50 protein-coding genes, 1 pseudogene and 1 riboswitch are annotated in these 57,671 nt (G+C 47.4%); of the genes and pseudogenes, 34 read left to right on the top strand and 17 right to left on the bottom strand.

Translation table 11 applies throughout. From position 1 onward, the window contains the following. Positions 1-120: 120 nt before the first annotated feature. From WFI24_RS29735 to WFI24_RS29725, 3 genes are all read right to left on the bottom strand, one after another. Entirely contained in the window at positions 121-288 is a 168-nt protein-coding gene (locus WFI24_RS29735; RefSeq protein WP_155985120.1) for a hypothetical protein, read from the bottom strand. A gap of 466 nt (positions 289-754) precedes the next feature. Next, entirely contained in the window at positions 755-1,573 is an 819-nt protein-coding gene (locus tag WFI24_RS29730; protein ID WP_336765491.1) for a zinc ribbon domain-containing protein, read from the bottom strand. A gap of 73 nt (positions 1,574-1,646) precedes the next feature. Continuing rightward, complete coding sequence (locus tag WFI24_RS29725; protein ID WP_336765490.1) at positions 1,647-2,597, bottom strand: helix-turn-helix transcriptional regulator; 951 nt, start codon at positions 2,595-2,597, stop codon at positions 1,647-1,649. Positions 2,598-2,681: 84 nt separating this feature from the next. Here WFI24_RS29725 and WFI24_RS29720 point away from each other — a divergent pair, with 84 nt between their 5' ends. The 5 genes from WFI24_RS29720 (at position 2,682) to WFI24_RS29700 (ending at position 6,232) form a co-directional block, all read left to right on the top strand. Continuing rightward, positions 2,682-3,377: a response regulator transcription factor gene (locus WFI24_RS29720; RefSeq protein ID WP_145326460.1), complete on the top strand. Its 696-nt coding sequence runs from the start codon at positions 2,682-2,684 to the stop codon at positions 3,375-3,377. Beyond that, positions 3,370-4,458, top strand: a complete 1,089-nt coding sequence (locus tag WFI24_RS29715) for a HAMP domain-containing sensor histidine kinase (RefSeq protein WP_336765489.1) — start codon at positions 3,370-3,372, stop codon at positions 4,456-4,458. The genes WFI24_RS29720 and WFI24_RS29715 overlap by 8 nt, the downstream gene beginning before the upstream one ends. 99 nt (positions 4,459-4,557) lie before the next feature. After that, positions 4,558-5,421: a M15 family metallopeptidase gene (locus WFI24_RS29710; RefSeq protein ID WP_336765488.1), complete on the top strand. Its 864-nt coding sequence runs from the start codon at positions 4,558-4,560 to the stop codon at positions 5,419-5,421. A 27-nt stretch (positions 5,422-5,448) separates the two neighbouring features. Continuing rightward, complete coding sequence (locus tag WFI24_RS29705) at positions 5,449-6,009, top strand: VanZ family protein (protein WP_336765487.1); 561 nt, start codon at positions 5,449-5,451, stop codon at positions 6,007-6,009. Between the two features lie 13 nt (positions 6,010-6,022). Beyond that, complete coding sequence (locus WFI24_RS29700; protein ID WP_336765486.1) at positions 6,023-6,232, top strand: hypothetical protein; 210 nt, start codon at positions 6,023-6,025, stop codon at positions 6,230-6,232. A 139-nt stretch (positions 6,233-6,371) separates the two neighbouring features. On the opposite strand, the gene acnA is transcribed toward WFI24_RS29700, so the two are convergent. Next, entirely contained in the window at positions 6,372-9,086 is a 2,715-nt protein-coding gene (gene acnA, locus WFI24_RS29695; protein ID WP_336765485.1) for an aconitate hydratase AcnA, read from the bottom strand. A 383-nt stretch (positions 9,087-9,469) separates the two neighbouring features. Here acnA and WFI24_RS29690 point away from each other — a divergent pair, with 383 nt between their 5' ends. From WFI24_RS29690 to WFI24_RS29625, 14 genes are all read left to right on the top strand, one after another. Further along, a complete protein-coding gene (locus WFI24_RS29690) occupies positions 9,470-10,468 on the top strand; it encodes an amidase domain-containing protein (protein ID WP_440131318.1) in 999 nt (332 codons plus the stop codon). A 137-nt stretch (positions 10,469-10,605) separates the two neighbouring features. Further along, positions 10,606-11,706: a D-alanine--D-alanine ligase gene (locus WFI24_RS29685; protein ID WP_036614110.1), complete on the top strand. Its 1,101-nt coding sequence runs from the start codon at positions 10,606-10,608 to the stop codon at positions 11,704-11,706. A 30-nt stretch (positions 11,707-11,736) separates the two neighbouring features. Next, entirely contained in the window at positions 11,737-12,060 is a 324-nt protein-coding gene (locus WFI24_RS29680; RefSeq protein WP_336765484.1) for a hypothetical protein, read from the top strand. Between the two features lie 155 nt (positions 12,061-12,215). Then, positions 12,216-13,217, top strand: coding sequence for a UV DNA damage repair endonuclease UvsE (gene uvsE / locus WFI24_RS29675; RefSeq protein WP_336765483.1), 1,002 nt, complete (start codon positions 12,216-12,218; stop codon positions 13,215-13,217). A 107-nt stretch (positions 13,218-13,324) separates the two neighbouring features. Then, on the top strand, positions 13,325-14,188 hold the full coding sequence (locus WFI24_RS29670; protein WP_440131317.1) for an inositol monophosphatase family protein: 864 nt from the start codon (positions 13,325-13,327) through the stop codon (positions 14,186-14,188). Between the two features lie 230 nt (positions 14,189-14,418). Further along, positions 14,419-14,709: a hypothetical protein gene (locus WFI24_RS29665; RefSeq protein ID WP_336765482.1), complete on the top strand. Its 291-nt coding sequence runs from the start codon at positions 14,419-14,421 to the stop codon at positions 14,707-14,709. 205 nt (positions 14,710-14,914) lie between these two features. After that, positions 14,915-16,237 (top strand): stalk domain-containing protein, encoded by a 1,323-nt coding sequence (locus WFI24_RS29660; protein WP_336765481.1) that lies wholly within the window; start codon positions 14,915-14,917, stop codon positions 16,235-16,237. A 245-nt stretch (positions 16,238-16,482) separates the two neighbouring features. Then, positions 16,483-18,270: a sensor histidine kinase gene (locus tag WFI24_RS29655; RefSeq protein WP_336765480.1), complete on the top strand. Its 1,788-nt coding sequence runs from the start codon at positions 16,483-16,485 to the stop codon at positions 18,268-18,270. Beyond that, positions 18,245-19,798, top strand: a complete 1,554-nt coding sequence (locus WFI24_RS29650; RefSeq protein WP_336765479.1) for a response regulator — start codon at positions 18,245-18,247, stop codon at positions 19,796-19,798. The genes WFI24_RS29655 and WFI24_RS29650 overlap by 26 nt, the downstream gene beginning before the upstream one ends. A 220-nt stretch (positions 19,799-20,018) precedes the next feature. Further along, the gene (locus WFI24_RS29645) at positions 20,019-21,302 is read left to right on the top strand and encodes an ABC transporter substrate-binding protein (RefSeq protein ID WP_336765478.1); all 1,284 of its coding nucleotides are present in this window, start codon (positions 20,019-20,021) and stop codon (positions 21,300-21,302) included. Positions 21,303-21,439: 137 nt separating this feature from the next. After that, complete coding sequence (locus WFI24_RS29640) at positions 21,440-22,342, top strand: carbohydrate ABC transporter permease (protein WP_336765477.1); 903 nt, start codon at positions 21,440-21,442, stop codon at positions 22,340-22,342. A 2-nt stretch (positions 22,343-22,344) separates the two neighbouring features. Then, the gene (locus WFI24_RS29635; RefSeq protein ID WP_145326443.1) at positions 22,345-23,184 is read left to right on the top strand and encodes a carbohydrate ABC transporter permease; all 840 of its coding nucleotides are present in this window, start codon (positions 22,345-22,347) and stop codon (positions 23,182-23,184) included. 98 nt (positions 23,185-23,282) lie between these two features. Continuing rightward, positions 23,283-24,491, top strand: coding sequence for a rhamnogalacturonan acetylesterase (locus tag WFI24_RS29630; protein ID WP_442956278.1), 1,209 nt, complete (start codon positions 23,283-23,285; stop codon positions 24,489-24,491). Between the two features lie 538 nt (positions 24,492-25,029). Beyond that, positions 25,030-25,446: a sensory rhodopsin transducer gene (locus WFI24_RS29625; protein ID WP_336765475.1), complete on the top strand. Its 417-nt coding sequence runs from the start codon at positions 25,030-25,032 to the stop codon at positions 25,444-25,446. 90 nt (positions 25,447-25,536) lie between these two features. Here the strand turns inward: WFI24_RS29625 and WFI24_RS29620 are convergent, their stop codons facing one another. The 4 genes from WFI24_RS29620 to WFI24_RS29605 form a co-directional block, all read right to left on the bottom strand. Then, complete coding sequence (locus WFI24_RS29620) at positions 25,537-26,694, bottom strand: Ger(x)C family spore germination protein (RefSeq protein WP_336765474.1); 1,158 nt, start codon at positions 26,692-26,694, stop codon at positions 25,537-25,539. After that, positions 26,691-28,160 (bottom strand): spore germination protein, encoded by a 1,470-nt coding sequence (locus tag WFI24_RS29615; RefSeq protein WP_336765473.1) that lies wholly within the window; start codon positions 28,158-28,160, stop codon positions 26,691-26,693. Before WFI24_RS29615 ends, WFI24_RS29620 begins: the two co-directional genes overlap by 4 nt. Then, entirely contained in the window at positions 28,141-29,247 is a 1,107-nt protein-coding gene (locus WFI24_RS29610; protein ID WP_336765472.1) for a GerAB/ArcD/ProY family transporter, read from the bottom strand. The genes WFI24_RS29615 and WFI24_RS29610 overlap by 20 nt, the downstream gene beginning before the upstream one ends. Before the next feature lie 174 nt (positions 29,248-29,421). After that, a complete protein-coding gene (locus WFI24_RS29605) occupies positions 29,422-30,357 on the bottom strand; it encodes a DMT family transporter (RefSeq protein ID WP_336765471.1) in 936 nt (311 codons plus the stop codon). 222 nt (positions 30,358-30,579) lie between these two features. Between WFI24_RS29605 and WFI24_RS29600 the strand changes: the two genes are divergently transcribed. Continuing rightward, complete coding sequence (locus WFI24_RS29600) at positions 30,580-31,926, top strand: aminotransferase-like domain-containing protein (protein ID WP_442956277.1); 1,347 nt, start codon at positions 30,580-30,582, stop codon at positions 31,924-31,926. Between the two features lie 85 nt (positions 31,927-32,011). Here the strand turns inward: WFI24_RS29600 and WFI24_RS29595 are convergent, their stop codons facing one another. Both WFI24_RS29595 and WFI24_RS29590 read right to left on the bottom strand, forming a co-directional pair. Next, a complete protein-coding gene (locus WFI24_RS29595) occupies positions 32,012-33,331 on the bottom strand; it encodes a glutamate-1-semialdehyde 2,1-aminomutase (RefSeq protein ID WP_336765469.1) in 1,320 nt (439 codons plus the stop codon). Between the two features lie 131 nt (positions 33,332-33,462). Continuing rightward, positions 33,463-34,506, bottom strand: a complete 1,044-nt coding sequence (locus WFI24_RS29590; protein WP_336765468.1) for an LCP family protein — start codon at positions 34,504-34,506, stop codon at positions 33,463-33,465. A 215-nt stretch (positions 34,507-34,721) separates the two neighbouring features. On the opposite strand from WFI24_RS29590, the gene WFI24_RS29585 reads away from it, so the two are divergent. From WFI24_RS29585 to bcp, 4 genes are read left to right on the top strand one after another with little or no spacing between them, the layout of a single operon-like run. Continuing rightward, positions 34,722-35,768, top strand: a complete 1,047-nt coding sequence (locus WFI24_RS29585) for an ABC transporter ATP-binding protein (RefSeq protein WP_336765467.1) — start codon at positions 34,722-34,724, stop codon at positions 35,766-35,768. 1 nt (position 35,769) lies between these two features. Further along, positions 35,770-36,564 (top strand): ABC transporter permease, encoded by a 795-nt coding sequence (locus WFI24_RS29580; protein ID WP_336765466.1) that lies wholly within the window; start codon positions 35,770-35,772, stop codon positions 36,562-36,564. A 5-nt stretch (positions 36,565-36,569) separates the two neighbouring features. Continuing rightward, a complete protein-coding gene (locus WFI24_RS29575) occupies positions 36,570-37,355 on the top strand; it encodes an ABC transporter permease (RefSeq protein WP_076333833.1) in 786 nt (261 codons plus the stop codon). Between the two features lie 46 nt (positions 37,356-37,401). Next, a complete protein-coding gene (gene bcp, locus WFI24_RS29570) occupies positions 37,402-37,866 on the top strand; it encodes a thioredoxin-dependent thiol peroxidase (protein WP_336765465.1) in 465 nt (154 codons plus the stop codon). 81 nt (positions 37,867-37,947) lie between these two features. Here the strand turns inward: bcp and WFI24_RS29565 are convergent, their stop codons facing one another. The 6 genes from WFI24_RS29565 to WFI24_RS29540 all read right to left on the bottom strand — a co-directional run bounded on the left by WFI24_RS29565 (position 37,948) and on the right by WFI24_RS29540 (position 44,038). Further along, the gene (locus tag WFI24_RS29565; protein WP_336765464.1) at positions 37,948-39,069 is read right to left on the bottom strand and encodes a GerAB/ArcD/ProY family transporter; all 1,122 of its coding nucleotides are present in this window, start codon (positions 39,067-39,069) and stop codon (positions 37,948-37,950) included. A 42-nt stretch (positions 39,070-39,111) separates the two neighbouring features. Beyond that, complete coding sequence (locus WFI24_RS29560) at positions 39,112-40,221, bottom strand: GerAB/ArcD/ProY family transporter (protein WP_336765463.1); 1,110 nt, start codon at positions 40,219-40,221, stop codon at positions 39,112-39,114. Between the two features lie 19 nt (positions 40,222-40,240). Next, positions 40,241-40,477, bottom strand: a complete 237-nt coding sequence (locus tag WFI24_RS29555) for a hypothetical protein (protein WP_145326430.1) — start codon at positions 40,475-40,477, stop codon at positions 40,241-40,243. Between the two features lie 7 nt (positions 40,478-40,484). Beyond that, positions 40,485-41,687, bottom strand: a complete 1,203-nt coding sequence (locus WFI24_RS29550) for a Ger(x)C family spore germination protein (RefSeq protein WP_336765462.1) — start codon at positions 41,685-41,687, stop codon at positions 40,485-40,487. A 20-nt stretch (positions 41,688-41,707) separates the two neighbouring features. Beyond that, positions 41,708-43,225 carry a spore germination protein gene (locus WFI24_RS29545; protein WP_336765461.1) on the bottom strand — a complete coding sequence of 506 codons (1,518 nt, stop codon included), beginning with the start codon at positions 43,223-43,225 and terminating at the stop codon, positions 41,708-41,710. A 168-nt stretch (positions 43,226-43,393) separates the two neighbouring features. Further along, positions 43,394-44,038, bottom strand: a complete 645-nt coding sequence (locus WFI24_RS29540; protein ID WP_221825775.1) for a DedA family protein — start codon at positions 44,036-44,038, stop codon at positions 43,394-43,396. 241 nt (positions 44,039-44,279) lie between these two features. Here WFI24_RS29540 and WFI24_RS29535 point away from each other — a divergent pair, with 241 nt between their 5' ends. The 7 genes from WFI24_RS29535 to WFI24_RS29505 all read left to right on the top strand — a co-directional run bounded on the left by WFI24_RS29535 (position 44,280) and on the right by WFI24_RS29505 (position 53,556). Next, positions 44,280-45,581, top strand: coding sequence for a polysaccharide deacetylase (locus WFI24_RS29535; RefSeq protein WP_336765460.1), 1,302 nt, complete (start codon positions 44,280-44,282; stop codon positions 45,579-45,581). Between the two features lie 103 nt (positions 45,582-45,684). Continuing rightward, the gene (locus WFI24_RS29530; RefSeq protein WP_336765459.1) at positions 45,685-46,674 is read left to right on the top strand and encodes an AAA family ATPase; all 990 of its coding nucleotides are present in this window, start codon (positions 45,685-45,687) and stop codon (positions 46,672-46,674) included. Next, positions 46,671-47,924, top strand: coding sequence for a DUF58 domain-containing protein (locus WFI24_RS29525; RefSeq protein WP_336765458.1), 1,254 nt, complete (start codon positions 46,671-46,673; stop codon positions 47,922-47,924). The genes WFI24_RS29530 and WFI24_RS29525 overlap by 4 nt, the downstream gene beginning before the upstream one ends. Further along, positions 47,911-50,196 (top strand): DUF4129 domain-containing transglutaminase family protein, encoded by a 2,286-nt coding sequence (locus WFI24_RS29520; RefSeq protein WP_336765457.1) that lies wholly within the window; start codon positions 47,911-47,913, stop codon positions 50,194-50,196. The genes WFI24_RS29525 and WFI24_RS29520 overlap by 14 nt, the downstream gene beginning before the upstream one ends. 379 nt (positions 50,197-50,575) lie before the next feature. Then, the gene (guaA, locus tag WFI24_RS29515) at positions 50,576-52,114 is read left to right on the top strand and encodes a glutamine-hydrolyzing GMP synthase (RefSeq protein WP_145326422.1); all 1,539 of its coding nucleotides are present in this window, start codon (positions 50,576-50,578) and stop codon (positions 52,112-52,114) included. A gap of 457 nt (positions 52,115-52,571) precedes the next feature. Then, on the top strand, positions 52,572-52,973 hold the full coding sequence (locus WFI24_RS29510; RefSeq protein WP_336765456.1) for a DUF3888 domain-containing protein: 402 nt from the start codon (positions 52,572-52,574) through the stop codon (positions 52,971-52,973). Between the two features lie 139 nt (positions 52,974-53,112). Continuing rightward, positions 53,113-53,556, top strand: coding sequence for a GNAT family N-acetyltransferase (locus WFI24_RS29505; protein ID WP_336765455.1), 444 nt, complete (start codon positions 53,113-53,115; stop codon positions 53,554-53,556). A gap of 182 nt (positions 53,557-53,738) precedes the next feature. On the opposite strand, the gene WFI24_RS29500 is transcribed toward WFI24_RS29505, so the two are convergent. Further along, the gene (locus WFI24_RS29500) at positions 53,739-54,152 is read right to left on the bottom strand and encodes a hypothetical protein (RefSeq protein ID WP_336765454.1); all 414 of its coding nucleotides are present in this window, start codon (positions 54,150-54,152) and stop codon (positions 53,739-53,741) included. 135 nt (positions 54,153-54,287) lie between these two features. Here WFI24_RS29500 and WFI24_RS29495 point away from each other — a divergent pair. The 3 genes and pseudogenes from WFI24_RS29495 to WFI24_RS29485 form a co-directional block, all read left to right on the top strand. Next, positions 54,288-54,473, top strand: a pseudogene (locus tag WFI24_RS29495) (GMP synthase (glutamine-hydrolyzing)); the annotation flags it as partial. A 242-nt stretch (positions 54,474-54,715) separates the two neighbouring features. Continuing rightward, complete coding sequence (locus tag WFI24_RS29490) at positions 54,716-54,967, top strand: hypothetical protein (protein WP_336765453.1); 252 nt, start codon at positions 54,716-54,718, stop codon at positions 54,965-54,967. 401 nt (positions 54,968-55,368) lie between these two features. Beyond that, positions 55,369-55,468, top strand: a riboswitch (purine riboswitch). Positions 55,469-55,640: 172 nt separating this feature from the next. Then, entirely contained in the window at positions 55,641-57,017 is a 1,377-nt protein-coding gene (locus WFI24_RS29485; RefSeq protein WP_076320372.1) for an NCS2 family permease, read from the top strand. Positions 57,018-57,671: the final 654 nt, after the last annotated feature.

Here is a 57,671-nt window from a genome sequence, read left to right as displayed (position 1 = left end):
ATTATAAAAATATGACTGAGAACTGTACAGTTGTTTGTTACCCAACGCCAATAACCGCCCTTCCGCTAAGCTGCGGAAAGACGGTTGATAACCGGACTCGAATAGGGTCCGTTGTCAATTTTATCGAAGGGAAGGAGACGTATTCTTCTTCGCCATTTTTTGCTGCAGAATTTCATGAAAGGATAGACCTTGAGTGTTCTCATTCTCCTTTTTAGGAGCAGTGGTCGCCGTGTTGCGCGGATATTGGTGGTGGTACGGGATCATTTGCTGAATAGGCATGCGGATCATCTTGGTTCCTCCTTTAATGCATTTTTTTAAATTATGTATTTCGACTGGTTATGTTGCCGGGTGCGCATATAGGTACATATGACTTGTTAGACGAAATAGATGACTTTAGAATGTAAATCCAATTGGATTGTAGTGATTTTACCCGGTTTTAAGGAGATGTAAACGGTTTTAGGGAAATTCAGGAGTAAAGAACCGGATATGACAGGTTTGATATGGGAGGATCGAATCGGTTGTTATGTGAATAGTCCCAATTCTAAGGAAGTCAATGGTACCGACATATGAGGCATATTATCTGGTTAAATGATGCAAAGCATGCTAACTAACTTGGTACCATGGTCGGGTTGTTTGGGTGGTTATGTAGTTCCGGATATAACAAAAAACTGCCGAGCAAACTCGGCAGCTGATGTGATATGGAGAAGGATGCGAACTACTTTTGATTCTGACTGAGATGTATATCGTACTACGCTTATCTATTTTGACGAACAGCGATGTATATATCGACTTGTACACTTTCGGGATTCAAGCTGCGTTCATCATACAACTCGAAATCTCCTGTGAATGTCCTGTCGCTTTGTTTGTCCCATGCCCACACGGCTCCCCATGCTTCGCCGACAACCTCTGCCATGGGTCCTTTTCTGGAAGTGAATACCGCGTAAGTCGCAGGAGGGAGCAGAATGTCATCCAATCCTTCAGGTAAGGATTCATCGGAGCTGACCTCATGCCCCACCAGTATGGTGTATTCTCCGGTTATGCCATCGTTGTAATCCGCGTAACAGCCATAGCGGGCAGTTTCGGGTGCAGGGAGGTGCTCGGAGGCAAAATAATTGTTCCAGAGTCCTTGAATACAGCCTTTGCCACTAATTTCAATGGCATTGGTTGTACGGGCGGATATGCCAGCAAGACGTTTGCCTGGGAGCGTGACATAACGAACAGGCTGGGTTGAGAACGAATGATCTGTTGTTACCTGACCAGGATTAGCAGAAGCAGTAGAGTTTTCCGCAAGAGATTCAGCATGTTGATCCGTTGTATTCGTGCGCCAACGTTTCAAAAAAGGAAGCTGGTTACGCAGCATCGAACGAGCGGATTCCTCGTCCATGCCCTCCTCCTTCAGAATGGCAGTGCACATCTCCGTCATGCCTTCCAGTGAAATACCAGGCTGTTCGAACGTGCCTTCCTTGTAACAATAGATACAGTATTCACGAGTCGTGCTTCCATCTGCTTCGGTGCCAAATTGAGCAGGGGTTGTCAGCGGCATTCCGCAGCTTTGACATACAGTGACGTTCATTATTAATTCCTCCTTGGATATGTACAGATTGAATATATCTGAAGTATACGGGGAGGAACTGGACAGCTGTCTGTCAGGTTTGAGTCGGGGGGATATAATTTTGTACAATTTGCTCCGCGATACGGCAGATCTCGTCTCGAATATGCTGAGGTTCCAATACTTCAACGTCCGCGCCGAAGCCCAGAATGAACCCGTATAACCAGGCATCCTCGGGGAAAGCAACCTGGCAGATGTAATACCCATTCCCATCAGGGATGACGTTCTCAATCCCGAACCATTCTTCCGCTAGATGACGGACGCGAGCATGGAATTTCAAGGTTAACCCAGCCTGATTGCCCGGACGGGTCCATTCCTGCTGCCAGGGTCTGTCCTGTGGGTTAATAATTTTACGCTCGAAGTGCTCGTTAGCAAGCGTGACATCCTGCATACGTACAAGTTTGAACATGCGAAATTGATTTCGCTCGTGGCAAAAGGCATATAGGTACCAGGAATGCTTCTTGAGTACGATGGTATGAGGGTCGGCAGTTCGGTGGGTCTGTGTACCCTCGGCACTACAGTATGTGAAGGTAATGGGCCTTAGCTGGTCCATGCCCTGTTCGATAAGTTGAAGCTTAAGTTGCAGTGCTTCGGGGTGAGACCAGGTTGAATAATCGACGATAAAACGATTGGTATTGGCCTGAAAATCATCATTCTTGCTTTCCGGCACGATGCTGCTGAGTTTTTCCACCAGAAGCTCACGCGCCGCATTGGCATGGGAAGTGGATACACTGCGCAGTGCAGTGACGATGGAAGCGAGGTCCTTGTCTGTTAATACGTTTCGATCCAGACGGTAACCCTCTGCCAGACCAATCCCGCCGCTTGCGCCCTGATACGTCACCACAGGGATACCTGCTTGACCCAATGTATCGATGTCTCGGTAGATGGTCCGAATCGATACTTCGAACATATCTGCCAAGTCTTTGGCCTGAACTCGTCCACGATTGATGAGTAGTACCACAATAGCTAACAATCGCTCCAGTTTCATATCTATGGATTCCTTTCATTGGTTTATCTGTTGGATTCAAATATGTTATATTGTTGAGCATCACACATAGGAGTGGAATAAGCAATGAAGCGAATTACGATTCTGATCGCAGACGATGAAGTTGAGATCGCTGATCTGGTTGCTTTACATTTACAAAAAGAAGGATATCACACCATCAAGGCCTTTGACGGGAAGGCGGCGGTACAAGCCGTTCAGACCCAAGCGATAGATTTGGCGATTTTGGACATCATGATGCCCGGCATGGACGGATACGAAGTAACCCGCAAAATTCGGGAGCAGCATCATCTGCCGATCATTTTCCTGAGCGCCAAAACGTCGGACATGGACAAAATTACGGGACTTGTGATGGGTGCGGATGATTACATGACCAAGCCGTTCAATCCGATGGAGCTTGTTGCCCGGGTGAATTCCCAGTTGCGTCGTTCCCTGCAATTCAGCCAGTCTGCGCCTGTGCAGCGCACCATTCTGGAGAAGGGCGGACTCGTCATCATGCCAGATCAACATCGCGTTACACTCTACGGCAAACCAGTGGAACTAACACCGAAGGAATTCGACATTCTGTATCTGCTCGCGAGCCATCCCAAACAGGTGTTCAGTGCGGAGAGCATCTTTGAACAGGTGTGGGGGGAAGCGTATTATGAGAGTGGGAACACCGTGATGGTCCACATTCGCACCCTCCGCAAAAAGCTGGGGGAAGATATGAACAAGAACAAGTTTATCAAAACCATTTGGGGTGTGGGGTACACGTTTAATGACTAAACGAAGAAGTTTTCGCACGACCATGATTATGTTGTTAGGGTTAAGCATGCTTGCCTCTGGCGCAATCACTTATGGGATTTACAAGCTTTTACAAGCCTATTATTCGGGAGTCCGTGCTGAAGACCAGCTCGCTGAATATCGTCATTTTATGAAAAGTATCGGAGATATCTATTTCTTCCTGATTTTATTTATCCCGCTCGCCATACTGTTTTTCTTCTGGTTTACCAAGCCCTACGCGACGTATTTCAAGGACATTTCTACAGGGATCAGACATTTGGCCAATGGAGACTTTCAGCATCGTGTGCAGATCTCCTCGAAGGACGAGTTAGGTACGATTGCGGAGGATGTGAACCTGGCAAGTGAGAAGTTAAGGGAGGCGGTGGAACGAGGGGATTTTGCTGAAAATAGTAAGGACCAGCTTGTTGTCAATCTGGCGCATGACCTGCGAACCCCGCTGACGTCTGTGCTTGGATATTTGGATCTGCTCATGAAGGATGATCAGCTGACGGAGGAGCAGGTTCGGCACTTTACGTCGATTGCATTCACTAAGTCACAGCGTTTGGAGAAGCTGATTGATGATTTGTTCGAAATTACCCGCATGAATTATGGCATGCTGCCTATAAACAAGACACCGCTGGATCTTAGTGAACTGCTAAAACAGATGAACGAAGAACTCTATCCTGTATTCGAAAAGAACCATCTGACCACCCGGTTAAAAATAGACACTGAACTTACCATCTCCGGTGATGGTGAGTTGCTGGCTCGTGTGTTCGAGAATCTGCTGATTAACGCTGCACGGCACGGCAAGGATGGCATGTACGTGGATATTAACGGATATCGCGATGCAGAACAAGTTATCATTCAGGTGATTAACTATGGTGGACATATTCGTCCGGAGGAGCTGCCGCATATCTTCGATATGTATTACACCGGAGATCGTGCCAGGACCCCTCAGGAGGGTGGCACAGGCCTCGGCTTATTTATCGCACGCAATATAGTGGAACAGCATGACGGTACGATTTCGGCCCAAAGTGATGTGGTACGGACGCAATTCGAAGTTCGGTTACCTGTATTTCATTGAGGTCTGACAGCAAATTTAAGAAAAACTTTAGAATTGCCCTGCTTTTTCTTTAACTAGTTTTCTCTATCCTTGATGTATGAGGCAAAAGGAGGAACAAGCATGAAAAAGTGGGGCTTTTTGATATGCATGATTTTGATCGGATATATCGTTACGCAATCACCGGGATGGCTTCAGCAGAAGGATGAATTGCCCATTGAGATTCAGAATACGCGTGAAAATCCCGCAGGTTATACTGTATCCGTCACCGGAAACATTCAGGATCAGGTACATAAGGGCAACTTGTTACTGGTTAATAAGCAATACCCGGTTCACGCGGAAGGGGTCAAATCCGATATTGTATATGTGGCGCATGAGGATGATCTGCTTCGTGGATATGGAATACAGGATCAGAAAATCATGTTATCACGGCAGGTGGCGCAGGAGTTTCGGAAAATGGTTGAAGCAGCAAGTGAAGAGGGAGTACGATATTTCCTCATCAGTAGTGGTTACAGGGACTTTGCGAAGCAGGACGAGCTTTATCGGGAAAAGGGTTCAGACTACGCACTTCCTGCGGGTCACAGTGAGCATAATCTGGGGTTATCCCTGGATGTCGGTTCCACATTGGCTGCCATGAATGAAGCTCCCGAGGGGGCCTGGCTGGAGAAGAATGCATGGAGGTACGGATTCATTCTACGTTACCCGAAGGATAAGGTGAGCATTACGGGTATTCAGTATGAACCATGGCATTTTCGATATGTGGGGTTGCCACATAGTGCTGTCATGCATAAGAACAATCTGGTGCTGGAGGAGTACCTTGATTTGCTAAAAGAGAAAGAGAACATTACTGTGGAAGTAGAGGGTGAGGCGTATCATATCCGCTATTATCGGGCCACTCAAGATACAACCGTTTACATACCTGAACAAGGCCAAACTGAAATATCGGGTGATAACATGGATGGCGTCATCGTCACCGTTAAGAAATAACAGGGCACACCAGGGAGGAAGAGCAACATGAAGCACAACAACCAGAAGAAAACCAAACATTACATCCTTTGGATTGCCGTGTTAATTGTCTACGTATACCTACTTACCAAGCTGATTCTGTTCAAAGGAAGTCCCGTCGACTTTGACATCGTGAAAGTTCGACTTATGGAATTTTTGCAACAACCGGATCTGATCCATACGAGAACCGTCAACCTGACACCATTTCTGGAAATCTCGCGAGACTGGAACAGCCTGTCGTTACATCGTCCAGGCACCGCAATCCATCTGGTAGGGAATGTGCTGGCTTTTATCCCACTGGGCATCTTCATTCCTGTGCTGACGGGTAACAAGTTATTCTCTGGAGTAAAGGTACTCTTGCTGTCTCTGCTGCTCAGTATGGGCTATGAAGTGACACAGTTGTTGACGGGTATGGGCATATTTGATGTGGATGATCTGATGCTCAATACGCTCGGCGGCTTGATTGGATATATTATTCTCACCATGGCTATCGGCCTGAAAAAGGTGTTGGTGGGAGGAGAATCCCGTGTGACGACGAAGAAGTTGAATTCTAAGGAAAGTCATGTGTAAGGAGGGGAACAACTTGATTATCATGGCTGTACTGTTTATTAGCGCAGGGCTGATGTTTCTCGTGTATCGACACAGCGTAAAGGATGCTTCGGAGAAACAGATTACGGAGCGAGTGATCACGTCGAGATGGGTCGGGGGCTCGCTAATTGCGATGTCATGTTTGTTTCTGATCATGGGTACAATTCAACTGTTGGATCAAGCATCACATCACATTGGGCATTAAAAGGCAGTTGACCTTGAAAATTGATTTTTAAACGTATCCCGATTATAAAAAGCAAAGCCAAAAAAGCTCCCCACCACGTGCTATTGCACGTAATGGGGAGCTTTTCTGTATAAATTTATCACATTAATGATTTAAATCATTAAGCTTTTTTCATCATTTGACGCAATACGGTTTGCAGGATACCGCCGTTATGGTAGTAATCCACGTCAACCATGCTGTCCAGACGAGCGATAACAGGGAAGTCGAACTGTGTACCGTCTTCACGAGTTACGGTAACTTTCAACTCTTGTCCTGGCTTCACATCATTGCTGAGGCCAGTAATATCATACGTTTCACGTCCGTTCAGGCCGAGGCTGGACCAGCCGTGACCTTCCTGGAATTGCAATGGCATTACGCCCATGCCGACCAGGTTACTGCGGTGAATCCGCTCGAAGCTTTCCGCGATAACGGCTTTGACGCCGAGCAGGAATGTTCCTTTTGCCGCCCAGTCACGGGAGCTTCCTGTACCATACTCTTTACCAGCGATAACGATCAGGTTCTGTCCTTCATCTTGATACTTCATGGAAGCATCGTAGATGGACATTTCCTCGTCCGTTGGCAGGTACTTCGTAATACCGCCCTCGGTGCCCGGAGCCACCTGGTTACGAATACGAATGTTGGCGAACGTACCACGCATCATTACTTCATGGTTACCACGGCGTGAACCGTAGGAGTTGAAGTCTTTACGCTCTACGCCATGCTCTTTCAAGTACAGTCCAGCCGGGCTGGATGCTGCAATATTACCTGCTGGCGAGATGTGGTCCGTTGTTACGGAATCCGCAAGCAATGCCATAACGCGTGCAGAACGGATATCAGCGATATCGTTCAACGTGTCGCCAAGCTCTTGGAAGAACGGAGGATTCTGAATGTACGTGGAGTTCGGATCCCACTCGTACAATTCGCCTTCCGGTACAGAAATCGCATTCCAACGCTCGTTGGCTGTAAATACGTTCTCGTACTTGTTGCGGAACATCTGAGCGTTCAGGGAACTTGCGATGGTATCCTTGATTTCCTCGGAGCTAGGCCAGAGGTCCTTCAGGAATACAGGCTCATTGTTCGTATCATAACCGATTGGATCGGTTTCAAAGTCAATATTCACAGTACCCGCAAGTGCATATGCAACAACGAGTGGTGGAGATGCCAGATAGTTGGCTTTAACCTGTGCATGCACACGGCCTTCGAAGTTACGGTTACCAGACAATACAGCCGCTACGGTCATATCGTTCTCAGCAATAGCTTCGCTCACTTCGTCCGGCAGTGGGCCGGAGTTACCGATACATGTTGCACAACCGTAGCCGGCAACGTTGAATCCGAGTTTGTCGAGGTACGTGATCAGACCTGCTTTTTCCAGGTACTCGGTAACCACAAGGGAACCTGGTGTCAGACTGCTTTTCACATATCCTGGTTTGGTCAGGCCGCGTTCAACTGCTTTTTTCGCCAGTAGTCCCGCTCCAACCATAACACTTGGATTCGAAGTGTTCGTACAACTTGTGATCGCCGCGATCACAACAGCGCCTGCCTTCAGTTCACTGTTGGAACCGTCCGGATGCTTCACAGGTACGGATTGTTCGATTTTCTCATCGCTCAGACCGTAGCCGCCTTTATCTACAGGTGTGCGGATGATGCTGTTGAAGCTTTCTTTCATTTGTGTCAGCTCGATGCGATCTTGTGGACGTTTTGGTCCGGCAAGACTTGGTACAACAGAGCCGAGATCCAGTTCAATCACATCTGTGAATTCAGGATCAACGGTGCTGGAAGTACGGAACATGCCTTGAGCTTTGTAATAAGCTTCAACCAATTCAACCTGCTCGTCAGGACGGCCAGTGTTACGCAGATAGTTCAACGTTTCACTATCAACAGGGAAGAAACCGATGGTAGCGCCATACTCTGGTGCCATGTTGGCTACTGTTGCACGGTCAGCCAGACCGATGTTGGCAAGACCTGGTCCGTAGAACTCAACGAATTTACCAACAACGCCTTTTTTACGAAGCAATTGGGTAACTGTCAGTGCCAGATCCGTTGCTGTTGCACCTTCACTCAGGCTGCCTGTCAGTTTGAAACCGATAACGTCCGGTGTTACAAAGTATAGCGGTTGGCCCAGCATACCTGCTTCGGCCTCGATTCCACCAACACCCCAACCAACAACGCCAAGTCCGTTGATCATGGTGGTGTGGGAGTCTGTACCTACGAGGGAGTCCGGGAATACAACGGTCTCGCCGTCAACGGTTTTTGTTGCTGCCACGGAAGCCAGATACTCCAGGTTAACCTGGTGAACGATCCCTGTGGATGGTGGAACTGCACGGAAGTTGTTGAATGCCGTTTGTGCCCAACGCAAGAAGCGGTAACGCTCTTCGTTACGCTCGAACTCGACCTTGATGTTGTAATCAAGTGCATCGTTGGTACCGAAAGCATCAACCATGACGGAGTGGTCGATAACGAGATCGACAGGTACGAGCGGGTTGATCTGTTTTGGATCGCCGCCTGCTTTTTTCACAGTATCACGCATTGCAGCGAGATCCACGACAACCGGTACACCGGTGAAATCCTGCAGAACGATACGTGCAGGGATGAATGGAATTTCCTTGTTATTGTCACGGCCATCTGCCCAGCCAGTCAGTTGTTTAACGTGTTCTTCGGTAATGGCACGTCCGTCGAATTGACGAATTGCTGCTTCAAGCAACACTTTAATGGAGAAAGGGAGCCTGGAAAGATCGCCGTGGCCGCCTTCCTGAAGAGCATCGAGACTGTAGTAGCGGTAAGACTTGCCTCCAACCTCAAGACTGCGAGCGGCGGAGAAATGATTCTTTGCTGACATACATGTACCTCCTTGGGATGTGTCGGTGAGATGAAGAAAACGTTCATTTAGGTGAGGAACAGGCCTTCATCGTTCCGTGTTCTCGTTTGTTAGTTTCATCAGGTGAAACGTAATTTCATAATCACAACTTTAGTTTTAAGTATACCGTTTTCACCTCTGTACGTAAAGGGCTTTTTGCCTGTTCAAGCAAGCTTTTGAACCAATGAAGGCGTTTTCGTGAAGTGAGAAGGAATAAGATATCGCATGTACCTGTATTTGCCGAATTCTGAGTCTTCATCCCGAGACACGTACATACAACCGAAGACCCTCTCATATGAATAGTAGGAGTTTATATACGCAATGAAATACTTCAGACAGAACTCATGCCAAAGGGGGACATAGGCTTGGAACGGGAATGGAAGAGTGCCTTATACACTTACGTGAACCAGTACAATCGCTGTGAGATCGACTACCGTCCACAGACCAGCGAACGGATTGTTACCGATCCTGACTTCGTGGTGGAACGGGGAGAGCGTATGGCAAGGCTGGACGAATGGTACCGTAAGCGGCGCGCCGTGCCTCTTCGCAGCGAGACCAGCGCCAAGCTTGTGCGCACGCTCATGGATGGACAGGAAGAAGCGGTGGTGGATGTACAATTGTACAGCAGGCTGTTCTACGAGAAGAGCGGGATCACCCATCGGGAGGATCGGATTGAGCGGGAGCGGTTAACCTTTCTGCGGCAGAGTGGTGGATGGATCATTGGACGGGTCGAGCGGGAAGTACCAGAGCGTCGCCCAGCTGGGGAAGGGCGTCCCTTTCAACAAGCCGATTTTGTACAGGCGATGAACCGGCCGCTGTTGAATCGGGAAGTTCTGGGTCAAGGCAGAAGCTCAAGGCAGCAGGCGTATCGTAGAGATCTGGCAGTTGCCTACGCAGATCGTTGGTGGAATGCAGGGAATCCGGCATATGAGGAATTTGATGTGGATTGCACCAATTACGTGTCCCAATGTCTCTTTGCAGGGGGCGCACCCATCCACTATACTGGTAGAAGAGAAGCTGGCTGGTGGTATAAGGGGTATGTGAACGGCTCCGAAATGTGGAGTTACAGCTGGGCGGTTTCCAATAGTCTGGAGCGTTACTTGTCAGGCAGCAGCTGGGGTCTGACTGCCACAGCAGTAGATCGTCCCGAGCAGCTGATGCTCGGAGATGTTATTCTTTACGATTGGGATGGAGACGGCAGGTTTCAGCACAGCACCGTTGTGACCGCATTTGATGCGGGCGGTATGCCGCTTGTTAACGCACATACGGTGAGCAGTCGTCACCGATATTGGGATTACCGGGATTCTTACGCTTGGACAGAGCGGACGGTATACCGGCTTTTTCATATTGCAGATGAGTTTTAATGACGAAAGATTTTCGGGATGCGGTGACGCAGACATCCAGTTCCGTGTAAAATAAGACCAGGTAACGCAAGCAGAATAACAAGGGTGCTGAGCATGCAAGGATGACAGCATCAGGCACAGATAATCGGAGGTTACGCATGAGTATGGATAAATTAAAAGTAGGCGTCGTGTACGGCGGTAAGTCAGGCGAGCATGAGGTGTCGCTGCAAACGGCGTTTGCTGTAACGAACGCATTTGATTATGAAAAGTATGAACTGGTTCCTTTTTATATCTCCAAGCAGGGTACGTGGAAAAAAGGACCTGTCATGCATGCGCCGTTCGCGCAGATTGAAGATTTGAAGCTGGAGCAATCGGCGGGTGGAACTCAAGATGCACTGAACGCACTGTTTGGCCGGTTGTATGGCGGAGCGGAAGCGCTGGACGTGATGTTCCCTCTGCTGCATGGTACGTTTGGTGAAGATGGCACCATTCAGGGCATGTTCGAGATGGCGGATATGCCATATGTAGGTGCAGGTGTACTCGCTTCAGCTGGCGGCATGGACAAAGTGGTCATGAAGAAGCTGTTCGCACAGGCTGGTATTGACCAATGTGCCTTTACGTATTTTAACGCGACACAATGGAAGCAGACAGAGCACGAAATGATCGTACAAGTCGAAGATCAACTGGGCTATCCTTGTTTTATCAAACCGGCTAATCTGGGCTCCAGCGTGGGCATCTCCAAAGCGCGTAACCGTGATGAGCTGAAAACAGCTGTCGAGTTCGCGCTTCGGTACGATACGAAGGTAGTCATCGAAGAATTCGTTGAAGCACGCGAGGTTGAGGTCAGCGTTCTCGGCAATGACGAGCCTATGGCTTCCGTTCCAGGGGAGATCGTATCGTCGGGTGAGTATTATGACTATGCAGCCAAGTATATTGATGGTCAGTCACAGATGTTGATTCCGGCACCACTTGACCCCGAAGCCGCAGATCGCATTCGCGAAGCCGCATTGCAGGCGTTCCGTGCGATCGAAGGTAACGGGATTTCACGTGCGGACTTCTTCATTCGGAAAAATGACGGTGCATTGCTTATTAATGAAGTCAACACCATGCCTGGTTTCACACCGTACAGCATGTATCCACTCTTGTGGCGCGAGACAGGTGTGTCGTATGCCGAGCTGCTGGATCGCATGATTGAGCTGGCACTGGAGCGTTATAACCGCAAGCAGGCACTGAATTACGAGAACGGCGTACAGGCGTAGCCTGAAACGACAAGATCAGGAGGGGTATGCATGGGATTTCAGACTGAATTCAATTCCGTATGCAAGTTCAAGAGTGAGCAGGAACTGTACGAACTGCTTGAATATGGTCGCGGCAAAATGGTAAAACAAGGCTTCCGGGTATTTCCTACCGGCCAGAAAGTCATTGCTTATACACCGGATAACGTGGCTGTAGCCATCGTGAAGATCGTGGTTTCCATTGCAGAGATCAACTTCCAAGGTCAAGAAGTAACCGAGGTAGAGATGCAGTTGATCCGCAAACTGACCGAGGAAGAATCACGCGTTCAGACCGCACTTGCGGATGAGATGTTCTTCGGAGAGCAAGCACAGGAATAGTTGCTCAGTGGGATTGTAGGGCGGATGGACTGATTTGCCAGAATACGATTATGGTCACTCTTTTAGGGTAAAACTTGGTTATATACAGTGACGGTACATCCTGACGGTTGAATACGCCGTGCAGGTTTTCCGCCCTAACAGAGAGGAAGAAATTCATGCTCGTACGTTTTGGTTATGTGGCAATGTCCGTGCTTGTTGAGAATGCCTCACCTTCCCGGACCATGACCATGTCCAGTTTTAACAAAATCGATGACAGGGAAGCGGCCATCCGCAAGCTCGAACGGATTGCAGCCGAGAACCTGCACAATACACTACGATTGCTCCGGCACAACAAGGGCAGCCATATTCATGTATATCGCTTCTCTTCCAAATTGATTCCACTGGCGACACATGAAGACTTGAATGACTGGGATCCATTCCCGGCACTGAAGCAGGACTTTGCGGCTATTGGTGATTTTGTGAAGGCAAATGATATGCGTGTATCCTTTCATCCGGATCATTTTACCGTACTTAGTACACCACGTGAGCAAGTTCTGCACAATTCGATTCGCGACCTTCGTCATCATGTTCGGATGCTGGATGCCATGGGTCTGAATGCCACTGCCAAGAACAATATACATATTGGTGGTGCATACGGGGACAAGCCTACGGCGGCGCTTCGTTTTGAAGAGAATTTTTTGAAGCTGGATCGGGACATTCAGGAGCGGCTGACACTCGAAAATGATGACAAAACGTTCAATGCGGCCGAGACACTTGCTGTATGCCAGCACGTGGGATTGCCCATGGTGCTGGATATTCATCACCAGTGGGTTAATAATGAGGGTGAACAGCCCTGGGATCTGTGGCCTGATATCCTGAAGACATGGGAGTCACCGCTCGCACAGGCAGATTCACCGGCTGATCAGCCATTGCCACCCAAAATTCATGTGTCCAGTCCGAAGAGCGAGAAGGATCTGCGAGGTCATGCCGATGGTGTAGAGGTAGAGCCTGTGCTCGATTTCTTGCGTCATATTGCAGCAGACACCCCGAGGCTCGACGTGATGATTGAGGCCAAACGTAAGGATGAGGCTCTTGTGCAACTGATGCAGAAGCTGGCATTCTATCACGAAGAGGGTGTGGAGTGGGTGGACGAGTCTACCATCATCATTCATCCGTAGTGTCAAAAGGGGCCTAGGCAACGAGAAACTTTACGACCTGTGAGGCGTATACTTTTAACAAGAATTTCAACTTTTCATAGATTGATATAGAAAGTAGAGTGAACGCTTTGAATGAGAAGGAAAAGCAACCTTATGTCGTGACAAGCAAAAGCTATACTGCCGTTGCCATTAATGCAGCTTCCAAGGCCGGTGAATGGATCAAGAGTCGTCTTGGAACGGTAAGTGAACTGGGAACCAAATATTCACCTCAGGATCTGGTCACCGAAGTGGATAAAGGAGCGGAGCAGATGATCCGCCGCCTGATTCTGACCCATTTTCCCAGCCATGCTATTCTGGGTGAAGAAGGCGTAGAACCTGGACCGGAAGCTTCAGCAAAAGCACTGAAAGAGGCAGAGGAGGAAGAGTTCCTCTGGATCGTTGATCCTGTGGATGGCACGACGAACTTTGTACACGGATTTCCGTTCTATTCGGTATCCATTGCTTTGGCCCATAAAGGTGAAGTCATTGTCGGCGTGATATACGACCCTTCCCGTGATGAGATGTTTGTTGCGGAAAAAGGTAAAGGAGCATACGTTCACGGAAACCGGATGGTTGTATCTGGTGAGCAGGAACTGAATCAGAGTCTGATTGCGGTTGGTTTCCCGGCAGATACGACCTATGCGTTACCGCTTAATATGGCCGCTGTGCAGGCTCTTGCTCCGCAAGTACGTAACTTGCGTGCAGGGGGATCTGCTGCCTTGCACCTGGCATATGTTGCTGCAGGGCGTCTCAGTGCCTATACCGAAATTGGATTGAAACCATGGGATATTGCGGCAGGCGCGCTGCTGGTGGAAGAATCCGGCGGCAAGATTACCGACACCATCGGAACGCCTTATCAATTGTCTGTAAGTCATCTTGTTGCCAGCAACGGCCACATCCATGATGCATTAACAGATGTGTTGAAGGAAGCGAAGGCTACTGGGCTGGAGTGAGTTTATTCAACTCATCCATGCTTTTAATTACTATTAATTGTACATTAACGGAGGGGACAGAAAGCATCTGAAGAAGCGGAGCGCTCGCCTTTATCACCGGATTTCTACCTTGGAAAAGGAAATCAAAGAAATCTGGGGATAATAGCGATCGGAAGATGGTTCTGTACACGAAGCGAAAGTGCAATAGTATAGTTAACGCATGTATGACTTTAATTAAAGGAGCGAGAACAATGGATGAATCCAAAGAACTGGAACGACGGCTCAGTGAAATGCTGACGGAAGGGGACATGGAAGAGTCCGGCGACACCGATCAGCGTGAACGCCAGCTGATTCCTCCCAAATATGAAGTTCGGATACAGACGGAACGTGATCCAATTGTCGAGGAAACATTGAAGTACCGGAAGATGGCAAGCGAAGTGGACGATCGTTATGATCGGTACCTGGAGCGAGCTGCCGGGAACAAAGAGGAGAGCAACACGAGTCATACGAATTCTGGAGACTCCGAGAAGCCCGAATCTTAACGAACTACGAACTCCATAGTTGTACGATCACCAATAACAGGCTCCTCTTCAGGGAGTCTGTTATTTCATGTGTGTTTCTGACAGAGAGGACAAGGCCTGCTCTTAAATGATAGAATAGAGTTACACCAATTTATGTCATTGGAGCGACAGATGTACTATACATTAGTGTAAAATTATAGATTCGATTAAAGGAGTGTTACCCTGAATGAAGCGTAAACGTATATGGGAAAATACAGCTGCCGGTTTAACGGCAAGCATGTTGGCAGGAATGCTGCTCTTCACATCATCCGCACTGCCTGCACACGCTGCTGATGCCAGAACTGGTGTATCGCCAGCGGGTACAAACGAGGCTTCGCTGACTGCGAAGAAAGATACAGTAGCTGTAACCAAGGAGTTCCGCATCGTCACATTGGGAGATTCCATAACCGTAGGTTATGAGCCCAACACGAAAGAATTGCCTTATGGTTATGTAGAACGACTGCATGAGCAGGGTTTGCTGCATGGACGTACACAGGTGGATAACTACGGGATTGCTGGTTTGAAAACCAGCGGCCTCAAGAACTTCACCACCGCAATTAAGGAAGGCAAGACACTCACTTCCGAAGCTATTCAGCCGAGTCTTCCTGATCCAAGAGCGGGACAGATCGGAGCCAATGCTGCTTCAATCCGTGAGAGTGTAGCACAGGCCAATCTGGTTGCAATCACCATTGGGGGAAATGACGTATCTGAGCTTCTCGGTACAGCAGACAAACTGAGTGATCAGGAACTGCAAGAGAAGGTAAAAGAATTACTCGCAACATATACAGCCAATGTTAGTGCAACGATTAATGATATCCATGAGATTAATCCGACAGCTAAAATTGTCATCGCTGACCAGTATCAACCAATGCCAGAAGTAGCCGGCAAGGGCCTCTATGCCAAACTTATGGAGGCATCCCAAGGCTTCACACAGACCATTGATGGGATTGCTGCTCAATTCACAGCTCAGGGTACCGATGTAAAGGTGGCTCACGTAGCTAAGGAGTTTATTGGCGGTGAAGGCACCATGACACATATGATCAAAAATCGCGATTTCCACCCGAATCAATTCGGATATGCAGCCATTGCCGAAGTATTTGCCAAAACGATCTGGGGCGACTACACGAAGCTGACTGCACCTGCCACAGGTGAACCGATGAACATTATCGTGAGTGGTAAAACATTGAATACACCATATAAACCCATTATCCGTAGCGGTAAAAACTTTGTGGCGATCCAGGACATCGTGAACGCTGTCGGTGCTACTACGGTGTGGGATAACAAAACTTCAACGGCAACCATTACCTACGGAGATCGTAAGGTAGCCGTGACGATTGGTGCCAATGCGGTGAAGGTCAACGGAGCATCCGTTACTGTGGATACACCTGCATTCCTGAACAAGGTTGGCAAAGAGTCCAAAACATATGTACCGCTTGCTATGGTAGCTGAAGGTCTTGGCTTTGACGTGCAGTATGTAGCGAAGCTGAAAACCGTTTTTGTTAATCCATAAGATCAATTTCATGTGATAGCATGTTATTCAACAGTCAGAATGCCTTGAACTATTTAAGGCGTTCTGGCTGTTTTGCGTTCTACGTGAGTTCCTGACATTGTTGTATACCTTCATTAATGACCCAGAATGTTGTATAAATATGACTTGTCAGATGACCATGGATGTGTAAATATGAAAATAACTTACAATATAACCACTAACCCATAGCATGACAGCACCCTTCGCAAGCCAAAGGAGCGTTTAGGATGAGTAAAATTAAGAACGCTTTCACAACACTACCGATTCATCATAAAACGATTCTCCTCATCGGAGTGTTGATGTTAATCAGCTTTACGTTTTATGCATCCGTACTCCGATATGTGTTCAGTATCTATGACCGTCAGATCTATGAGAAATCCTCGCAGGTCCTCAATATGTCTTCAGTAGGCATTGAGAATCAACTGCGTGAAGTTTCCAATCTCTCCTTCAAGGTGATGTCCGACGAGCCGCTTCAACAATATCTGCTTCAACTTGAAAAGGCCGAGACGGGATATGAGAGAAATGGTCTGCGCAAGAAAATTACCAACCGATTGGTTGCTTATGCGGGTTCTGAGAAATACGTCTATTCTATGCTATTTATCGATAATGATAATAACGTCATGGCTGCAGGGAACCGTGAAGGGATTTCGGAGTTGATGCAAAAGGAACTGGTATCACTGGGAGATCAATATACAGGCTCCAATGTCTGGCACACCAGCGGGGATAAACAAGCCAGGCTTCTATCTGTACGACAGGTGAAATCTTTTACTGGGGGTGCATTTACACTGGATAAGCTCGGGACTCTAATTATCCGAGTGCGCCTGGACCGAATCGTACAGGATCAGATGCAGGAACCCGCAGAGGACTCACAGTTATTGATTTCGGATGGAAAAGAAGTCATCTATCCAACCGAATCTTCGGTAAGTGAAGCTGAGATTGAATCGGAACTGAAGCGAACCCAACCCTATGGAATTGCCATGTTTGAGCAGGGCAGACACTTTGTAGCCCGTGCCAATTCTTCCTACACAGACTGGACGTACCTGTACACCACACCTTTTGACCAGATGTTTAAAAAAATTCAGTTTGTCAAACAGTTAGTCACGGTCATTTTTATCATGATTTTTCTGGCGGCACTCATCATTGGAGCAAAGTTCTCCCGCAGTATTACCCATCCGATTGCGCAGTTGATCAAGAAGATGCGTAATATCGAAAAAGGTGATCTGGATAAACTGGAGGAGGCTGCCCTGGGTAACGTTCCGATCTCTCCGCAGAATGAGGTTGGGCTGCTGCATCGTACATTCAAGATGATGCTTCAGCGGATTCGTGAATTAATTGATGAGAATTATGCGAAGCAACTGGTGATTCGTGAGACTGAGTTGAAAGCGCTTCAAGCACAGATTAATCCTCATTTTCTATACAACACGCTCGAATCCATTAACTGGATGGCCAAAGTACAGAAACAACGTCAGATCTCGGAAATGGTTGAGGCGCTTGGATTCCTGCTGCGCAGCTCTGTGAATATGACGGAGAAGTGGATCACGCTGGAAAGAGAACTGGACATTGTCCGCAGCTACGTTACAATTCAGCGCACTCGTTTTGAAGAGAGACTGGATTTTGATATGGAGATTGCCCCTGAGGTGGGTTCTGCACGAATTCCCAAGTTAACATTGCAACCGCTGGTGGAGAACGCCATACATTATGCACTCGAACCAAGCATTAATCCTTGCCGGATTCGAATAAGGGCGAGAGCAGAGGAAGACCAAGTCATTATTGAAGTCGAGGACGATGGTCCAGGGATGACACCGGAATTCCTGGAACAATTACATGAAGGACGCATACAGACAAGAGGACAGGGCATTGGGTTATCTAACATCCAGGAACGAATCAGGCTGACCTTTGGCGAAGAAGGCAGAATGGTGATGAACAGCAAGCCCGGATCAGGAACTGTAGTATCGATCAGCATACCTTGGATTAGAGAGGACGATGACGATGTACAAAGTGATGCTCGTAGATGATGAACGTGTCATTCTGGAGGGAATATCCCAAGTGGTCAATTGGGCCGCAGCAGGTACGGAATTAGTGGGCACGGCGCGGAATGGGATTGAAGCGCTGGACAAAATCGGTCAGTCGAAACCCGATATTATCATTACGGATATTTCCATGCCAGGTCTGGATGGTCTGGGACTCATAGAGAAGGCATCCGAAGCATACCCGGGAGTACGGTTCATTATGTTGTCTGGCTATAAAGAGTTCGAATATGCCCGCAGAGCGATGCAGTATGGTGTGAAGCATTATCTGCTCAAGCCCTGTAACGAGAATCAGATCCATGACGCGCTGACTGAACTGTTGCAGGAACATCAGGATGCGCAGGTGAAGGAGCATGTCGCTGGTGAGATGAAACAGCGGTTGCAACGGGTTCTTCCGCATGTAAAGGAACAATTTTTGCTGGAGTTCATGACCAACCGAACCTATGGGCCGGTCGATCTGGAGTATTACCAGGAGCTGTTTGATCTGGAACTTGAAGATACTGCAGTTCGGTTACTGCTGTTCCGAATTGCGGATGAACATGATTACAGTCATTTATTTGCCATCAAAAATATCGCCAGCGATCTGCTCCCTCATGTACTGTTAAGCACAACGATTGAAGGTAGACTCTTGATTCTGCTTGCGGATTCAGCTGATCCGGCTGGACTGAAGGAGAGCATTGAAGAGGTTCGGGCTGCATTTACCAGACTATATAAACTGGAAGTGACCGCTGCACTGAGCGAAGCAGATCGAATGATCCAGTCTCGGCGTTTGTTCCGTGAGGCATTGCAATATCTGAATCATCGCTTCTTTATCGGTGAAGGCAAGTTGATTACGAAGAATGATCTGGTTCTGGCCGGAGAATGCGACGGGTTGCATGTAGAACAGGATGCCGAGCAATTGTGTCAGTTGATCAAATCGGGCAATTGCGAGGAAACAGCCGCAGAGGTGGATCGTCTGTTCGATCTATTATCGGGTCAGCAGTTGGAAATTGAAGTGACGCGTTCGTATGTAGTGCAGCTGTACTCGGCGATGATTCATGTCTGTCCGCCCGAAGAGGCAACAGAATTTACTCAGCGTATGGCGGAGTTGCCCCATATGGATACGTTATCTGCTTTGAAGTCTTTTGTAGCAAGCAGTGCAGCCCGGTTAACCTCTGGTTATTATAAAAATCATATAAGTCGTCAGTCTTCAGCCGTGGAGAAGATGATGGATATCGTGGATCGTCATTATGGAGAGGCAGATCTTTCACTCAATGGAGTTGCCCATCAGATGTTATATATGAATCCGGATTACCTGGGCAAAATTTTCAAAAAAGTCACGGGCGAGAATTTCTCCAACTACGTGAATCGTCTGCGCATCGAACGAGCGTGTGATCATATTCGCAGAGGTGGGGATGTGAAAGTATTCGAGCTTGCCGAATTGTTCGGATTCGGCGGTAATTCACAATATTTCAGTCAGGTGTTCAAAAAGTGGACGGGGATGACGCCTACGGAATTCCGCAGGATCGGCATATAACAATGCACTACCAATCATGTGATACATGTCTGGGGAGGATGAACAGCGCCGAGAGGGGACTGTTGTCCTCCTCTGTTTTTTGAACCAACAAGACGGTTTTGTGTATTCAACTCTGGTCGTACATTTGCGAAAATGACATTAACAAGTTTGTGAAAGCGTTATCAGTAACGAAGGGGTAACGCTTCACACAACCATATCAACATAAAAAGGGGAGATTGGCATGGTGAAAAAGGCAATATTCCTGATGATGGCTGCATTGCTCGTGTTTACAGCGGCATGTAGCTCAGGTGGAGGAACTGAAGGAGCGTCTGGGGATGATTCGGTTACTCTGCGGATCGCTTGGTGGGGGTCGGATGCAAGGCATGAATATACACAGAAGGTCATCGACCTGTACAAAACGAAAAACCCGAATGTCAAAATCGACGTGGAATATGCTTCATTTGATGACTACTGGAAAAAACTCGCACCACAAGCAGCAGCAAATCAACTGCCTGACATCGTTCAGATGGATATTTCCTACATCAGCCAATATGCACAGAATGGCCAGCTAGAGGATTTGGCCCCTTATCTGGGCAACCAGATCAAAGTGGACGATGTATCCGAAAACGTTATTAGCACAGGTGTAATTAACGGTAAACAATATGGCGTACCTGCCGGTGTTAACGTTCTGGGCTTCCAATATGATCCTGCACTGCTTCAAAAAGCGGGAGCCGACGCGATGCCTGAGAATATGACATGGGAATCGTACGAAGCGTTGGGTAAACAAGCCGCAGAGAAAGGCCTGTATTTGGATGGAGGGGTAGCTCCGGATATCTTCTTCCATTACTTCCTGCGTACCAAAGGGCATTCCCTTTACAATGCAGAAGGAACTGGCCTTGGTTATGATGATGACCAATTGTTTGTGGAGTTCTTCGGGCTCATGCGCCGTATGATCGAACAAGGCGCAGCACCTACGCCGGATGTAGCCAACCAAACCAAAGGCATTATAGAGGAGTCAGATCTGGTGAAGGGTAAGGGCGTTGGCATCTGGCAATGGTCTAACCAGTTTGTAGCCGTACAGCAAGTAGCTGACCGTCCACTGGAGTTCGCTCCTATGCCTGGACCGGATATGGAAAAAGGACTTTATATGCAGCCAAGTATGTACTGGGGTGTAACATCTAACTCCAAAGTGAAGGAAGAAGCAGCAAAATTCATTGATTTCTGGGTGAATGACGTGGAAGCGAACAAATTGATCAAAGGTGAGCGTGGTGTACCCATCTCAGGAGCAATCAAAGAAGCCATCGCACCTGAGCTGAGTGATGCAACGAAACAAGTCTTTGAATTCGTAGCAGCCATGGAGCCTAAGGCATCCCCGATGAGCCCACCGCCACCTGTGGGATCACCAGAAGTAATCTCCTCACTGGCAGATGTGGTTGAAGAGTTGAACTTTGGCAAGATTACAGCCGAACAAGCAGCAGAAACATTCCGCAAGAACGCCGAATCTGTACTTGCGAACAATAAATAACAGTTGAATGATGGCTTGCTCGTCCCACTGCAGGGATGGTCGGGAATGGGGCTACTCGCGAATGCGAGGGCCTTTCCCCGTCCAGATAACTGAAGCAAGGATTGGGGCAAGCTGATCCATGAAGGAGGTTCGTTCCATTGAGGCAGTATTCGTCGTTACGTAGAAACTTAACCGGATATGCGTTTATTAGCCCGTTTATTATCGGATTCCTGGGCTTTACGCTAATCCCCATGTTTGTTTCCTTATATATGTCATTCACAAGTTATAACTTGTTCACTTCTCCACGGTGGATTGGGCTCGACAACTACACCAAAATGTTTTTTGATGACCCGAAATACTGGAACTCGGTCAGAGTGACGTTTCTGTATGTATTCATTGGGGTACCGTTAAGATTGATCTTTGCCCTCTTCGTAGCGATGGTCCTGAACACTGGCTCTCGTATGATTGGAACGTACCGGACGCTGTATTACCTACCATCCATTATCGGTGGTAGTGTGGCCGTATCCATTATGTGGCGTAACCTCTTCAGTAATGAGGGTGTTATCAACAGTGCTCTAACGGCAATCGGAATCGGACCTATAAGCTGGTTTGGTGACCCGAATGCGTCCTTGGTTATGCTCATCTCACTGTCAGTGTGGCAGTTCGGTTCGTCCATGCTGATCTTCCTGGCTGGTCTCAAAAATATCCCAACTGAGATGTACGAGGCAGCAGGTGTGGATGGCGCGAATCCTATACGGAAATTTTTCAGCATCACCTTGCCACTGCTTAGCCCGATCGTCCTGTTCAATATGATTATGCAGACGATTGGAGCATTCATGACCTTCGTACCAGCTTACATTATCTCCAAAGGCGAAGGCGGTCCAATGGACGGTACGATGCTGTACTCCCTGTATCTGTTCCGTCAGGCATTTATGTTTAACAATATGGGTTATGCTTCGGCAATGGCCTGGGTCATGCTCATTATGATCGGTATACTCACGGTAGCTGTGTTCCTGACATCCAAGTTCTGGGTGTTCTACGAATCTGAAGGAGGGAAGTAACGATGGTTTGGAGAAATGTAAAATGGCCCGTTTATCACCTGTTCGTTGCAGCTCTTGCCCTCCTGATGCTCTATCCAGTACTCTGGATGCTCTTCAGTTCATTCAAGGAAAGTCGTACGATCTTCGTTACCGCGGATACCCTGTTTCCTACCGAGTGGATCTGGAGTAACTATGTAGATGGTTGGAAAGGCACAGCGGGAAGACCGTTTATGGATTACATCACCAACTCACTTGTAATCGTGGTTATTTCCACCATCGGTGCCGTAATATCGTCATCGCTGATCGCTTTCGGTTTTGCCAGACTGAATTTCAAGGGACGCACATTCTGGTTCTCCTTGATGATGTTGACGCTGATGCTGCCGCATGACGTGGTCTTGGTTCCTCAGTACATCATCTTCACAAAGCTCGGCTGGCTGAATACCATCTTGCCAATCGTTGTCCCTACATTCTTCGGAATGCCATTCTTCATCTTCTTGATGGTGCAGTTCATTCGAACGATTCCGAAGGAGCTGGATGAGGCTGCAACCATCGATGGATGTAACAAATTCAGATTGTATATTCAGATTATTATGCCGCTGATCAAGTCTTCTCTGGCGACTGCAGCGATCTTCTCCTTCTACTGGAGATGGGAGGATCTGCTCGGTCCGGTATTGTACCTGAACTCGCCTGAGAAATATACCGTATCCATGGCACTGAAAATGTTCCTGGATAGCGAATCTGCTTCCAACTGGGGTGCAATGTTTGCGATGTCCATCGTCAGTCTGGTTCCGGTTGTAGCTGTGTTCTTCATCTTCCAGAAACAAATTGTTCAAGGAATGAGCACAAGCGGACTGAAAGGCTAAGCAGAATTCACTACCTCTATGCCCGAATGAACGTTGACGAAAGTTAAACAAGGAGGATGTTCCTTTTGAATAAAGCTCAGGGTAGTCAGGCCGTTGCCATGGAGGCAGCGGCAGAGGGCCAGGCAGTGTCCGTGACCAGCTGGAAGTTTAACTTTGGACCGGACTCGGGAAGAGCAGATGAGACAGAGGATTATCTGCGAGTGACTGCAACAACCTCGTATGAGGACCACGTAGGATATGGATTCGAAGCAGGTTCTCTGGTATATGAGAAACAACGGAGCGGTGATGACGATGTGTCGGATACCGGGAAACGATATCATAACAATCAGGGGCAGACGACCATGTCTGCCCGATTGTGTTCAAGCTTTTGTATTCCGCTCAAAGCATCGTTCATCGTGGATCTTCCCGATGGAACCTATCAAGTTTTGCTTGTTGCAGGTGATGAATTGGCCGAGACGGTAACCCGTGTCAAAGCTGGTGAAGGCAGGCTCGTATTGCCAACCATCCGTACACTTCCCGGGCAATGCGCAGAGGTCCGATTCTCGGTGGTTGTTCGCGGGGGCAGACTTCGTCTGTCATTCTCTGGTCCTGCACCAAGAATTAATGCGTTGGAGATTACTCTCGCGAATCAGACCATGACCGTATTTCTTGCCGGGGATTCAACCGTAACGGATCAGCCGGAAAGTGGATATCCGTATTGCGGTTGGGGTCAACTGCTGCCTGCACAGTTCAAACATGATGTGGCAGTAGATAATCATGCCCAGTCAGGCCGCAGTTCCCGCAGTTTCATCAATGAAGGCAGATTGAGTGCCATTATGGAGCGAATGAAGCCGGAAGACTTTCTGTTTATTCAATTTGGACATAACGATGAGAAGCCGGACCCCGAACGGGGAACGGACCCATTCACAACATATAAGGAATATTTGAAAAAGTATATTGATGCTGCCCGGGAAGCCAAGGCTCGTCCGGTACTCGTGACCCCGGTGCATCGTCGCTATTTCGCGGACGACGGCACACTGACTGATACCCATGGCGATTATATCATCGCCGTGCGGGAGCTGGCGGAAGAGGAAGATATTCCGCTGATCGATCTGGCTGAGCGCAGCCGTCTTCTATTCGAGCAGGCAGGCGTGGAAGGCACCAAGGAAGACTTTATGTGGGTGCTGCCAGGCGAGTATGTGAACTTCCCGTCAGGCGTGGAGGATAACACGCATTTTCAGGAACGCGGCGCCCGCCGCCTTGCCCAGCAGGTGGCAGAAGCCATCCGTGAATTGCAATTGCAACCGCTGCAGATGTATCTGCGGTAGGTTCATGCCCTTAATAATTAAGCGAGTTAAACGAAGTAACGAGCCTACAAAAGTTGCCCAGCGAAAGAGCGAAGGCAATAATTTTTTAAATCAGTCCGGCGAGCGTAGCAGCGAAGAAGGGCGGAATCGGGTAGAGGGAGCAAAGCGTCCGCCTTTGGAGTGGGATTTCCCCTGCTGAGGGGGAATGAATAGAAATCCCGAGCCAACAGCGGTCCACAGTCCGATCCGCCCCGCCGAAGCGACTGCCCTGTGAGCCATTCAGGGTTTAAAAGCTGTAGCGAGTTAAACGAAGTAACGAGCCAGCAAAAGTTGCCCAGCGAAAGAGCGAAGGCAATAATTTTTTAAATCAGTCCGGCGAGCGTAGCAGCGAAGAAGGGCGGAATCGGGTAGAGGGAGCGGAGCGTCCGCCTTTGGAGCGGGATTTCCCCTGCTGGGGGGAATAGAAGAAATCCCGAGCCAACAGCGGTCCACAGCCCGCCCCGCGAGCCCCCACATTTTTAACCAGATTGCAATCGCCAAAAAAGGAGGATGTATTTCAATGACACCTGACCAGATAGAATCAGGCACATCTGCTCGTAAGAATGCTTCAACAGCTACAGGCCACGCCTACTGGGTTATTCCGGATGGCTACATTCCCCCGGAGAGCCGGGGCACATTGGAGAGTCATGAGAGCATCTGTGTACTGAACACCAGTGCTACGGATGCGGAGCTGCACATTACGATTTACTTTGAAGACAGAGAACCACTCGAAGGTATTGTCGCTGAAGTGCCAGCGAGAAGGACGAAGCATATTCGCACTGCATCGCTACGATCCGGAGAGCAGTCTATTCCGCCGGGCGTACCTTATGCGATTACGGTTTCGAGTTCCATCCCCGTCATCATCCAGTACAGCCGTTTGGACACGACCCAGCCTGAATTGGCTTTGATGAGTGTTATGGCGTATCCGCTGACGTGATACGAAATGCAAGATAACCAGCAAGAAATAGAAGAGAAAATGGCCAGCAACCTTGCATTCACACTGCAGGTGACTGGCCCTCTTTGTGTATTACTCAGTGTATTTGTATGTGCTGGCATTAAGGATTTTTACACGAACTTCCACTTTGCCAAGTTTGAATTGTTTGATGTGATCAGCCCGTTGCTGAACCTGTTCTTTCCACATCGCAAGGTCATGACGATACAGATGTTCTGCTAGGCCATAGGAATCAATTTTCCGTGATTTGTTTTTTTCGAATGTTGTCCGAATTTCGGCTTCGATCTGTTTCTCGGCTGATTTCTCCATTGTGCGTGGAGATTGGTGGGAGCCGTTATCCTCCACAATGACACCTTTTACCGAAGTGATCAGGTCGAAAATGACCCCATTTCCTTCTTTCCTTGATGAAATTTTCGTATGCGGGTTATGGAGGCGAAGTGTGAGATCAGGAGTTTTGCCCCCATTCTTATAAACGTACAGCGGATACTGGTAGACACGATTATAATTTACGAATCGAGTACCGTCTGCGTCCTCACCTGTTACTTTCCCTTGGTTTTTGCCATTTGAGATGACAAAAAATCCATCCGTTTTAATCAAGGCGGGAGCCTTATCCCCGTTGAACCAGGTTTGGTTCTTGTTGGTAATCGAGGGTAATAAGATAACCGAAGCCGGCTCACGGAAACCGTCAAGAAGCTGATGAAGACGGAGGGGTTCGAAGGAAGAATGCTGCTTGTACAGCTTGATCGGTTCAAATAGCTCAATGGTCTGGGTAGATTGGTTCAGCAGGGCAGAGGGGGCAAGCACATCGGGTATGCTTTGTTCCGTGCCGTAGATCCAAGGTGTATATCTCAGCTGACCCGAATGCAGCAGTGTGTTAAAGATATCCTCCAGCCGCTCGCTCAGGGCATTTTTTGATAAAACAATCGCCTTTACATGGGTCCACAGTGTTTGTTGCTGTGAAGTTTGATAGAGGTTATTAATAGCCATACTTAAGGTTTTGCCTTCGCCTCGTCCAATCCAGATATCGCTTTCTTCCCGCGAAGTCGGACCTTCTTGCTTGGCGATACTGGAAAAATCGATCAGTTGGGCGTAAGCTATATATTTGTCATCCTCATAATCTATCCCTATTCCCGTAATAAAGTTAATGCTCTGAACCTCTTTGGAATCCCAGCACCCCGTCAGCATGATCAGGCAACTCATAAGCAAGCACGGCAGTTGGATCCATTTGCTCATGGACGTTTTCTCCGACGGGTGGAATCCTGAGTATGGAGTACTGCCGGACGCTTGGTTCTCTTCATGGAAGGGTGCATGGAAACGGCTTGGGTGAAGTCGCCGGGAATATAAGGAGAAACGGGGGACAAATAGGGAACTCCATAACACTCCAAGGAAACAAGGTGTACCAGCAGAGCGAATAGTCCAAGCATGAAACCGAATAATCCAAGGATAGAAGAAATGATAAGCATCCCGATCCGAACATGAGCAGTAACCCCACTGAGCACCGTATTTACTAGAATATAGCTGGAGATTACTGAAATCGCTACCGTTACTATGATGGTAGGAGAAGTAATCCCGGCACGAATAGCTGCATCTCCAATAATGAGTCCCCCTACCACACTGACAGTTTGGCCCAAAGCACGAGGAAGTCTGCGGCCAGCTTCATTGAATAACTCGAACATAAAAATCATTAAAAAGGCTTCCAGCGTTACAGGCATGGGCAGCCCCATACGAGTACCAGCAATCGTTGCCAGAAGCGGGAGAGGGATCTGCTCCACATTAAAACTGGTGAGGCCGATATAGAATCCAGGAAAAAAGCAAGCAATCAGCAAACCGGAAATCCGCAGGATGCGTTCAAAAGTCACAATGAAGAAAGGAGTGTTCTCATCTTCCGGTGATTTCAACTGATTGAACAGTGTAGTTGGAGCGATGATCGCAACAGGTGAACCTTCGATCAGAACAGCAAAACGCCCATTTAAGAGCGAGTCCACGACATAGTCAGGTCGCTCTGTATTATCGGTGAGAGGAAAGATACTGCGAATGCCTCCCATAACTGCTCGTTCCATAATGGAAGTCCCAATAATACCATCAACTTCAATTTTGTCCAGATTTTCGCGTGCTTCTTTCAGGATCTCCGGATTGATAATGTCTTTTACATACAATAGACCGATAGCGGTCTGAGTACGTCCACCTTTAACGTATTTTTCATAGCACATGGAAGAGGTTTTCATCCGTTTACGAATGAGTGCGATATTTACACTCAGCTCTTCGGTAAATCCATCGCGAGGCCCTTTTACGGAAGACTCGATGGCAGATTCTTCAGGGTTGCGCCCTGGTATGCTCGCAATATCCAAACTGCAGGATTGATCGCCGTTGCCGAAGATCAACAACAGTTGTCCGCTAAAAATCAACAGGTTTAAATTTTTCGTATCTCGAAGGTCTTCCACTGGATTTAATGTTAATCCAAGTTCTTTCGGGTGCGAATCTTCTTCGAGCAGGGAATGCTCTTCGAGCCGGGGAATGATAAACTGGTTGATTTGTTTAGCATCACTCAGACCATCGCAATATAGCACAATGATCGGCAAATCATTTTCATTTTTTGCTGGAAACGTTTGAATAACGACATCGGCACAGGGGTTGAATTGTTCTTTCAAAGAGGCAAGCAGTGTTTCATGGGACGTGGTGTCAATCGTTGGATGCTCCATGATGTTTCCTCCTCTGATGGCGTGAGCTGATGAATGCGACGGTCGTTGCAATTATTGCCAGTCCGCTAAGATAGATGAGATTGAACGGGAATATGTAATCGACAAGCAGCTTTTCAAATGTAATATCGTCTAGACGGTACAGCATGAAGATTATAAATAGAACGGCTAAAGAGATACAGCTGATGATTCTTTTGGATGTGCTCTTAATATCCCAAATTTCTACCACAATATACATAGCAAGACTAATTCGGGTAAACGAGCCGGCGAGCCACTGGTAGATGGAAAAGAAGTCAGTTTGTGCAATGTACTTGCCCAATGAGGCAATGCGCCACTCCTCAAAGGCAGGATATCGCATTTTGGCAGCCTCAAAAGGATTAAATTCGACGATAGCACCAATGAGTGGACCTATTGTCAGACCGACAATAATGAGTGCGAGCATCAGATACTGCCATACACGAATCTGTTTGGAGAGGTGGGGTTGTATGTACCAGATGAATAGCAGTTCAAACATGCCTGAAAGACTATAAACCATACCGTGGAGCACGGGATGCCAGCCCTGTTCAAGCACAGGAAGCAGACGACTGTAATCCTTGTATTGGGTATTCACGATTGCGACATAGAAGCCAAGCACCACCACAAGTGGCAGGATTAATCCTGCTGTAAATGCTAGAGAACGTATCCCTTTATAAGCCGCATAGGCACAGAGAGACATCAGGGCAATGCTTGTAATCAATACAGGTGTTTCCGTCAGGTAACTGGTTTTGGCCCAGGTGGTGGTATCGTGTAAGGTGAAATAGATGACGGACAGAAAAAAGAGACTATTTCCAATCCGTAAAAGCAAGCCAAGAGGCTTACCCAGATGGGAAGTTAGCCAATCATGCAGCGTTTGGTGCTGGAGAAAACGAGAAACATAGGCAAGCATGAGCGCAAATACAAGGTAGGGTCCTGTAGACAAAAGAACAGAGATCCAGGAATCCCTTTTAGCCGCAGACAACAGGGCAGGAATAATCAGAACGTGGCAGATTAGACCAACGGATAACATGATTAACATCATGGCTTGCAAAAAAGATGGCTGTGTACGTTTCATGCTGAGGAGTCCCCTTTTCCCAATAGACTGTCCTCAGCAGTGTTAACGTGATTGAAGCCCTTCATACAGACACTTAAAGCTTAAAATACTGAATGCCCATGGCTTCTCGTACCTCCAACATCGTTTCCCGGGCAGTCCTTCTGGCCTCACGAGTCCCTTCGATAAGAATCTCTTTCACGCTTTGATCCCACTGGCCAGCCTATGTTTCCGGCCGCTCATATTAGTGCCGAGTACACCGGCGATGATTAGCAATGCTCCAATATAGTGATAGCTACCAACCGGTTCATGGAGTATCCATGCACCTCCTACGATGGAGATGAGTGTGGACAGATTGCTGAATACGCTCATCTTGGATGCCTCCAGATGGGTCAGGGCATAGCTTGCGAGAAGGGTGGAGATCATGGTGGAGAGGATTGCTAGATAAGCGAGTGCACCGAGATAGGATACGTCTCCAAGTGGTTTGATATAGTCCATCATGGAGCCGCTGGCAGCATGTCGGATGAAGGAAGCGGCGTTAAACACAATACAGCCAACCATCAGTGTGACCCATGTTAATTCCATCGGTTTATACTTCTGGGTCAGTGGTCTCGCAAGCACACCATAACCTGCAAAGCAGACCGTGGATAGCAGCAATAATGCAATGCCCTTCAGGTTACCCATAGATACGCCGCTTCCTTGCATCATGAAAATAAAGACCACTCCAGCGACAGACAGAAGCAGGAACATCTTCTGCATGGTGGATGTACGTTCTTTCAAGAAGATCGAAGCGAGAACGAGGGTAAATACAGGGGCCATGGCCTGAATAATCCCCGCTTCCGATGAGTTGGACGACACGAGTCCAAAGGCTTGAAAGGCAAAAAATAAGACGGGAGACAGTAGCCCAAGTGGAATAATTCGCCACAGATCACGAAGGCTAAGCCGGATTTTGATCCAACCAAAAATGACAGGAATGCTGACAACGATCAGCGACAGGGCGAATCGGTGGGCAAGCACATCAATCGGATGTGCTACAGTAACGGTCATTTTAACAAATAAAAAGGAAAGGCCGATTATAGCTGCGTACAGAACAGCTGCGATATAAGCGTATCCCCGAGTGTGTGCTGTGTTCATGAGTGCTCCTCCAATACAGTATTCATACTGTTTTATCTTTTGATTTACCTAAACATATCAGGTTCGAGTCACGTGCTGGCCTTATTCAATATACTGCCGGGTGCATCGTGCTACAATAGATAAAAGCATGAATTGTAACGGTACAATTGTGGGAGAGGGGCGAGTGCAGTGAGAAAATACGAAGTGATTGCCGAAGCATTAGAGCAGTGGATTCAGGAACAAATGTTGCAGCAAGATCGTCGGCAGTGGACAGACAAGGGCATTCGACTTCCAGCCGTTCGAGTTGTAGCAGAACAGTATCAATGCAGTGTAAGTACGGCGATTCGTGCATATGAGTGGCTGGAGCAGCGACATTTGGTGTATGCCATACCTCAATCCGGTTATTATGCCGTACAGAATGGGACAGGTGCTCAGGACATGGATTGGCAGGGGGCGTTGGACTTTGCTTCCGCTGCTCCCGATCCAAGAGTATTTCCTTATGCAGACTTTCGTCACTGTGTGGATCAGGCGATGGAGAAGAAGCAGGCAGAGCTGTTCATGTACGGCACGGATCAGGGATTGCCTTCACTTATTTTGCTGTTACAGAAGCAGTTTGCGGATTATCAGGTATTTGCAAGATCGGAGCAGTTCTTCATCACATCAGGTGTGCAACAGGCACTGGCTGTGCTGGCGTTGATGCCTTTTCCCAATGGTAAGAAAAAAGTGCTGCTGGAACTACCGACCTATCATAATATGCCCTCCCTACTGAGTGGATTGAATGTGCCGATGGCTGGTGTGAGGCGTGCCTTGGATGGGCTGGACTGGGCATCGCTTGAACGTCAGTTTGCTGAAGGAGATATCAAGTTTTTCTATGTCATGCCGCGGTTTCACAATCCAATAGGGACTTCATTGACTGTTGCTGAGAAGAGGAGACTGATCCGGCTTGCACAGCGGTATGATGTCTATCTGGTGGAGGATGATTATCTGGCTGATCTGGAGGACAATACGAAACAGGACCCGTTATGGTCCTATGATACAGAAGGTAGGGTAATTTATCTGAAAAGTTACTCCAAAATTCTGTTTCCAGGCCTGCGTATTGGTGTAGCTGTTCTGCCCTCACCTTTAATCCAGTCCTTTGGTGCTTATAAAAAAATGCTCGATATCGACACTTCTGTCCTGTCTCAAGCTGCTCTGGAGATTTATGTTCACAGCGGAATGTTTGCTCATCACAGGAAAGTGATTCGTAACCGCTATGCTGCCCGGATGCACACGGTGCATGGGCAACTGGACGCATATCCAGACTTTATTCCATTTATGGACGCCCCTCGAACAGGGGGGGAGCATACGGTCTTGCCTTTGGCGGGTGATATGCCGCTTCGTGTTCTGGTGTCCCGGCTCCAAAAGCGTGGAGTCATCGTAGATACGACAGAACGGTATTATCCGGAGGGGACATATCAGATGCATCAGGATCAAATGCTGCGATTGAACATCTCCAATGTGCCGAAGCAGCGAATTGAAGAAGGGATGCTGAAGATCCGGGAGGAGATTTTAAAACTGAAAAGAACACCAAAAGGCGCCCACACAAGTTGATCACTTGTTGGACGCCTTTTTCGGTGAATTGCTACCTATCAACCAACCAGCTTGTACGCTAAATTGTTGATTGAAATCATTCGATTTATTCCTGAGCCATCGCCTTGAAGGAAGCTTCTGCGGCTTCCAATGTAGCTTGAACATCCTCGTCTGTATGAGCAGTGGTCAGGAACCACGCTTCATATTTTGACGGAGCCAAGTTAATGCCACGATCCAGCATGTGACGGAAGAAGGAAGCGAACAGCTCTCCATCCGTGTCTTGAGCATGATCGTAGTTTGTAACTGGGTGGTCACAGAAATGGGTGGAGAATGCACCTCGAATCCGGTTGATCGTCAGTGCAATCCCATGACGGTCAGCAGAAGCTTGCAGACCTGTGGTCAGATCTATAGCGAGACGTTCCATCTCTTCATATACACCCGCACCTTGCAGGACTTCTAGACATGCGATACCAGCCGAGATGGATGCAGGGTTACCAGCCATTGTTCCGGCCTGATAAGCAGGGCCGAGCGGAGCTACCTGCTCCATAACGTGTTTACGGCCGCCATAGGCTCCGATTGGCAGGCCGCCGCCGATAATTTTACCAAGAGCTGTAAGATCCGGTTCGATCTCTGCATGGTTATCGAGTCCAGCGTACGTCTGCGTAGAACCGTAATGGAAACGGAAAGCCGTAATGACTTCATCATAGATAACCAGTGAGCCGTTAGCACGTGTCATGGCACAGAGGCCTTCCAGGAAGCCAGGTTCCGGCATAACCATACCGAAGTTACCAACGATCGGTTCAACCATGACTGCAGCGACATCGTCACCCCAGCGCTCCAGTGCAGCTTTGAGGGCATCCAGATCATTGTAAGGCACGGTAATGACTTCTTGCGCAATACTGGTGGGAATGCCTGCACTATCCGGGATACCCAGCGTGGAGGGGCCAGAACCGGCAGCCACAAGTACGAGATCAGAGTGACCGTGGTAGCATCCAGCAAATTTTACAATCTTGTTGCGCTTGGTGTAGGCACGAGCGACCCGAATCGTGGTCATAACCGCTTCCGTACCCGAGTTTACAAAACGTACTTTGTCCATGGAAGGGATCGCTTCCTTCAGCATTTTGGCGAGTTTGATCTCAAGTTCAGTCGGAGTACCGTACAGAACGCCATTGGCTGCCGCTTCCGTAATCGCCTGTGTAATATGGGGGTGGGCATGTCCCGTAACAATCGGTCCGTAAGCGGCCAGATAATCAATATAACGGTTGTCATCGACATCCCAGAAGTGGGCACCTTGGGCTTTTTTCATAAATACAGGTGCACCACCACCAACGGCTTTGAACGAGCGGGATGGACTGTTAACACCTCCTACAATATGTTCAAGTGCTTCTGCGTATAGAAGTTCGGAACGGGAACGTGATGTATTCATAAGATAACTTCCTTTCGTCATTCAAAATATGATAAAGGTACAAACCACAGAAAGATATGATGATCTTCTCATAATATGATAGCCGGGCACAACGAGAGGGCAGCGTGATGGCTGCCCTCTGCATGTTTACATTACTGAGCCGGTTGCTCTGACTTTTGATCATCACCACTGGCTGTTTTGTCTTCGGTGCTGGTCGTATTATCATCCGTTGTAGCAGGTGGATGAATAATATCCTGAATATGCTGCTTCAGCTTCTCTTCATTCGTAACCGTCAATACCTGCGCTCCACCAGCTGTCCGTTCTTCTTTCAGCAGGTCCATTGGCGGGATCTGCTCACTGCCGTTCATGCTGCTCTGGTAACCGAGTCCACCCAGCTTCCACATATCGGAGAGCGTCAGATTCGTATCCACATAAGGATTAACCTGTTCCAGAATGGAAGGAAGTTTGGCAATGGTTGTTGTGGATTGCATTTTCGCTGTGACAGCTTTCAGCAACTCACGCTGACGCTCGGAACGAGCGAAATCCGACATCGCATCATGACGGAAACGAACGTACATGAGCGCTGTCTCGCCATCCAGATGCTGATACCCTTTTTTGAGATCAATATCGTATTCGTTATTGTCTGCTTTACTTGTATAGTGCATGTCTTTCTCCACATCAAAATCCACGCCGCCAACGGCATCCACCAATTTGATGAATCCCTGGAAATCCGTATACACATAATACTGTACAGGAATGCCGAGCAGGTCGCCCGCAGCTTGCATCGCTGCGTTAGGGCCATGTGTGATCGCGGTGTTGATCCGCTCCTTACCGTACCCGTCAATATTGACGTAAGTGTCACGCAGAATGGAGAACAGATTAATTTTTTTGGTGAGTGGGTCGAGCGATACAACCATCATGCTGTCGGAGCGGGGAACTTCACCTTTTTTCAATCCACGCGCATCGACACCCATAACGAGAATATTTACCGTTTCTGTGCCTTCCCATTTGGGTGGGTCAGGAGTATTTACTTTCTCCACATTTTCGATACCTGCGAATGGTGATTCGTCACCGTCTTTTGCCAAACCGTCCAACTGATTGAGAATAGAACCGAAATAATATGCCGCTGCTCCTCCAATAATTAACACGAAGGCGGCAAGAGAAATCCAGATGGTTCTCTTCGTCTTTCTGGTCATGCTAGCTCTCCTTTGTATTTGAGATAAAATATAAAATAAGTCCAAAGTTGTTTCTGTTATAATCTAGCCGAAGCCTTCCGCTCACGTCTCCATCGTCATCAGGCACAGGACGCGGCTCCAGACTATTTTTAAAGCTTGCTGAATTTTGACTGATACCATTATAATTTCTTTTTGGGCTACAAGCAATTTCAACAAAATCCAAGTGAGGTATAATCATGCTGGCGATTGATGTCAAAGATTTGCGCAAGTCGTTTAGCGTCCAGAAAAGCCGAGGTGGGCTGAAGGGCGCGTTCCAGGACCTGTTTGCACGTCAATACCAGGAGGTATTGGCTGTAAATGATATTTCATTTCAGATTCCGCAAGGCGAAATATGCGGATATATTGGGGAGAACGGTGCCGGTAAATCAACAACGATCAAGATGTTGACCGGCATTTTGGTGCCTACTTCAGGGCAAATATCGGTTGGTGGATATGTTCCGTATCAGGAACGGGAGAAGTTTGTACAGAATATTGGTGTTGTTTTTGGTCAGCGCAGTCAATTGTGGTGGGATATCGGCGTTATCGAGTCCTTCCATTTATTACGCAAAGTATATCGTGTAGGAGAGACCGACTTCCGCAAACGGCTGGATGAATTGGTTGAGCGGTTGCAGCTTCAGGATTTGTTAAGTCGTCCGGTACGTAAGCTCAGTCTCGGTCAGCGCATGCGCTGTGAGTTGGTAGCGGCCTTGTTGCATAACCCGAGTATTGTTTTTCTGGACGAGCCAACCATTGGTCTGGATATTGTCGTGAAGTCGGAGATTCGGGAGTTCCTGAAAGACATGAACAAAGAGCATGGCACGACCATTTTGCTTACAACCCATGATTTACAGGACATTGAGGCGCTGTGTTCCCGGGTCATCATGCTTGATGCAGGCAACATCATCTATGATGGAGGTCTGGATCATCTGAAGTCCCAGTGGGGTAAAGAACGGGAAATCCGCTTCAAGTTTGGTTCAGCTCACAACATCAGTCAGATGCAGGAGTGGACTGCTGCGTTGCCTGTACGTTGGACCATAGAGAACGAATTGTCTGCCTCCGTATGGATTCCACTGGAACTGAATGTTTCGGATGTCCTCGGACGTGTCGTAGGACAGGCAGATATTACCGATATTCAGATTATTGAGATCAACACGGATGAGATTGTGCGCAGTATTTACCAATCCGGTTCCGCCGAGCGTCCTGAGATTGTGGGAGCAGGGAAAGAATCGGTGGGTGTATCCTGAGATGAATAGTGCATTTATTGATTTTATGCGCATCCGTTTTCTAACGATGCTGGCATACCGGGTGAATTATTACTCCGGCATTTTGATATATACGCTGAATATTGGCGTGTATTACTTTACCTGGCAAGCTATTTACGGTAGCAGTGGTGAACTTGGCGGCTTCACGGCAGCGCAGATGACCACATATATCGCCGTATCCTGGATGGCACGTGCCTTTTACTTCAACAACCTGGATCGCGAGATTGCCGCAGATATACGGGATGGCTCCATTGCGATTCAATTCATCAGGCCGATCAATTACGTTATGGTCAAAATGATGCAGGGGCTTGGCGAAGGTATTTTCCGCTTCCTGCTGCTCATGATTCCGGGAATGCTCATTGCCATTCTGCTGTTCCCGGTTGAATTGCCTACGGCGCCATCGGCGTGGATTGGCTTTCTCGTCATGCTGTTCTTCAGTTTCCTCATTAATTCCCAGATTAATGTGATAACGGGACTGGCGGCATTCTTTGTGGAAAACAATGAAGGCATGATGCGTATGAAACGCGTTGTGGTTGATTTGTTCTCTGGTCTAATCATCCCGATCAGCCTGTATCCAGACTGGATGTCTGCGGTGATGAAAGTATTGCCTTTTCAGGCCATTACGTATCTGCCCGGTTCCGTGTTCACTGGAAGAGTGGAAGGTACCGCCATCTGGAGTGTACTCGGTATTCAGGTGTTCTGGTTTGCCGTACTGCTGCTTCCGATGGTATTGATCTGGCGTAAGGCGCGCAAGCGTCTGTTCGTGCAAGGGGGATAACAGATATGTACTATATGGGTCTGATCTGGGAATATTTGAAAAATTACATGAAAACACGACTCACGTACCGTGCTGATTTCTGGGTGGAGATCCTATCGGATCTGCTGTTCCAGGCAACCAACCTGATCTTTATCTTTGTGGTCTTCCGTCATACGGATAACCTGGGCGGCTGGAGTGAGAGTGAAGTACTCTTTGTTTATGGATATTTTATGGTGCCCTATGGCATCTTTAGTTGTTTTATCAATCTGTGGGGATTCAGTGAGCGATATATCGTCAAAGGCGAGATGGATCGAATCTTGACACGCCCTGCACATAATTTGTTCCAGATCTTGCTTGAAAATGTTGACCCGCCTGCACTCGTGGGCTCATTTATCGGCCTGATCATCATGATCTTCAGTGGAGCAGAGATGGGTCTGATGCTGGAGTGGTGGCATATCCCTGCATTGATTATATTGGCACTCAGCTCAGTCATGATCTATGCCGGCATCTATACCACATTGACTTCACTATCCTTTTATTCGGACGCGCCAACAGGTATCCTGCCGTTGATGTATAACATTCAAGGATATGGACGCTACCCGGTAACCATCTATAACCGTGCCATTCAGGTGCTGTTAACCTGGATCATTCCGTTTGCCTTCGTGGGGATCTATCCCGCAGCCTTGTTCCTGGAAAGGTCCGAGATGCATCGCATGGCGTTGCTTACACCTGTGATGGGACTAGTGTTTGGCTCCATGGGCTTACTGCTATGGAATTATGGCGTGAAGCGGTATCGCGGAGCAGGATCATAATAACCCCCTCATAGCAATTCAGGGGCGAGACTATGGAGGAATTGACATGACGTTAACTGTAGGTGAATTGGCACCGGATTTTGAGCTTCCGTCCAGTACGGGGAAAACCGTGAAGCTCTCGGATTATCGTGGACAGCGGGTACTGCTTTATTTTTACCCCAAGGATATGACTTCGTCCTGTACGCAACAGGCTTGTGATTTCCGGGATCGACATGCTGAATTTGAGGGTTTGAACACGGTCATTCTGGGGATCAGTACAGATCCGATGAAACAGCATGACAAGTTTATTGCCAAATACGGACTGCCGTTCACTTTGTTATCGGATGAAGAACACGTCGTAGCTGAGCAGTATGGTGCATGGCAGCTGAAGAAGATGTATGGCAAGGAATACATGGGCATCGTGCGCTCCACTTTTCTGATTGATGAAGAGGGGATTCTGATGAAGGAATGGTCGAAGGTACGGGTCAAAGGACATATTGAAGCTGCGCTGGAGGCTTTGCAGGACATGTAATCCTCTGTTTTTCCATGAGGAGGAATGTCCTTCATATCATTAAAGGCTGTGTTTGCGGGAGATCCCGTGAACACAGCCTTTTTATGTGGGTACTCGTTTCTTTGCTCGCTGATTTTTCTTACCATAACGAATCCGATGAACGAGTAACAGGGACAGGGGAATAATAAAGCTGACGGTTATATCCCAGTCCACCCATGCAGGCATGATGGTGTTCGTGTAGAAAATGACATTAGGAGCAACCAGAATAGCTAGCGCGAATAACAACATCGCTGAAGGCAGAATAAGCGGCTTGTATGTCTTTAAGCGAAATAATTGGGCTGTTCCCACAACAAAAGCGAACATGTACAGCAAACTTTTGTAATAAGTAGCAATTAACCAGGCTATGGCCATCAAGGCTTCAATACGTTCAAAGAAGTTTCCTATATTAATTTTTTGGGCCAGGATATAGGAGATATAGATGTTATGCTGAGTCAGGATGGGGCCAACAACCATGAGAGAGATGAGGAGTAACAGGCTCAGTAATAGCCCTCCGGCAAGGGTGGCGAGCAACATGTCTCGTTTGATGTGAGGCCCCCGCTTCACATAAGGGAGAACCATCGTAATAACAATGAGTTCACCAAAGGAAGTAAATGCCCCCCTAATGACTGCCTCAACAAAGTGCAGCCAGGGAGTATTCAGGTATGGCTGCAGGTGTGAACTGTTTACTTGGGGCAGAAGGCCCAGGAATAGTAGAATCATAAAGACAACAACGATAGGAGTGAGCAGTTCACTACTTCCACCTATAGTAGACAAACCATGCAAGAGCCCCCAGAGGATGGAGCATATGATCATAATCAGAATGACACGAATGGGGGTTTGAAGGTAGATCTGCGTTGTCATAAAGTCACCGACCTCACGGATGCATATGGCAGCGCCTATGGCGAAATAGAACAGATAACCAGCTGATAGTATGGATCCTGCCCATGGCCCCAGTAATTTGTGGCAGATTTCAATAAGAGAAAGCTCCGGATGCGTTTGATGAAGTTTGTATAGAATCCACATAATGAATAAACCAATGGGCTGACCAAGCAGGGAGCAGATCCATGCATCCTGCTTGCCGAAAGCGGTGACGAGCGAGGGATACATCAGAATCATATCCCCAACCATGACAAGGAAGGTCAGCAGTGCAAATTGCCGAATGGTAATGTTATCTTTGATTAACATGAGCCGCAAACTCCTTCTTTATGCTCGACACGGGCCTTGTCATTATCCCGAATGTCTGGAGGCTTTCCAACGCATCTTGAACATATGGATTAACAATAACATCCCTGGAAGGATAATACTTATTGTTGCATCCCAATCTACCCAGTAAGGAACAATGGTGATCACGATAAAAGTCAGGCTGGGCGCGACCAAATTGGCTAAACCAAATACAAGCATGGATGCAGGCAAAATGAGCATCCGATACTGCTTAAGTTTAAACAGTTCTGCACATCCGACAACAAAGGCGTAAAGGTACACTATTGCCTTGAAATATGTAGATATGAGCCATGAAGAAGCCATAACGGCTTCAATACGTTCAAAAAAACCAGCGATACTGATCTTCTGTGACAAAACGAAGGAAACGTAGATATTATGTTCCGTAAGGAAGGCCCCCAAAACGAGAAGGGAAATGGTAACGAGCGTCGCCAGCAACAGATTTCCAAGTCCTGCTGCAACAAGTATGTCCCGTGTCTGATGAGCCTGTTTGGCAGTGTAGGGCAGAAGCATCATGATGGGAATGACTTCACCTATCGGATATATGATGCTTACGAGGGTTCCTTGCAAGATGGAAACGATGCCTGTATCACTCACGGGTTCCAAATGGCTGGCATCCACCTGTGGCAGCAGACAGAATGCCAGAACGATAATAAACAGGATAACGATAGGCATCAGCAATTCACTGCTTCTTCCTATCGTTTCCAGACCGTGGAATACTCCCCAACCTATCGTGATAACAAACATCAGGATGATAATGCGAGCAGGAGTGTATTGGTATATTTGGGAAGTCATAAAATCCCCGACTTCTCGGGTGTGTGTGGATGCCCCGATAATAAAAAAGTATAGGTAAAAGCAGGAAAGGAGAGTGCCAGGCCAAAATCCCAGAATGCTTCGTGCTATCTGTACCAAATTTTTATCTGGGTGCATGCTGCATAACTTCAGGATCATGGCCAGCAGAGCCATCCCCAGGGGAACCCCTACCAAAGCGCATATCCATGAATCTTGCTTGGCATAGGACGTAATAACCGAGGGGTAGATCAGCATCATGTCCCCAACTACCATCATGAAGGTGAGGGTGGTCAATTGTCTTGTTCCAAGACGACCCTGTTCAAGCATAAAGTCCCTCTCCTTTTTCCTAAGTTCCGGTCAAGTGTGCCAAGAATTGATTTACAGGCTCATAGATCCACATGATGATATAGAGTGGACTTGGAAATTCCCATAAGTTTGCGGCGATAACGCTGAACACAGTTGCCGTGAGAAGCATCCCGCTGTACACGGCCGTTTCTTTCCACTCCTTGCGACGAATGAGACCAGGGAGATCGAACCACCCAATAATCCCCGCGATCACGATGACTATAAGTGTAATTAACATTTCTGTCTCACTCCTTCAATTCATTCTTGAACGAATCATCCAGTGTACCTACACGTTTAATCTGCACATTGGCTTCGTACCGAACATCCAGATTTTCGAAATATTTATCCCAATCCTTTTCCATCTTTTTGAAAAGTTTGGGATCGGCATGATACACTTCCTGCCCAAATCCGAAAATATCCGTATGGTATTTTCGTCGTACCGAATTCACGGAATTTTGCATCAACTCCACAAGATACTCCTCACTGTCCTTTTCCAGTTCCCTGATCGTTTTCATCGAACCGATTTTGATGCCACATTCCACTGCACCGATAGAGGATACATTTTTGAGTTTGATGTTAATTACAGGTTGGCCGCCAACGATTTTGGCTTTGCGTTTTGTAGTTGTACGAAGTGCCTTGAAAGTCACATTTCCGTCTTTCCGGCAAGGCAAATGGTTGACGGTGGATGTCACATTGTCTCGGATATAGTTATAACCTTTGGATTCATCCTCCGTTAGCCAGCCAATCAGCTTATCTTTTTTGAATAAACTCAGTCCTGTGGTATGCAGACTGCTAGGGGACTTGATGGTCGCTATATTTTCCTTATTTCCACTCTTATCCTGATTACCGATAACCTCTACCCCGGTTATAACAGGCTGAATACCGGGAGTTAACAAGTAATCCATTAATTGATCCCCGGTTACGGTCGTCGTTGGTGACCACGTTTTGTAGGATAAATCCAGAGAATTAAACAACTTTTCTGCTGGAATATTATCCAGCGGAGTAAGCACATCTAGTATTTTGGAAGCTGTTGTGTTCCGTGCAACCATAACGTAATAGTCGGGCCGGGCGGTCGGTTCGCGCATTAGCGCTTCTACCACATCATAAATACCGTCTTTGCGTGCATATTCCTCTCCGAATATGAGTACTCGGACATGTGACATGAAGATGCGGCGAGGGCTTGACTCGGTCAGCTTCTGAATGGCTTCAAACAGCGTATCTGCCGATGCCTGATATTGAGTTACAGGTGTTCCGTTGCCTCCTCCTGACTTGGAGGATACTTCATTTGGAACCACGACCTGTGCGCTCACCTTAACCTTGTCGCCATCCTTGTCCACACCGAGACCCAGCATGATGCCGAGTTCGTTTAATTCGTGGCGGTCCCAGCATCCGGTAAGGAGAGGGAAAAGAACGGCAATGGATAAAATTAACCGTAAGCATTTGTTCATTACTTATTCTCCCTGCTGAATTAAAGCTTTGTTTTTTGGTTGGACTGTCTGGTTTCGTTCGGTGTACCCGTAGACAGTGGACGGGTCTTCATCCGGGACCATGGAACACGGAAGAGGGTATCCTTCAGATCTTTCTGTATGAAAGGTGCGAAGGGGGACATATACGACACGCCGAAGGAACGTAAGCTGCAGAGGTGGGTTACGGTGATCAGCAGAACGATCAGAATTCCGTAGAGCCCAAAGGCCGCCGCCAGAATCATCAATACGAAACGAAGAATCCGAACGGAGATGGATAATCCATTCTCCGGAATAACATAGCTGGATATGGCCGTGATGGAAACGATAATGACCATGGCCGCGGACACAACTCCTGCATCTACCGCGGCTTGACCAATAACAAGCGTACCGACAATGGAAACAGCCTGACCGACTGTTTTTGGGATCCGTATGCCTGCTTCCCGCAAAATTTCATAGGTCAGTTCCATTAAAATGGCCTCAATAAACGCAGGGAAGGGGACGCCTTCCCGCTGAGCGGCCAGACTGATAAGCAGGTTGGTTGGCAGCATTTCCTGATGAAAGGTGGAGATGGCAATATAAAAGGACGGAGCGAGCAGAGCGATAAAAAAGGCCAGGTAACGAATCAGGCGAATCAAGGTGCTGATGTCGGCCCGCTGATAATAATCCTCGGGAGACTGAAAGAAATGGACGAATAAAGCAGGAACAAGCAGTACAAAAGGAGTACCGTCAACAATGATGGCGACCCGGCCTTCCAGCAAGGCTGCCGACACCGTATCTGGACGTTCGCTATTGTACACGGTAGGAAAGATTGTCCCCGTTTTGTCTTGCACGAGTTCCTCAATATATCCGCTTTCCAGAATGCTATCAATGTCGATCTTATCAAGCCTGCTTTGGAGTTCTTTCACTACTTCCGGATCAACCGTATGTTCCAGATACAACACCGCAACCCTTGTCTTGGTGACTCGTCCGATTTCCCTTTCTTCAATCCAGAGGTGAGGATCGCGAATTCGCTTTCGAATCAATGCCGTATTCGTACGCAAATTTTCATTAAAACCTTCCATGGGGCCACGTACAACGGTTTGTGAGATGGGTTCACTAACAGAGCGGTCTTCCCAGCCTGCTGCGCCAATTTTCAATCCTCGTACAGAGCCTTCAAGCAGTAAGATAGCTGATCCCGACAGGAGGGCATTCAGCACTTCATCCATATCATTGACGAGCACGACATCACTTGCGATCAGAACATCATTTTGGAGGTAACTCAGATGTTCATCATCCGCTGAAAAATCAGGAAGATCACGTTTATGTAATAAGGATTCCATGATGGAGTGATTTAGAATTTGTACATCGACCATTCCATCAATGTACAGCATGACGGCAGGCCATTTATGCAAACATTGCAGAGGACGAATCATCAAGTCATTACTGTGTCCCATTACTTGCTTGCAGTACGTAGTATTTTCATTCAGATCTGGAGAGATTCTTTTCAGATCTTGACGGTCCTGTACCGTTGCACTCACCATGTATCCTCCTTATACATCCTATATTTGCAAGTTAGTATGACCTGGATGAATTCGGATTATCACAAAAAAGAATGAAGCCTTCTCCTTCCGTATGGATAACGCAAAAAAAAGGAGCCGCGATGACACGCAGCTCCATACTTGAAATTATCGATAGACGTTCGTTTGAATTTACTTTTGTCTTTGTCGAACAGTGGTAGGCTTGGACACGGATCTTGCTGCCCATGCTTTGCGGTAACGGTAGAGCACAGCCACGATGAGTAACAGGCCGATTCCTCCCACGATATATGCTGCATATTGATGAGCCAGATGGAATACGGCATTCCACTGGGGGCCAAATATTTTGCCAATGCCCAGAAATAGCACAACCCAGAACAGCGCGCCTGAATAGGCGTAGAGAGCGAATTTGCGAAAAGGAACCGCGGCTATGCCCGCGAAATATCCGGTGAAATGTCTTACCCCCGGAATGAAATAACCGATGAAGATCAAGGCATTCCCATACTTGGCAAACCACTTTTGTGTTTTATCGAGCTTGTCCTGTTTCAGCAGAAACCATTTTCCGTACCGAGTTATGAAGGGCAGACCTGCTTTGGCACCAATAAAATAAGTAATTGTCATGCCAATCGTCGTTCCCAGAAAAGCCAGTATGGTGAGGATACCGAAATCAAGATGTCCCTTATAGGAGAGAAACCCTGCGTAAGCCATCGTCGTTTCACCCGGAAAGGGGAGTGCAATGAATTCAAGCAACAAGCCAAAAAACAATACGCTGTATCCGTAGGACCCAAACAAATGTTGGATCTTCTCAAGCAATTCCAATAGATTTCACTCTCCTGAAGACGGGGTGGGAGCCTAATTCCTCTCCAAGGTGTTTTGAATACGTTCTGCCTGTCCATTATGCTACCTAATCCGAGGCGAAGAATCAATCATGCTACATAGCAAATTGTGAAAAAATATTAAACAAAATCGCGTCTTTTTTCCATGTAGCCTCCATATAATTCTAACAAATCTGCTGAAGTCTATCAGCAAATTACTAGAGACGGTGGAGGTCGATTCGTAAATGGTACAGAGACCGGAATTCAGAATCAAGGAAAAAGGGGAAGTCTCCGTAACATCCATACATACGTTTTTATCTGAACAATGGTCTGTCATTCTCGTGCGAGTGGCGATCTTGTTATGTGCATTCGCTGCCTATGCAGGCGTAGCTTACGCGTCTTCTGCTTTTGGCTCAGATGAGCCTATCTCGGCAGAAAAGAAAACCCAAGAGAAGGTAGTCTATCTGAGTTTTGACGACGGACCGGGTAACCATACCCGTGACGTATTGGATATTTTGCGCAAGGAGCAGGTTCCGGCTACATTTTTTGTGCTGGGTGAGCAGGCAGAACGTTATCCCGAGTTAATTCGGGCGCTTGTGGAGGATGGACATGCTCTGGGCAATCATACGTACAATCATCAATACAAACAGCTGTATAGTGATTTCAAAGTGTTCTGGAAACAGATCAAGCAGACAGAGGAAGTGCTGGAGCGTATCACCGGTTTCCGACCGAATCTGGTGCGAGCACCAGGCGGTACCTATGGACATTTTGACCAAAGCTATTTTGATTTGCTGCAATTGGGCGGATACACCGTCATGGACTGGAACGTCGACAGCGGAGATTCCAAGCGCAAAGGAGTTCCGGCCAAAGAAATCCTCAGCAATTCGACCAAAGTACCTGCGGGAGCACGTTCAGTCATTCTCCTGATGCATGATGGAGGTGCGCACGCTGAAACAGTGAAAGCACTCCCGGGTATTATCAAATATTATCGTGATCACGGATATCGTTTTGACATCATGAAGGGTTCGGATCAGCCGGTTCAATTCCGTGTACATCCAGCTGATAAGTATAAAGGGCGCAAGGTGCCAGGAAAGGCCTGGATTACAGAGCATGTAGAAGCGAATGCGACATTGTGGCTTGGGAGCAAGAAGCTGAAGGTAGAGGTGGGATTGGCTGCGGCTACCCTACAGTCGGGCGAATTCCGTATGGAGGATCAACGAATCATGGTGCCGTTGCGTACCTTTATGAAAAAATTCGGGGGCAGCACTCGCTGGGACCCTGAGTCCAGAACAGCTACAGCTGTGTGGAAGGAAAGAACGATTCATGCAGACGCTGTGAGCGGAACACTAACAACGAAAGGGTTAAGTGAAATGGGGGCAGTACAGAGTCAAGGGGGGACCATCTGGGTTCCGTTACGTGAATTGCTGGAGCAGATGGGGTTAAGGGTGCACGCATTAAACAGCAATGAAACAGAGTGGACGGTGAAGGCAGGCCCGTCCATATCCATTTCGGCGATGAACAGTATATTTATGTATAAAATGATCTGAAGAAAGTCATTCTTGCAGGACTATTCTCTCTACTTCCGGGCAACACTGAATCATAGATTACTATGGCTCAGAAATGCTGATGAACGGAAGGAGATCAGGAGAAATGTCTTATATTCGAATGGAACATGAACACGCAGTCGAATTGCTAAACAGGGTCATGAAGCGAGTAGAAAGTGTGATTGTTGGCAAAAAACAAGAGATTCGTTATGTCCTCACTGCAATGCTCAGTGGAGGTCATGTACTTCTGGAAGATGTGCCCGGTACGGGGAAAACGATGCTGGTTCGTGCTGTTGCTTCTGCACTGGATTGCTCCATGGGCCGGATCCAATTCACGTCTGATGTCATGCCGGCGGATGTTACGGGCACCTTAATCTATCAACCGCATACAGCTGAATTCAAGTTTCGGCCCGGACCTGTCATGTCCAACATCGTCCTGGCTGATGAAATAAATCGAGCTTCACCCCGCACTCAGTCTGCCCTTCTGGAGGCAATGGAGGAACGACGTATTACGGTCGATGGCACAACCTACGCCTTGCCACGTCCCTTCTTTCTCCTGGCGACACAGAATCCATTGCAATTCGAGGGTACGTACCGTCTGCCTGAAGCACAACTGGATCGATTTATCATGAGGATTGGACTGGGGTATCCAGATCCAGAGCAGGAACTGGAATTGTTAACCCGCATGCAAAGCAGGGAAGTACTTGAAGAGCTTCGTCCTGTCCTGCTTGCTGAAGAGGTTGTAGCCATGCAGCGTGAAGTCAAACAGGTACATGTTGATCCTGTCGTCAAACAGTATCTGGTGGCCGTTGCTGTGGCTTCTCGCAGCCTTCCGGCGGTAAGACTGGGCATCAGTCCTCGCGGAACTCTGGCCTGGATGGCTGCCGCGCAGTCATTTGCCTACCTTCAGGGACGCAGTTATGTCATACCGGATGATGTGAAAGAGGTGGCTGTGCCTGTCCTTTCCCATCGTATTCAATTGAAGGCCCAGAACAGAGCGGAGATTTGGGGGCAAGTACAAGTCATTGAAGAAGCATTGTCATCTGTTCCGGTACCTGTACAAATGGCATCACAGGGAAGGGGAAGGAGGCAATGACTGCACTGGAACAACGGATGTTGAGTGCTGTCTTGGTGGTGGCCTTCGCTTCTCTGTATCAGTGGCATGGAGGCAGAGCATCGTTGTTCCTATCCATTATGGCATTCTTGATGTTCATGGGAGGTCTGCTTCTCCATTGGTTTAGACCCCGCCGTATTAACATTCGTCGGAGGATGCATGCGAACCGGATTGAGGCAGGCGAGGGAATACAGGTGGTGGTGGAGTTGGAATTCGATTGCCGAATTCCATTGTTGTGGATCGTTCTGTGTGAGAACACACCTGCAGGTGTACATCGCAAATTGATTTTTCCGGGAACACGGCGTCAATTTACCTATCAATATGAATGTTCTGGTTTACGCAGAGGAGTCTACAGGTGGGATACGGGCAGATTGTACTGGGGTGATATGTTTGGATGGAATACGCTCTCTGCAGAGACCGCAGGTGATACACCCCTCATTGTTGTTCCTCAAGCAACGGCTTGGGGGAAGGGCGAGTCGGTAGGATTCGCTGCGATGTTGGAAGGGGCTCTGTCTGAGCGAAGAACCAGCCAGGGTAACCGTAGCCCTGAGTTTCGTGAATATCAGCAGGGGGACCCACTTGGACGTGTTCATTGGAAAAGTACAGCCAAAACGGGTCGACTTCAGACCTTTTTGCCGGATACCTCTGATTTAGCTTCGCTAGGCATTCTTGTGTATGAAGGGGCTTCGGGTTATAACGTGAAACCGACGGAGATCATGGATAATCCTGCATTTGAACGTGTGGTTCGTGCAGCTGCACGCTGGATTCATACCGCTGAACGGGATGATATTCCTTATCATCTGTGGATGGAAGGCGGCGATAAGAGCTATGGTCTACAAGATCCCTGGCAACAGAGTCCATTCCAAGTGGATGATGAAAGCCATGGTCTGGACAAGCTCGCGGGGGCACGGATCTCCAAGTTACACTCTGGCCCTATTCCGCTCCGTACGGAGATGCTGAATAGAGTGGCGAATGGGTCAAGAATTGTAGTTCTCACAGGTAAAATGGATCAGGTTCTGGCTGACTGGATTATGTCTGCAATCGGGTCGGGTTACAGCGTAGAGGTGCAACTGACTGAGGCGACACAGTTAGGATCAACGGATAGATTGATGAATGGATTGGGAAATGATAGTTTGGAGCAGCTTCGTTACAGCGGGGTGCCGATCCATTCGGTTACAGACAGCGCGTTATCTTCAATGGGAAAGGCGGAGGTAACGGATGTGGGAGCGTAATGGTAAACGGCAACCGAATTCCATTGTGGCGGACATTGAGGATGAGGGACGTGTTATCGTACCTGTCCTGTACAAAATCTTTATCTCAGTCATTTTACTCATACTGTCTCTGGAATGGATATATCCGGTTACATCATCAGATCAGCAGGGCAGTGAACGGTTTTTGTCTGTGATGGCGGGATTAACGGGAGCTCTGTTGCTTGCGGGGTTGATTCGTACAGGTTGGATCTCGGGAGTACTGATCCGATTATTCATTGCTCTTGCCGCACTATGTCTGATGTATGGAGGGAATGATCCTGTCGGATGGGCAACCGCTTATCCGGGAATACTTTCAGCGGACATGGACACATTTATAGATAACTGGCGATTTCACGCCATGAGCACAGAAACGAGAGGTTTGCTCATGATGTGTGGCTGGAGCATGCTCATGGCTTCGGTACAATCCCTTGTATTGCACCGTCGAAGCGTTATGCTGTTTGGCAGTGCAACGTTGGTCTATTTGCTTCTGCTTGAATCCTTTGCGGGTCTGGATGTGTATGCTTCAGTAATACGGTCTGTATTATGGATTCTTCTTATTCAGGCTCTGCTTCAGTTACTCCGTCTTAATGTAGGAGTTACTACTCCAAGTTATCGCGGCAGTCCCTATGGCCGTTGGAGTGCAGTCACTATCGTTGCTTCCGCAGGTATGGTGCTATTCTCATCGTTACCTGGCCAATTTGCTTCCATTCCTCAACCAGAACGCATATCCTTGGAGCAGATTGGTGAACGCTTAGCTCGCTGGGCGGGTTACACACAGCACAGTAGTATCCCTGCTGCAACGGCAGTCACAGGATATAGCACAGCGGATGCGCCGATGGGAGCACCGTTGGTACAGGGAAGCTCCATCTTTTTTATAGCAAAGAGTCCGGAAGTGACGTATTGGCGAGGGGAGACCCGTTCATATTATAACGGTAGTACTTGGAGTGATCCTGGTCAAAGCTTCGAAACGGCGAGTTCATCCGGATTGCTGCGAACAGATGGATGGGAGAATCCAACCTATTGGAGTCGCATTCGCCAAACCGTTACGATGCAGCGAGAGTGGAAAGGACCGAATCCACTCTTTACCGGGGGCATACCGGTCAACGTATCGTTCCAGGATAAGAACAAGGATAATCAGGAAAACATGCTTTCATTGCTGTCTAATCGCGAGTCGGCAACATTGTGGCTCGCAGGCTCTGGAAACGATAAGGTGATTAAAAATTATTCGGCAGACGTCATGGTTCCTGTGGCGTCCCCGGAACAGTTACGTCTGCTTGGGGAAACGAATAAAGAGAAAGATCCGGTAGCCATTCGGAGGACATATCTGCAATTGCCCACGACACTTCCCGATCGGGTGCAGACTCTGGCCAAGGAAATCATTCAAGGCAGTGAGACCCGTTATGATGCTGTACAAGCTGTGAAAACTTACCTGGCTGATCATGCCGAATACACATTAGATACGCGTATGCCACCGCGCGGAACAGATTTTGTGGACGATTTTCTATTCGTCACACGGCAGGGGTATTGCAATCATTTCTCCACAGCCATGATTGTGCTGCTGCGTGCAGAAGGCATTCCCGCACGCTGGGTTAAAGGCTTTGGCCCTGGAGTTACTGACCCGGATGTACCCGGTCAGTATATGATTTCCCAGGGAGATGCACATTCCTGGGTAGAGGTGTATTTTCCCGGTGCAGGCTGGATGCCGTTCGAAGCTACGCCGGGCTTCACCATGGCGCAAGGCGTGGGCGAAGATGTCGCAGCACTCGCCGGGCTGCAGCCTGTTGCGGAGACTCCGCCGTATATGAGCGGCGGAGTGGCTTATGCGGGCGCATGGCTGTTTGCCCGCGCACAGGCCATTGCCGCGGAGCCATGGCTCGCGGCAGCCCTTGTGACAGCGGCCTTGCTGGGCGCCGCTGCTCTGGTTCGCATGCGGCGGCTACGCCCCGCGCTGCGGATCAGGCTGCTGCTGGCGTGGCCACGCAGCAGCTTTCCGGACCGTGATCGGCTGCTGCGTGCCGCCGATCCGGTCTGGGCCGCGCTCGCGCGCCGGTACGGCCCGCGGCCGCCGGGTATGACGCTGCGTGAATATGCAGCGTCACCGGCTCTGGCCGCAGGCACGGACGGCGCGGACATCGCGCGGTTTGCAGCCGACTGGGAACGGCTGCTGTACGGGCCAGACCGTCCGCTGCGTGCGGACAGTCTGGACTTCCTGCGCCGGGCACTTCGGCTGGCCCGGCAGTTGCAGGCGTTGTAACACAAGGATGTTACAACGTTACACCAAAGATGCGAAGCACCTGCGGAAACAATCGCTATCGCTCTCCAATAGAGCTTGGTGAATTGTGGGCAGATGAAGATCACCAATGGCTAACGCAATGTTTTTAAATGCAACGTTTGATTTATCGTTGCAAGCCATAAAAAGACGCCTTTCTCGCTATGCTGAGAACGAGGCGTCTTTCCACGATCATACACTTGAACCATCATCTTGCTGCCAAGCTTTCTATACGAAAGTTCATAATCGAAGGTATTCGGTATCCCTTGTTTTGAAATGTCGAAAAAAGGAGTTTCGCCTTTCCTTGACGGTATGTTTTGTCGTTGCGTATAATTAGTTTCATTGAATTGAGGGAGGCACGGTAATGAATAAACCAAATGAAATTGTGGTTGTCCTTGACTTTGGGGGCCAATACAACCAATTAATCGCCAGAAGAATTCGGGATCTCGGCGTATACAGCGAGCTTTTGCCGTATAACACACCGGCAGAGAAGATCGCAGAAATGTCACCACGAGGAATCATCTTCTCTGGCGGACCATCCAGTGTGTACGCAGAAAATGCACCACATGTGGACCCGGCTATCTATGATCTTGGACTTCCCATCTTCGGAATCTGTTACGGGATGCAACTTATGGCCCAACAGCTTGAAGGTAAAGTAGAACGTTCCGAGAAGCGTGAGTACGGTAAAGCCGACATCGAGTTCGCAGCAGGTGCTGCTCTCGCACAAGGTATCGACGGTGAGCACACAGTATGGATGAGTCACGGTGACCACGTGGTTACACTTCCTCCGGGTTTCAAACTGGATGCAGGCACGGAAAGTGCGCCAATCGCTGCAATGAGTAACGACGAGCGCAAATTGTATGCTGTTCAGTTCCACCCGGAAGTACGTCACTCTGTTCGTGGTAACGATATGATTCGTAACTTCCTGTTCGAAATCTGTGGTTGCGAAGGCAACTGGAGCATGGAGACATTCATTGAAGATACGATCAAAGATATTCGTGAAAAAGTGGGCGACGGTAAAGTCCTGTGTGCACTGAGCGGTGGCGTGGATTCTTCTGTTGTTGCTGCACTGCTACACAAAGCCATTGGCGACCAACTGACATGTATGTTTATCGACCATGGTCTGCTGCGCAAAGGCGAAGCAGAAAGCGTAATGGAGACGTTTGTCGGCAAATTTGACATGAAGGTTGTCAAAATTGATGCACAGGAACGCTTCCTATCCAAACTGGCAGGCGTGGATGATCCGGAACAAAAACGTAAAATCATCGGTAACGAGTTTATTTACGTATTTGATGAAGAATCCAAGCAATTTGATGATTTTGAATTCCTGGCGCAAGGTACACTGTACACAGATATCGTGGAAAGTGGTACAGCAACTGCACAGACCATTAAATCCCACCACAACGTGGGCGGTCTGCCTGAGGACATGAACTTCAAACTGATTGAGCCACTGAGTGCCCTGTTCAAAGACGAAGTGCGTAAAGTCGGCGAAGAGTGCGGTCTGCCTGAAGCTATCGTATGGCGTCAGCCTTTCCCAGGTCCAGGTCTCGCGATTCGTGTGCTTGGCGAAGTAACAGAGGACAAGCTCAAAATTGTTCGTGATTCGGATTACATTCTGCGTGAAGAAATTATCAAAGCCGGCCTTGATCGTGAGATCTGGCAATACTTCACAGCCCTGCCGAACATGAAGAGTGTTGGTGTTATGGGTGATGCGCGTACGTATTCCTACACGGTAGGTATTCGTGCCGTAACGTCCATCGACGGTATGACTGCTGACTGGGCACGTATTCCTTGGGATGTGCTGGAGAAAATCTCTGTACGGATCGTTAACGAAGTCGATAACGTAAACCGTATCGTCTATGACGTAACATCCAAACCACCTGCAACGATCGAGTGGGAGTAGGTTGTTAATAGTTAATGCCGTTAATCGCTTGAAGCCTTGATACATCAGGGGTTGTGGCGTTAGCTGCGTTGACAGTACGTATACACCTGCAACACTAGAGTGCAAAAAATTACTCTCTTTTATCTGCGTTGTTTCGCAAATAGAAGGGAGTTTTTTTATGACCAAAATTAAGAACTGATTGAGGATTTTAAGCTGAACCAAGAAATTTTGGGCAGAGAAAAGGTAGAGGATATGAGCCTGCTTCACATTAAAAAATATATACAGGAACGTCAACGCGTAGGTAGTGAGTCTAACAGCACGATAAACAATAACATTGCAACACTGAAGGTGTTTTCCAACAGCTTGTGAGTGAAGAATTTATTGATGAGAAAGACAATCTCCTAAGGGTAGGATAATAATAAATTTTCTTCATTTAGTGAAAAATACCCTTAAATATGTTGGGGACGAGGGTTCAGAAATGAGAAGATTTATCGGATTATTGCTAGCGGTCATCATTTTTTTGATGACAATACAGCCCGTTTTTGCAAAGCAAAACGATGAACGTTTGAAACGGCTTGTACTTACTTTATTAGCTCCAAAAATACAGGAACAGATTAACCAATACTATAAAAATAAATTAACTGTATCACCTACGTTTACGCCTTTTTTTAATGGAACCGATATAGACGTTAAATATTATTCTTCCCATATTGATGTTCAGGTTAATACAATCCCGTACGTAGGACCTCATTTGGATGTGGGGATCGACTCGATGAGATTTAGTATAGATAACTCTGGATCAATAATGGTTCAAGAGTATAAACACATTAAGGATTATGACTTGCCTCCTAACTGGCAAGAAATTATTAAAACCCATTGAACTAACGGGAAACTAGCTGAATAATACAATGAAAGCAGCAGATCAACGTGATCGGCTGCTTTTGTTCAAGTAACGGGCAGGATTGCTTCATCAATTGTCGAATCCTATCTTCGCAGATATTTTTTATGGGGGGGAGGGTATGGAAATTAAGATACGAGAAATTTTATCAAAAGATTATAATGAAGTTGTTATCTTATGGAACGATGTACTGGGCGTACATACTGTTACGGATGAGAACTTTCGTGTTACGATGGACCAGATGATCAGAGCCGGCAATTACAAAACGTTTGTAGCGTTACTTGCGAATTATGTTGTTGGATTCATATCTATAGTCCATGCATTAGCTGTAGGGTCTGCGAATGGTTATCTGCATATAACCGGACTTGCTGTTCATAATGATTTTCAACGTCATAAGGTAGGAACTGAACTGCTACGATACACTGAAAATTATGCGAAGGACAGCGGAATATCCAGCATTATTCTATGTACCGGGATGAAGCGGACTGAAGCCCATGCTTTCTATGAGCATAATGGCTATGACAAAGATTCATACTGCTTTGATAAGATAATTAAAATTGACTAATGGATAGCCATTTTTTTCGTTAAACTAACGGGAAACGAGAGTTCAAATAAAAGAGAATTTCATGTCGGCCCAACATATGTGGTTGTGCCTTTTGTATTCTCATGAGAGCGTCTAGGGAGCATCTACATGCGTTGTCTTGGATGAAGTGAATTAAGAAGTTCACTACAAGGTGTGAACCAAAATTATTGTGGATGATCTTCATCATGCGTACGAGTTACATTAATACTATCCTTGATACACCCACCTTCTCCAGAAGCTTCAACAACAAAATGGTCATGGATATTATCATCTTTGGTATATCTCCAGATACAAGTCCAGTCATCTTTGTTGCCTTTTTCATTACAAATCAGAATACGATTCTCCCATTGTTGTGTTCCAGTAGGAACTCTCCACACATTAAATGTATTTGTATAAGCGGTAGATACACAAATCACCATTTCTCCATCACCTTCAGGTAGGTAGACCCAATTACCTTCAGGAGCAGGAATCGTTTCAATGCTCGTTAAGGGTGGTTGTGGTGTATTCGCATTAGTAAAGCCGCTAATGAGCATAAATAGAGAAACAATTAAAACAAGTGTAGTCGTTTTCCTTCTCATAAAAATCACCTCGAAAATATTGTTTCCTTGTTCACCTACAATTACCAACCTCTTAGTTAAATCACTCTTTTTACCCGCTACAAATGGTATACAAGAATAACGCAATAATTGAATAGTAATTTACTCTATTGGAGTACGTATTCTTACACTGTAGGTATTCGTGCCGTAACATCCATCGACGGTATGACTGCTGACTGGGCACGTATCCCTTGGGATGTGCTGGAGAAAATCTCCGTATGGATCGTTAACGAAGTTGATAATGTAAACCGTATCGTCTATGACGTAACTTCCAAACCACCTGCAACGATCGAATGGGAGTAGGATATACACGCGTAACAATATTTTGAAAAAAAGCTCTCTTTTTTCTGCGGCATTTCGCAAATAGAAGGGAGTTTTTTATTGCATATATTATGATTAAACTTTTATCAGGGGACTGTTCTCCTAGTAATAAACTCTCGAAATTTCATCCCATTTTAAAGTTCACTTCATGATCCTTTCAGGTCGGGCCTGTACAATAAGTACATACTAAGAGCTATATGGCTACTGAAGGGAGAATTGAATGTATGCGTAAAACCGACTATATGAGCAAATGGAAGATGGGCATTGGAAGTGCGTTTCTGATGGTGATGCTGGCAGGATACGGTTCAGAAATGCAAGACTTGGCCTCCGGTTCGGGAGAATTTCCATTTGTGAACTTAGAGGCAGCGGATGCTTCTTCCGATCAGACCAGAAACCAGGAGTTATCCTCTGACTTAACAACGAACACAGATCTGGAACAACAAGAGATAGAGAATACTCAGCATACAGAGATATAATTGACATAGGACTGGTCCGGTGAAATGAGCACTGGAACATGTCGTAAATTGCTCCGTATACCTATTCAATACATGGATTGGAATACCATAACTTGTTATCACAGATATCATTCAACTGATTCCTAAAACGCATCAGACAGACAAAAAAGCTACCCTGATCAGAGCGCTTCATGCCTTTGATCAGGGTAGCTTTTTATATTAATATGTAAAAATCCCACCCTGACATAATGAACATATTCCGTACGAAATCTGCCGAGTATAGCGTATTTAATTGGGTTGTAAACCGCTGAACTGGTTCAATCTGTTAAATAATACGAACGATATTATACAAGGGTGATATTAATATTCGTTTTTCTCATTGACAAAAACATACTGCCCTCCTAAAATAGTGATGGGAAACAAACAAATAGCGCATACTTATTCGTATAATCCTGGGGATTGGCCCGGGAGTCTCTACGAGATCACCCTAATGATCTGGCTACGAAGAGGAGAAGGCTGAGCACAGGAATTCTACATGATTGCGGGGACATCACGCACATTAGAATTTTTTTTGTTCTTAGTAAAGGCATCGTGCCACTCCTTGTCAGCTGAACCCTGGGTGAAGAATCTTCATCAGGGTCATTTGTCGTTTTTCAATATGGCTTCAACATCTCTAAGGGGGAGTTAGTGAATTATGGATCGTTTCTTTAAATTAAAAGAAAACGGAACAAACGTTAGAACGGAGATTGTTGCGGGTCTTACTACCTTTATGACAATGGCTTACATTCTTTTTGTGAACACGTTGTTCTTGGGTCAAGCCGGGGCGGGTATGTCGGATAATGCCGTATTTTTTGCAACAGCCGTCGGCGCCGGATTAATGACTATTATTATGGGATTGTTCGTGAATATTCCGATTGCGCTTGCACCAGGTATGGGATTGAATGCGTACTTCATGACTGTCGTTCTAAGTTCGAATGGAGCGATTACTTGGCAAGCTGCTCTCGGAGCGGTATTCCTTTCCGGTATCGTGTTCATTATTCTGACCGTGACCAAGATTCGGCAAATGTTGCTTGTTGCAGTACCACAGTCGATCAAAATGGCTATTACGGTGGGTATCGGTCTCTTTATTACGATTATCGGTTTCAAACTTGCTAATCTCGTGGCTGTAACGGTGAATGTTGCGCCAGACGCAGATCTGAGCCAGCCGATTCCAGGCAGCAGCTTTAATCTTTCATTGGGTAACTTTATAACGCATCACGATGCATTACTTGCACTGATTGGTTTGCTCCTTATTGCTATACTGATGGTTATGCGTGTTAAAGGCGCACTGCTAATCGGGATCGTAGCAACAACGTTAATTGGTATTCCGATGGGTGTTACGAATCTGAGTGGTCTTTCGGGCGCAAGCTGGTTGCCTAACTTCAGTGATCTGGCGGTTGGACAGCTGGATTTGAAAGGTGCTATCAGTCTGGGACTGTTCGAGATCATCTTTATCTTTACCTTCGTTGAATTGTTCGACACGTTCGGTACGATGGTAGGTACTGCAACGCGTATGGGCATTATGAAGGATAAGAAAAAAGGCGAGAAAACCATCGGTAAAGCGATGCTCGTCGATGCAGTTGGTGTCAGCGCAGGTGCTGCACTGGGTACAAGTACCATTACGGCATACGTTGAAAGTGCTTCAGGTGTTGAGGCAGGTGGACGTACAGGACTGACTTCGGTAACGACAGGTTTGCTGTTCATTTTGGCCCTGTTTATCGCTCCGCTTGCTTTGGTTGTTCCATCTGCTGCAACGGCTCCGGCATTGATCATCGTGGGTGTACTTATGATGAGTCAAGTGCGCAGCATCGAGTGGGATGATTTCCTGCAAGCTTTCCCCGCGTTCCTTACCATTGTATTGATGCCTTTCACAGGCGGAATCGCGAACGGAATCTCTGCAGGTATCGTATCTTATGTGATTCTGGCGGTATTCAGTAACTTGGTTACAGAACGCAAAGTGAAAATTCACTGGCTCATGTGGATCTTGGCGCTCATTGTAGTCTGCCGATACGTATTTATTGGCGGGGAGTAAACTTAATTTAGTTTTATGCAGAATGCTGAGATAAGTTTTTTATCTTATAAAATGAAAGAAGCGGAAGCCACGGGATTCAAACCCGGAACTTTCGCTTTTTTTGTATTTCTTTTCTTAGGAAAAAATGAATCTCAAAAATGGTTTCCTTCTATATAGAAGGAACGCGTAAAATGATCTGTGATCTGTGATTTGTTGGTCGTTTAACCACTTATATCATCGGTTAATAAGTTTCTATAATTATGAAGACTCCATACTGTCCTTCCTTTAATGACGCATGTTACAGAGTGGGCATTCTAAGGGACGCCCTCTGTACAAGGTTGTTGATTATTCTGACTCATTAAAGGCTGTGCGCAAAGTATCATTTGGCCGGTTATAAGGAGATACTTATTAAAAGGATTACAGCGTACTTATTTTATAAGAACTTAATGTTTTTCGAAAAAAGACTTGCGTTCCATAACTGTACATGGTATATTCTATTTCCGGCCAAAAAAACACGAGATACACGGTGCGGCAAGCGAATAAAATAAGCTTCGAAAGAAACTTAAAAAAGAGCTTGCAAAGTTGGTTCGGACATGATATTATATAAGAGTTGCTGAAGAGAACGACGTTCGGTAACGAAACAAGTTTGATCTTTGAAAACTGAACAACGAGTGA

This window comes from Paenibacillus sp. USHLN196 (assembly GCF_037144955.1).
Classification (GTDB): domain Bacteria; phylum Bacillota; class Bacilli; order Paenibacillales; family Paenibacillaceae; genus Paenibacillus; species Paenibacillus xylanexedens_C.
The sequence above is the reverse complement of the archived record's forward strand: the minus strand, read 5'-3'. Positions and strand labels throughout refer to the sequence as shown.

Excerpts from the sequence above, each read along its gene's own strand:
- WFI24_RS29735 (WP_155985120.1), bottom strand. The coding sequence starts at position 288 with ATGATCCGCATGCCTATTCAGCAAATGATCCCGTACCACCACCAATAT.
- WFI24_RS29730 (WP_336765491.1), bottom strand. The coding sequence starts at position 1,573 with ATGAACGTCACTGTATGTCAAAGCTGCGGAATGCCGCTGACAACCCCT.
- WFI24_RS29725 (WP_336765490.1), bottom strand. The coding sequence starts at position 2,597 with ATGAAACTGGAGCGATTGTTAGCTATTGTGGTACTACTCATCAATCGT.
- WFI24_RS29720 (WP_145326460.1), top strand. The coding sequence starts at position 2,682 with ATGAAGCGAATTACGATTCTGATCGCAGACGATGAAGTTGAGATCGCT.
- WFI24_RS29715 (WP_336765489.1), top strand. The coding sequence starts at position 3,370 with ATGACTAAACGAAGAAGTTTTCGCACGACCATGATTATGTTGTTAGGG.
- WFI24_RS29710 (WP_336765488.1), top strand. The coding sequence starts at position 4,558 with ATGAAAAAGTGGGGCTTTTTGATATGCATGATTTTGATCGGATATATC.
- WFI24_RS29705 (WP_336765487.1), top strand. The coding sequence starts at position 5,449 with ATGAAGCACAACAACCAGAAGAAAACCAAACATTACATCCTTTGGATT.
- acnA (WP_336765485.1), bottom strand. The coding sequence starts at position 9,086 with ATGTCAGCAAAGAATCATTTCTCCGCCGCTCGCAGTCTTGAGGTTGGA.
- WFI24_RS29685 (WP_036614110.1), top strand. The coding sequence starts at position 10,606 with ATGAGTATGGATAAATTAAAAGTAGGCGTCGTGTACGGCGGTAAGTCA.
- WFI24_RS29680 (WP_336765484.1), top strand. The coding sequence starts at position 11,737 with ATGGGATTTCAGACTGAATTCAATTCCGTATGCAAGTTCAAGAGTGAG.
- uvsE (WP_336765483.1), top strand. The coding sequence starts at position 12,216 with ATGCTCGTACGTTTTGGTTATGTGGCAATGTCCGTGCTTGTTGAGAAT.
- WFI24_RS29665 (WP_336765482.1), top strand. The coding sequence starts at position 14,419 with ATGGATGAATCCAAAGAACTGGAACGACGGCTCAGTGAAATGCTGACG.
- WFI24_RS29660 (WP_336765481.1), top strand. The coding sequence starts at position 14,915 with ATGAAGCGTAAACGTATATGGGAAAATACAGCTGCCGGTTTAACGGCA.
- WFI24_RS29655 (WP_336765480.1), top strand. The coding sequence starts at position 16,483 with ATGAGTAAAATTAAGAACGCTTTCACAACACTACCGATTCATCATAAA.
- WFI24_RS29650 (WP_336765479.1), top strand. The coding sequence starts at position 18,245 with ATGTACAAAGTGATGCTCGTAGATGATGAACGTGTCATTCTGGAGGGA.
- WFI24_RS29645 (WP_336765478.1), top strand. The coding sequence starts at position 20,019 with ATGGTGAAAAAGGCAATATTCCTGATGATGGCTGCATTGCTCGTGTTT.
- WFI24_RS29635 (WP_145326443.1), top strand. The coding sequence starts at position 22,345 with ATGGTTTGGAGAAATGTAAAATGGCCCGTTTATCACCTGTTCGTTGCA.
- WFI24_RS29630 (WP_442956278.1), top strand. The coding sequence starts at position 23,283 with ATGGAGGCAGCGGCAGAGGGCCAGGCAGTGTCCGTGACCAGCTGGAAG.
- WFI24_RS29625 (WP_336765475.1), top strand. The coding sequence starts at position 25,030 with ATGACACCTGACCAGATAGAATCAGGCACATCTGCTCGTAAGAATGCT.
- WFI24_RS29620 (WP_336765474.1), bottom strand. The coding sequence starts at position 26,694 with ATGAGCAAATGGATCCAACTGCCGTGCTTGCTTATGAGTTGCCTGATC.
- WFI24_RS29615 (WP_336765473.1), bottom strand. The coding sequence starts at position 28,160 with ATGGAGCATCCAACGATTGACACCACGTCCCATGAAACACTGCTTGCC.
- WFI24_RS29610 (WP_336765472.1), bottom strand. The coding sequence starts at position 29,247 with ATGAAACGTACACAGCCATCTTTTTTGCAAGCCATGATGTTAATCATG.
- WFI24_RS29605 (WP_336765471.1), bottom strand. The coding sequence starts at position 30,357 with ATGAACACAGCACACACTCGGGGATACGCTTATATCGCAGCTGTTCTG.
- WFI24_RS29600 (WP_442956277.1), top strand. The coding sequence starts at position 30,580 with ATGTTGCAGCAAGATCGTCGGCAGTGGACAGACAAGGGCATTCGACTT.
- WFI24_RS29595 (WP_336765469.1), bottom strand. The coding sequence starts at position 33,331 with ATGAATACATCACGTTCCCGTTCCGAACTTCTATACGCAGAAGCACTT.
- WFI24_RS29590 (WP_336765468.1), bottom strand. The coding sequence starts at position 34,506 with ATGACCAGAAAGACGAAGAGAACCATCTGGATTTCTCTTGCCGCCTTC.
- WFI24_RS29585 (WP_336765467.1), top strand. The coding sequence starts at position 34,722 with ATGCTGGCGATTGATGTCAAAGATTTGCGCAAGTCGTTTAGCGTCCAG.
- WFI24_RS29580 (WP_336765466.1), top strand. The coding sequence starts at position 35,770 with ATGAATAGTGCATTTATTGATTTTATGCGCATCCGTTTTCTAACGATG.
- WFI24_RS29575 (WP_076333833.1), top strand. The coding sequence starts at position 36,570 with ATGTACTATATGGGTCTGATCTGGGAATATTTGAAAAATTACATGAAA.
- bcp (WP_336765465.1), top strand. The coding sequence starts at position 37,402 with ATGACGTTAACTGTAGGTGAATTGGCACCGGATTTTGAGCTTCCGTCC.
- WFI24_RS29565 (WP_336765464.1), bottom strand. The coding sequence starts at position 39,069 with ATGTTAATCAAAGATAACATTACCATTCGGCAATTTGCACTGCTGACC.
- WFI24_RS29560 (WP_336765463.1), bottom strand. The coding sequence starts at position 40,221 with ATGCTTGAACAGGGTCGTCTTGGAACAAGACAATTGACCACCCTCACC.
- WFI24_RS29555 (WP_145326430.1), bottom strand. The coding sequence starts at position 40,477 with ATGTTAATTACACTTATAGTCATCGTGATCGCGGGGATTATTGGGTGG.
- WFI24_RS29550 (WP_336765462.1), bottom strand. The coding sequence starts at position 41,687 with ATGAACAAATGCTTACGGTTAATTTTATCCATTGCCGTTCTTTTCCCT.
- WFI24_RS29545 (WP_336765461.1), bottom strand. The coding sequence starts at position 43,225 with ATGGTGAGTGCAACGGTACAGGACCGTCAAGATCTGAAAAGAATCTCT.
- WFI24_RS29535 (WP_336765460.1), top strand. The coding sequence starts at position 44,280 with ATGGTACAGAGACCGGAATTCAGAATCAAGGAAAAAGGGGAAGTCTCC.
- WFI24_RS29530 (WP_336765459.1), top strand. The coding sequence starts at position 45,685 with ATGTCTTATATTCGAATGGAACATGAACACGCAGTCGAATTGCTAAAC.
- WFI24_RS29525 (WP_336765458.1), top strand. The coding sequence starts at position 46,671 with ATGACTGCACTGGAACAACGGATGTTGAGTGCTGTCTTGGTGGTGGCC.
- WFI24_RS29520 (WP_336765457.1), top strand. The coding sequence starts at position 47,911 with ATGTGGGAGCGTAATGGTAAACGGCAACCGAATTCCATTGTGGCGGAC.
- guaA (WP_145326422.1), top strand. The coding sequence starts at position 50,576 with ATGAATAAACCAAATGAAATTGTGGTTGTCCTTGACTTTGGGGGCCAA.
- WFI24_RS29510 (WP_336765456.1), top strand. The coding sequence starts at position 52,572 with ATGAGAAGATTTATCGGATTATTGCTAGCGGTCATCATTTTTTTGATG.
- WFI24_RS29505 (WP_336765455.1), top strand. The coding sequence starts at position 53,113 with ATGGAAATTAAGATACGAGAAATTTTATCAAAAGATTATAATGAAGTT.
- WFI24_RS29500 (WP_336765454.1), bottom strand. The coding sequence starts at position 54,152 with ATGAGAAGGAAAACGACTACACTTGTTTTAATTGTTTCTCTATTTATG.
- WFI24_RS29490 (WP_336765453.1), top strand. The coding sequence starts at position 54,716 with ATGCGTAAAACCGACTATATGAGCAAATGGAAGATGGGCATTGGAAGT.
- WFI24_RS29485 (WP_076320372.1), top strand. The coding sequence starts at position 55,641 with ATGGATCGTTTCTTTAAATTAAAAGAAAACGGAACAAACGTTAGAACG.